At 58.8% G+C, this 55,433-nt stretch carries 55 protein-coding genes, 1 tRNA gene, 3 pseudogenes and 1 riboswitch (1 of these 60 running past the window's edge); of the genes and pseudogenes, 30 read left to right on the top strand and 29 right to left on the bottom strand.

Annotated features, from left to right (window positions below; genetic code table 11):
* On the bottom strand, positions 1 to 533 hold the 5' portion of the coding sequence (locus KGB03_RS06035) for a response regulator (protein WP_218536394.1). 139 nt of this gene lie to the left of the window's left edge; only the first 533 of its 672 coding nucleotides appear in the window; its start codon is at positions 531 to 533; its stop codon lies off the left edge, out of view.
* A 233-nt stretch (positions 534 to 766) separates the two neighbouring features.
* On the opposite strand from KGB03_RS06035, the gene KGB03_RS06030 reads away from it, so the two are divergent.
* From KGB03_RS06030 to KGB03_RS06010, 5 genes are read left to right on the top strand one after another with little or no spacing between them, the layout of a single operon-like run.
* Positions 767 to 2,059 carry an OprD family porin gene (locus KGB03_RS06030; protein ID WP_223526568.1) on the top strand — a complete coding sequence of 431 codons (1,293 nt, stop codon included), beginning with the start codon at positions 767 to 769 and terminating at the stop codon, positions 2,057 to 2,059.
* Positions 2,060 to 2,098: 39 nt separating this feature from the next.
* The gene (locus KGB03_RS06025) at positions 2,099 to 3,076 is read left to right on the top strand and encodes a Bug family tripartite tricarboxylate transporter substrate binding protein (protein WP_192406618.1); all 978 of its coding nucleotides are present in this window, start codon (positions 2,099 to 2,101) and stop codon (positions 3,074 to 3,076) included.
* 59 nt (positions 3,077 to 3,135) lie between these two features.
* A complete protein-coding gene (locus KGB03_RS06020) occupies positions 3,136 to 3,594 on the top strand; it encodes a tripartite tricarboxylate transporter TctB family protein (RefSeq protein WP_218536392.1) in 459 nt (152 codons plus the stop codon).
* Between the two features lies 1 nt (position 3,595).
* Positions 3,596 to 5,110: a tripartite tricarboxylate transporter permease gene (locus KGB03_RS06015; RefSeq protein ID WP_192406616.1), complete on the top strand. Its 1,515-nt coding sequence runs from the start codon at positions 3,596 to 3,598 to the stop codon at positions 5,108 to 5,110.
* Positions 5,103 to 6,143 carry an AbrB family transcriptional regulator gene (locus KGB03_RS06010; RefSeq protein WP_111450844.1) on the top strand — a complete coding sequence of 347 codons (1,041 nt, stop codon included), beginning with the start codon at positions 5,103 to 5,105 and terminating at the stop codon, positions 6,141 to 6,143. Before KGB03_RS06015 ends, KGB03_RS06010 begins: the two co-directional genes overlap by 8 nt.
* Before the next feature lie 124 nt (positions 6,144 to 6,267).
* Here KGB03_RS06010 and ung read toward each other — a convergent pair whose 3' ends face one another.
* On the bottom strand, positions 6,268 to 6,960 hold the full coding sequence (gene ung / locus KGB03_RS06005) for a uracil-DNA glycosylase (RefSeq protein ID WP_111450846.1): 693 nt from the start codon (positions 6,958 to 6,960) through the stop codon (positions 6,268 to 6,270).
* Between the two features lie 132 nt (positions 6,961 to 7,092).
* Between ung and KGB03_RS06000 the strand changes: the two genes are divergently transcribed.
* A complete protein-coding gene (locus tag KGB03_RS06000; RefSeq protein WP_218536390.1) occupies positions 7,093 to 8,196 on the top strand; it encodes an enoyl-CoA hydratase/isomerase family protein in 1,104 nt (367 codons plus the stop codon).
* Between the two features lie 59 nt (positions 8,197 to 8,255).
* On the opposite strand, the gene KGB03_RS05995 is transcribed toward KGB03_RS06000, so the two are convergent.
* A complete protein-coding gene (locus tag KGB03_RS05995) occupies positions 8,256 to 8,735 on the bottom strand; it encodes a hypothetical protein (RefSeq protein WP_192406609.1) in 480 nt (159 codons plus the stop codon).
* Between the two features lie 167 nt (positions 8,736 to 8,902).
* Positions 8,903 to 9,145 (bottom strand): hypothetical protein, encoded by a 243-nt coding sequence (locus KGB03_RS05990; protein ID WP_223526588.1) that lies wholly within the window; start codon positions 9,143 to 9,145, stop codon positions 8,903 to 8,905.
* Positions 9,146 to 9,422: 277 nt separating this feature from the next.
* Positions 9,423 to 9,523, top strand: a riboswitch (guanidine-I (ykkC/yxkD leader).
* A 62-nt stretch (positions 9,524 to 9,585) separates the two neighbouring features.
* On the opposite strand from KGB03_RS05990, the gene KGB03_RS05985 reads away from it, so the two are divergent.
* The 13 genes and pseudogenes from KGB03_RS05985 (at position 9,586) to KGB03_RS05925 (ending at position 22,872) form a co-directional block, all read left to right on the top strand.
* Positions 9,586 to 10,653, top strand: a complete 1,068-nt coding sequence (locus tag KGB03_RS05985; protein ID WP_111450850.1) for a putative urea ABC transporter substrate-binding protein — start codon at positions 9,586 to 9,588, stop codon at positions 10,651 to 10,653.
* Between the two features lie 16 nt (positions 10,654 to 10,669).
* Entirely contained in the window at positions 10,670 to 11,485 is an 816-nt protein-coding gene (locus KGB03_RS05980; protein ID WP_223526567.1) for an ABC transporter permease, read from the top strand.
* The gene (locus KGB03_RS05975) at positions 11,482 to 12,270 is read left to right on the top strand and encodes an ABC transporter ATP-binding protein (RefSeq protein WP_223526566.1); all 789 of its coding nucleotides are present in this window, start codon (positions 11,482 to 11,484) and stop codon (positions 12,268 to 12,270) included. The genes KGB03_RS05980 and KGB03_RS05975 overlap by 4 nt, the downstream gene beginning before the upstream one ends.
* A gap of 12 nt (positions 12,271 to 12,282) precedes the next feature.
* A complete protein-coding gene (locus KGB03_RS05970; protein ID WP_192406603.1) occupies positions 12,283 to 13,008 on the top strand; it encodes an urea amidolyase associated protein UAAP1 in 726 nt (241 codons plus the stop codon).
* Between the two features lie 11 nt (positions 13,009 to 13,019).
* A complete protein-coding gene (locus KGB03_RS05965; protein ID WP_076030050.1) occupies positions 13,020 to 13,661 on the top strand; it encodes an urea amidolyase associated protein UAAP2 in 642 nt (213 codons plus the stop codon).
* Positions 13,662 to 13,968: 307 nt separating this feature from the next.
* On the top strand, positions 13,969 to 17,616 hold the full coding sequence (uca, locus tag KGB03_RS05960; RefSeq protein WP_223526565.1) for an urea carboxylase: 3,648 nt from the start codon (positions 13,969 to 13,971) through the stop codon (positions 17,614 to 17,616).
* 25 nt (positions 17,617 to 17,641) lie between these two features.
* Positions 17,642 to 19,414: an allophanate hydrolase gene (gene atzF / locus KGB03_RS05955; RefSeq protein WP_223526564.1), complete on the top strand. Its 1,773-nt coding sequence runs from the start codon at positions 17,642 to 17,644 to the stop codon at positions 19,412 to 19,414.
* Positions 19,415 to 19,473: 59 nt separating this feature from the next.
* A pseudogene (locus KGB03_RS05950) lies at positions 19,474 to 19,618 on the top strand (diguanylate cyclase domain-containing protein); the annotation flags it as partial.
* A 6-nt stretch (positions 19,619 to 19,624) separates the two neighbouring features.
* Positions 19,625 to 19,819 (top strand): cysteine-rich CWC family protein, encoded by a 195-nt coding sequence (locus tag KGB03_RS05945; RefSeq protein ID WP_218536385.1) that lies wholly within the window; start codon positions 19,625 to 19,627, stop codon positions 19,817 to 19,819.
* A gap of 56 nt (positions 19,820 to 19,875) precedes the next feature.
* Positions 19,876 to 20,568, top strand: coding sequence for a pseudouridine synthase (locus tag KGB03_RS05940; RefSeq protein ID WP_223526563.1), 693 nt, complete (start codon positions 19,876 to 19,878; stop codon positions 20,566 to 20,568).
* Between the two features lie 312 nt (positions 20,569 to 20,880).
* Positions 20,881 to 21,765: an alpha/beta fold hydrolase gene (locus KGB03_RS05935; RefSeq protein ID WP_111450861.1), complete on the top strand. Its 885-nt coding sequence runs from the start codon at positions 20,881 to 20,883 to the stop codon at positions 21,763 to 21,765.
* A gap of 179 nt (positions 21,766 to 21,944) precedes the next feature.
* Positions 21,945 to 22,018 (top strand) — tRNA-Gly (locus KGB03_RS05930).
* 293 nt (positions 22,019 to 22,311) lie between these two features.
* A complete protein-coding gene (locus KGB03_RS05925) occupies positions 22,312 to 22,872 on the top strand; it encodes a magnesium transporter (RefSeq protein ID WP_111450863.1) in 561 nt (186 codons plus the stop codon).
* A 32-nt stretch (positions 22,873 to 22,904) separates the two neighbouring features.
* On the opposite strand, the gene KGB03_RS05920 is transcribed toward KGB03_RS05925, so the two are convergent.
* The 5 genes from KGB03_RS05920 to KGB03_RS05900 are packed head-to-tail and all read right to left on the bottom strand — an operon-like array spanning position 22,905 to position 27,936.
* A complete protein-coding gene (locus tag KGB03_RS05920) occupies positions 22,905 to 23,222 on the bottom strand; it encodes a cytochrome C oxidase subunit IV family protein (protein WP_192406592.1) in 318 nt (105 codons plus the stop codon).
* A 13-nt stretch (positions 23,223 to 23,235) separates the two neighbouring features.
* Entirely contained in the window at positions 23,236 to 23,949 is a 714-nt protein-coding gene (locus KGB03_RS05915) for a heme-copper oxidase subunit III family protein (RefSeq protein WP_111450864.1), read from the bottom strand.
* A 6-nt stretch (positions 23,950 to 23,955) separates the two neighbouring features.
* Entirely contained in the window at positions 23,956 to 24,648 is a 693-nt protein-coding gene (locus KGB03_RS05910) for a cytochrome c oxidase subunit 3 (RefSeq protein WP_223526562.1), read from the bottom strand.
* A complete protein-coding gene (gene ctaD / locus KGB03_RS05905) occupies positions 24,645 to 26,420 on the bottom strand; it encodes a cytochrome c oxidase subunit I (protein ID WP_223526587.1) in 1,776 nt (591 codons plus the stop codon). The genes KGB03_RS05910 and ctaD overlap by 4 nt, the downstream gene beginning before the upstream one ends.
* Positions 26,421 to 26,469: 49 nt before the next feature.
* Positions 26,470 to 27,936 carry a cytochrome c oxidase subunit II gene (locus KGB03_RS05900; RefSeq protein WP_192406586.1) on the bottom strand — a complete coding sequence of 489 codons (1,467 nt, stop codon included), beginning with the start codon at positions 27,934 to 27,936 and terminating at the stop codon, positions 26,470 to 26,472.
* A gap of 436 nt (positions 27,937 to 28,372) precedes the next feature.
* Here KGB03_RS05900 and KGB03_RS05895 point away from each other — a divergent pair, with 436 nt between their 5' ends.
* The gene (locus KGB03_RS05895) at positions 28,373 to 28,714 is read left to right on the top strand and encodes a hypothetical protein (RefSeq protein WP_223526561.1); all 342 of its coding nucleotides are present in this window, start codon (positions 28,373 to 28,375) and stop codon (positions 28,712 to 28,714) included.
* Positions 28,715 to 28,793: 79 nt separating this feature from the next.
* On the opposite strand, the gene tam is transcribed toward KGB03_RS05895, so the two are convergent.
* Together tam and KGB03_RS05885 are read right to left on the bottom strand one after the other, a co-directional pair.
* Positions 28,794 to 29,564, bottom strand: a complete 771-nt coding sequence (gene tam / locus KGB03_RS05890) for a trans-aconitate 2-methyltransferase (RefSeq protein ID WP_223526560.1) — start codon at positions 29,562 to 29,564, stop codon at positions 28,794 to 28,796.
* A gap of 104 nt (positions 29,565 to 29,668) precedes the next feature.
* Positions 29,669 to 29,998, bottom strand: coding sequence for a YXWGXW repeat-containing protein (locus tag KGB03_RS05885; protein WP_111450872.1), 330 nt, complete (start codon positions 29,996 to 29,998; stop codon positions 29,669 to 29,671).
* 441 nt (positions 29,999 to 30,439) lie between these two features.
* Between KGB03_RS05885 and KGB03_RS05880 the strand changes: the two genes are divergently transcribed.
* From KGB03_RS05880 to KGB03_RS05870, 3 genes are all read left to right on the top strand, one after another.
* Complete coding sequence (locus KGB03_RS05880) at positions 30,440 to 30,943, top strand: inclusion body family protein (RefSeq protein WP_218536380.1); 504 nt, start codon at positions 30,440 to 30,442, stop codon at positions 30,941 to 30,943.
* A 124-nt stretch (positions 30,944 to 31,067) separates the two neighbouring features.
* Positions 31,068 to 31,607, top strand: coding sequence for an AidA/PixA family protein (locus tag KGB03_RS05875; protein ID WP_223526586.1), 540 nt, complete (start codon positions 31,068 to 31,070; stop codon positions 31,605 to 31,607).
* A 122-nt stretch (positions 31,608 to 31,729) separates the two neighbouring features.
* A complete protein-coding gene (locus KGB03_RS05870; RefSeq protein WP_218536379.1) occupies positions 31,730 to 32,140 on the top strand; it encodes a low affinity iron permease family protein in 411 nt (136 codons plus the stop codon).
* A 46-nt stretch (positions 32,141 to 32,186) separates the two neighbouring features.
* On the opposite strand, the gene KGB03_RS05865 is transcribed toward KGB03_RS05870, so the two are convergent.
* From KGB03_RS05865 to KGB03_RS05835, 7 genes and pseudogenes are all read right to left on the bottom strand, one after another.
* Positions 32,187 to 32,690: a DUF4142 domain-containing protein gene (locus tag KGB03_RS05865; RefSeq protein ID WP_008152987.1), complete on the bottom strand. Its 504-nt coding sequence runs from the start codon at positions 32,688 to 32,690 to the stop codon at positions 32,187 to 32,189.
* 73 nt (positions 32,691 to 32,763) lie between these two features.
* On the bottom strand, positions 32,764 to 32,922 hold the full coding sequence (locus KGB03_RS05860) for a KGG domain-containing protein (protein ID WP_008152986.1): 159 nt from the start codon (positions 32,920 to 32,922) through the stop codon (positions 32,764 to 32,766).
* A 117-nt stretch (positions 32,923 to 33,039) separates the two neighbouring features.
* Positions 33,040 to 34,389, bottom strand: a complete 1,350-nt coding sequence (locus KGB03_RS05855; protein WP_192406580.1) for a sensor domain-containing diguanylate cyclase — start codon at positions 34,387 to 34,389, stop codon at positions 33,040 to 33,042.
* 85 nt (positions 34,390 to 34,474) lie between these two features.
* Entirely contained in the window at positions 34,475 to 35,113 is a 639-nt protein-coding gene (locus KGB03_RS05850; protein WP_111450884.1) for a LysE family translocator, read from the bottom strand.
* A gap of 112 nt (positions 35,114 to 35,225) precedes the next feature.
* Positions 35,226 to 35,957, bottom strand: coding sequence for a hypothetical protein (locus KGB03_RS05845; RefSeq protein WP_223526559.1), 732 nt, complete (start codon positions 35,955 to 35,957; stop codon positions 35,226 to 35,228).
* Positions 35,958 to 35,992: 35 nt separating this feature from the next.
* Positions 35,993 to 36,727, bottom strand: coding sequence for a hypothetical protein (locus KGB03_RS05840; protein WP_218536375.1), 735 nt, complete (start codon positions 36,725 to 36,727; stop codon positions 35,993 to 35,995).
* 179 nt (positions 36,728 to 36,906) lie between these two features.
* Positions 36,907 to 37,248: pseudogene (locus tag KGB03_RS05835) on the bottom strand (LysR family transcriptional regulator); the annotation flags it as partial.
* Between KGB03_RS05835 and KGB03_RS05830 the strand changes: the two are divergent.
* Positions 37,248 to 37,652 (top strand): annotated as a pseudogene (locus tag KGB03_RS05830) (DMT family transporter); the annotation flags it as partial. The pseudogenes KGB03_RS05835 and KGB03_RS05830 overlap by 1 nt on opposite strands.
* A gap of 130 nt (positions 37,653 to 37,782) precedes the next feature.
* A protein-coding gene (locus KGB03_RS05825; RefSeq protein WP_223526558.1) for an IS3 family transposase occupies positions 37,783 to 39,149 on the top strand; the annotation gives its coding sequence in 2 pieces (ribosomal slippage) (positions 37,783 to 38,251 and positions 38,251 to 39,149; 1,368 coding nt in all).
* A 130-nt stretch (positions 39,150 to 39,279) separates the two neighbouring features.
* On the opposite strand, the gene KGB03_RS05820 is transcribed toward KGB03_RS05825, so the two are convergent.
* From KGB03_RS05820 to KGB03_RS05805, 4 genes are all read right to left on the bottom strand, one after another.
* Positions 39,280 to 40,611, bottom strand: coding sequence for an MFS transporter (locus KGB03_RS05820; RefSeq protein ID WP_218536374.1), 1,332 nt, complete (start codon positions 40,609 to 40,611; stop codon positions 39,280 to 39,282).
* Positions 40,612 to 40,793: 182 nt separating this feature from the next.
* The gene (locus tag KGB03_RS05815; RefSeq protein WP_056739399.1) at positions 40,794 to 41,720 is read right to left on the bottom strand and encodes a hydroxymethylglutaryl-CoA lyase; all 927 of its coding nucleotides are present in this window, start codon (positions 41,718 to 41,720) and stop codon (positions 40,794 to 40,796) included.
* Complete coding sequence (locus KGB03_RS05810) at positions 41,717 to 42,910, bottom strand: CaiB/BaiF CoA transferase family protein (protein ID WP_223526557.1); 1,194 nt, start codon at positions 42,908 to 42,910, stop codon at positions 41,717 to 41,719. Before KGB03_RS05810 ends, KGB03_RS05815 begins: the two co-directional genes overlap by 4 nt.
* 238 nt (positions 42,911 to 43,148) lie before the next feature.
* Positions 43,149 to 44,057 carry a LysR family transcriptional regulator gene (locus KGB03_RS05805; RefSeq protein ID WP_223526556.1) on the bottom strand — a complete coding sequence of 303 codons (909 nt, stop codon included), beginning with the start codon at positions 44,055 to 44,057 and terminating at the stop codon, positions 43,149 to 43,151.
* Between the two features lie 239 nt (positions 44,058 to 44,296).
* Between KGB03_RS05805 and KGB03_RS05800 the strand changes: the two genes are divergently transcribed.
* The gene (locus KGB03_RS05800; protein ID WP_218536371.1) at positions 44,297 to 45,532 is read left to right on the top strand and encodes an aminotransferase class I/II-fold pyridoxal phosphate-dependent enzyme; all 1,236 of its coding nucleotides are present in this window, start codon (positions 44,297 to 44,299) and stop codon (positions 45,530 to 45,532) included.
* Positions 45,533 to 45,581: 49 nt separating this feature from the next.
* Here the strand turns inward: KGB03_RS05800 and yiaY are convergent, their stop codons facing one another.
* A complete protein-coding gene (gene yiaY / locus KGB03_RS05795; RefSeq protein WP_192406565.1) occupies positions 45,582 to 46,730 on the bottom strand; it encodes an L-threonine dehydrogenase in 1,149 nt (382 codons plus the stop codon).
* 156 nt (positions 46,731 to 46,886) lie between these two features.
* Between yiaY and KGB03_RS05790 the strand changes: the two genes are divergently transcribed.
* Positions 46,887 to 47,906: a DUF4917 family protein gene (locus tag KGB03_RS05790; RefSeq protein ID WP_074874229.1), complete on the top strand. Its 1,020-nt coding sequence runs from the start codon at positions 46,887 to 46,889 to the stop codon at positions 47,904 to 47,906.
* Positions 47,907 to 48,024: 118 nt separating this feature from the next.
* Here KGB03_RS05790 and KGB03_RS05785 read toward each other — a convergent pair whose 3' ends face one another.
* Entirely contained in the window at positions 48,025 to 48,567 is a 543-nt protein-coding gene (locus KGB03_RS05785; RefSeq protein WP_218536370.1) for a helix-turn-helix domain-containing protein, read from the bottom strand.
* A gap of 159 nt (positions 48,568 to 48,726) precedes the next feature.
* Between KGB03_RS05785 and KGB03_RS05780 the strand changes: the two genes are divergently transcribed.
* Both KGB03_RS05780 and KGB03_RS05775 read left to right on the top strand, forming a co-directional pair.
* Positions 48,727 to 49,509 (top strand): aldolase, encoded by a 783-nt coding sequence (locus KGB03_RS05780; RefSeq protein ID WP_223526555.1) that lies wholly within the window; start codon positions 48,727 to 48,729, stop codon positions 49,507 to 49,509.
* A 29-nt stretch (positions 49,510 to 49,538) separates the two neighbouring features.
* On the top strand, positions 49,539 to 50,426 hold the full coding sequence (locus KGB03_RS05775; protein WP_223526554.1) for a dihydrodipicolinate synthase family protein: 888 nt from the start codon (positions 49,539 to 49,541) through the stop codon (positions 50,424 to 50,426).
* A 130-nt stretch (positions 50,427 to 50,556) separates the two neighbouring features.
* Here KGB03_RS05775 and KGB03_RS05770 read toward each other — a convergent pair whose 3' ends face one another.
* From KGB03_RS05770 to KGB03_RS05760, 3 genes are all read right to left on the bottom strand, one after another.
* Entirely contained in the window at positions 50,557 to 50,901 is a 345-nt protein-coding gene (locus KGB03_RS05770; RefSeq protein ID WP_218536367.1) for a YegP family protein, read from the bottom strand.
* A 181-nt stretch (positions 50,902 to 51,082) separates the two neighbouring features.
* The gene (locus tag KGB03_RS05765) at positions 51,083 to 51,388 is read right to left on the bottom strand and encodes a ribbon-helix-helix domain-containing protein (RefSeq protein ID WP_008025707.1); all 306 of its coding nucleotides are present in this window, start codon (positions 51,386 to 51,388) and stop codon (positions 51,083 to 51,085) included.
* A 14-nt stretch (positions 51,389 to 51,402) separates the two neighbouring features.
* The gene (locus tag KGB03_RS05760; RefSeq protein ID WP_008152949.1) at positions 51,403 to 51,984 is read right to left on the bottom strand and encodes a DJ-1/PfpI family protein; all 582 of its coding nucleotides are present in this window, start codon (positions 51,982 to 51,984) and stop codon (positions 51,403 to 51,405) included.
* 281 nt (positions 51,985 to 52,265) lie between these two features.
* Here KGB03_RS05760 and KGB03_RS05755 point away from each other — a divergent pair, with 281 nt between their 5' ends.
* Positions 52,266 to 53,171 carry a DMT family transporter gene (locus KGB03_RS05755; protein WP_111451038.1) on the top strand — a complete coding sequence of 302 codons (906 nt, stop codon included), beginning with the start codon at positions 52,266 to 52,268 and terminating at the stop codon, positions 53,169 to 53,171.
* A 75-nt stretch (positions 53,172 to 53,246) separates the two neighbouring features.
* On the opposite strand, the gene KGB03_RS05750 is transcribed toward KGB03_RS05755, so the two are convergent.
* Positions 53,247 to 54,461 (bottom strand): class I SAM-dependent methyltransferase, encoded by a 1,215-nt coding sequence (locus KGB03_RS05750; RefSeq protein WP_223526553.1) that lies wholly within the window; start codon positions 54,459 to 54,461, stop codon positions 53,247 to 53,249.
* 286 nt (positions 54,462 to 54,747) lie between these two features.
* A complete protein-coding gene (locus tag KGB03_RS05745; RefSeq protein WP_223526552.1) occupies positions 54,748 to 55,365 on the bottom strand; it encodes a TPM domain-containing protein in 618 nt (205 codons plus the stop codon).
* Between the last annotated feature and the right edge of the window lie 68 nt (positions 55,366 to 55,433).

Genomic DNA, 55,433 nt, shown 5'->3' with positions numbered 1-55,433 from the left:
ACTTGCGAGGCCAGTTGCTCTTTGCTCATCACCCGACCGGGACGGGCAATCAGGGCTTCGAGCACCGCCTGCTCGCGGGAGGTCAGGGTCAGCAACTCTTCGCCAAGGGTGAAGCGCCGGGTGTCCAGGTCATAGGCCAGCACACCGCAGCGCTGCAGGCGTTCACCGCCGAGCACACTGCGGCGCAGCAAGGCTTTGACCCGGGCTTCGAGTTCGGTCAGTTCGAAAGGTTTGGCCAGGTAATCGTCAGCGCCAAGGTTCAGACCGTGGACCCGATCCTTGACGTCGCTGCGGGCGGTCAGCATCAACACTGGCAGGTTCTTGCCCCGCGCCCGCAGGCGCGCCAGCACTTCGAAGCCATCCATGCGTGGCAGGCCGACGTCGAGAATCGCCATGGCGTATTCCTCGCTGCTCAACGCCAGGTCGGCCGCCACGCCGTCGTACAGCACATCCACGGTCAGCCCGGTGCTCTTGAGCGCCTGGGCGACACTTTCGGCGAGCTGCAGATGGTCTTCGACGAGCAGAACACGCATGGATCCTTACCTCATTCAGGGATGGCCGACGCCATTCTTTGGCGCGGAGTTTACAGCCGCAACCGCCGCTGTGAAGCCCGAAAACCGTGAAAGTCTTCTGAAAGGTTAGCGAAAGGTTGGCCGGTTAGAGTCCAGCCACGGACAGTTTCGACTGCCGTCGCTACCGCACATAGCGTACGAAAAACGCCTCGAAGCGTTTTCGCCAATAAGAACAATAAACGGAGTACTTCAAGATGCAGTCCATGCAGCTCCAGGCTTGCCCGCCTGCTCGCTTTTCCCGCCTCAGCTACACCGCCCTTGCCAGTGCTGCCGCCCTCGCCGGCTTTTCGCCGTTGAGCCAGGCTGCCTTCTTCGAAGACAGTACGGCAACCCTCGAAACCCGCAACATGTATTTCAACCGCGACTTTCGCGACGGTACCAGCGCCCAGCAATCCAAGCGGGACGAATGGGCCCAGGGGTTCATGCTCAATCTGCAATCGGGTTACACCGACGGCACCGTGGGGTTCGGTGTCGATGCGCTGGGCATGCTGGGGGTCAAACTCGATTCGAGTCCCGACCGCACCGGCACCGGCCTGCTGCCAACCCATGACGACGGCCGCGCGGCCGATGAGTACTCCAAGCTTGGCCTGACCGGCAAAGTGAAAATCTCCGCCACGGAACTTAAAATCGGCAGCCTGATTCCGGAACTGCCGATCCTCAAGCCCAACGACGGGCGCATCCTGCCGCAGACTTTTGAAGGTGGAATGCTGACCTCCAAAGAGATCAAGAACCTGACCTTCACCGGCGGGCGTCTGGAGAAAGCCAAGGACCGCGACAGCACCGACTTCGAGGACATCGCCCTCAACAACAAGAACAGCCGCTTCGCCGGTACCGTGGCCGGCAAGCACTTTGACTTTGGCGGCGTGGACTACAAGTTCACCGACAAGATCACCGGCAGCTACCACTTCGCGCAACTCGATGAAGTCTACAACCAGCACTTCCTCGGTATTGTCGCTTCGCAACCGTTCGGCCCCGGTACTTTCGGCACCGATCTGCGCCTGGCCATCAGTGATGACCAGGGTGCGGCCCGTGGCGGCAAGATCGACAACAAATCCCTCAACGGCCTGGTGAGCTACGCCTTGAGCGGGCATAAATTCAGCGCCGGCTATCAGCACATGTCCGGCGACAGCGCGTTCCCTTATGTCGATGGCAGTGACCCGTACCTGGTCAACTTCGTTCAGATCAATGACTTTGCCGGCGCCGAAGAACATTCCTGGCAGGCGCGCTACGACTATGACTTCGCCAAACTCGGCATCCCCGGCCTGAGTTTCATGAGCCGTTACCTGAGCGGTGACAACATCAAGCTCAAGAACGGTGACGAAGGCAAAGAGTGGGAACGCAACACCGAAATCAAATACGTCGTACAAAGCGGCGCGCTCAAGGATGTCGCCGTGCGCCTGCGTAATGCCACTTACCGCTCCAACTACTCCGCTCGCGATGCCGATGAAGTGCGTCTGCTGGTGAGCTATAGCGTTGCCCTTTGGTAATTCAGTAAACCTATAACAACAACTCCCCAGGAGACTTGAATGAACTTATCACTGCGTAAAGTTGCTCTCACCGCCAGCGCCCTGCTGTTCGCCGGCCAATTGCTCGCCGAACCCAAACGCCCGGAATGTATCGCCCCGGCCTCGCCAGGCGGCGGTTTCGACCTGACCTGCAAGCTGGCGCAAAGCGCGCTGGTGAATCAGAAACTGCTGACCAAACCGATGCGCGTGACCTACATGCCCGGCGGTGTCGGCGCGGTGGCGTACAACGCGGTGGTCGCCCAGCGTCCGGCCGATGCTGGCACGCTGGTGGCGTGGTCCAGCGGTTCGCTGTTGAACCTGGCCCAAGGCAAGTTCGGCCGTTTTGATGAAAGCGCCGTGCGCTGGTTGGCCGCCGTTGGAACAAGCTATGGCGCCATCGCGGTGAAAAGCGATTCGCCTTACAAGACCCTGGACGATCTGGTTCAGGCGTTGAAGAAAGATCCGAGCAAAGTGGTGATCGGCTCCGGCGGCACCGTCGGCAGCCAGGACTGGATGCAGACCGCCCTGATCGCCAAGGCCGCCGGGATCAACCCGCGTGACCTGCGTTACGTCGCCCTCGAAGGCGGCGGTGAAATCGCCACCGCCCTGCTCGGCGGCCACATTCAGGTTGGCAGCACCGACATCTCCGACTCCATGCCACACATCCTGAGCGGTGACATGCGCTTGCTGGCCGTGTTCGCCGAGAAGCGTCTGGACGAGCCGGAAATGAAAGACATTCCGACCGCCAAAGAGCAAGGCTACGACATCGTCTGGCCAGTGGTTCGCGGCTTCTACCTCGGGCCAAAAGTCAGCGATGAAGACTACGCCTGGTGGAAAGACGCTTTCGACAAACTGCTGGCTTCTGAAGAGTTCGCCAAGTTGCGTGATCAGCGTGAACTGTTCCCGTTCGCCATGACCGGCCCGGAGCTGGACACCTACGTGAAGAAGCAGGTGGCGGACTACAAAGTGCTGGCCAAAGAGTTCGGCCTGATTCAGTGATCGCCTCTGTCTAGCGGCTGCGGCCCCCGTTCTGCGGGGCCGCGGCACAGGAGTTTCTCATGCTCTTACAACGCATTTTCGCTTCGGTGCTGTTGCTGGCCTGTGTTGGCCTGGCGCTGATGGCGTGGCCGTATCAAGCGGCCTTTTCCTACGAACCGGTGGGGCCCCGAGCCTTCCCGCTATTGATGCTCGGCCTGATGGGCCTTGGTCTGTTGTACATGGTGTTTCGTCCGACACCGATCGTGCACAGTGACGACGACCCGAAACTCGACCGTGAAACCCTGATCAAGATCGGCATCTGCGTACTGCTGTTGCTGGTGTTCGCCGGGGCCTTCGAACCCCTTGGTTTCATCGTCGCCAGCATTCTGATTGGCATCCCTATGGCACGCCTGTATGGCGGCCGCTGGCTACCCAGTACGGTGATCATCAGCCTGATGGCTATCGGTCTTTATCTGCTGTTCGACAAGGTGATGGACGTGCCACTGCCGCTGGGCGTGCTCGACGTTCTGGAGAACTGATATGGATACTCTTGGCTATTTGGGTCAGGGCTTCGGCGTCGCGCTGAGCCCGTACAACCTGGTGACCGCGCTGTGCGGCACCCTGATCGGCACCGTCGTCGGGCTATTGCCAGGCCTGGGCCCGATCAACGGCGTGGCGTTGCTGATTCCGATTGCATTCGCCCTCGGTCTGCCGCCGGAGTCGGCGCTGATCCTCCTGGCGGCGGTGTACCTGGGTTGTGAATACGGCGGCCGGATCAGCTCGATCCTGCTGAACATTCCGGGCGAAGCCTCCACCGTCATGACCACCCTCGACGGTTACCCAATGGCTCGCAAGGGTCTGGCGGGTGTAGCGTTGTCGCTGTCGGCGTGGAGTTCGTTCATCGGTGCGTTCATCGCCACTTGTGGCATGGTGCTGTTCGCCCCGCTGCTGGCGAAATGGGCGATTGCCTTTGGACCGGCAGAGTATTTCGTGCTGATGGTGTTCGCGATTGTCTGCCTCGGCGGCATGGCCGGTGATCGACCACTGAAGACTTTTATCGCCGCGCTGATCGGTTTGTTTTTGTCGACCGTCGGGATCGATGCCAACAGCGGCGTGTACCGTTTCACCGGGGACAACATCCATTTGACCGACGGCATTCAGTTCGTTGTGCTGGTACTGGGCTTGTTCTCCATCAGTGAAATCCTTCTGCTGCTGGAAAAAACCCATCGCGGCCAGGAAGCGGTGAAAGCGACCGGCCGGATGATGTTCAACTTCAAGGAAGCGTCGTCGGTGTTCGTGGTGAACATCCGTTGCGGTCTGCTCGGTTTCATCATGGGCGTTCTGCCGGGTGCCGGCGCAACACTGGCCAGTGCCGTGGCCTACATGACCGAAAAACGTATCGCCGGCGCCAATGGCACGTTCGGACAAGGCGACATGCGTGGCCTCGCGGCGCCGGAAACCGCCATCGGCGGCGCAGCCTGCGGTGCCCTGGTGCCGATGCTGACGCTCGGCGTTCCGGGTTCCGGTACCACGGCGGTCATGATCGGCGCACTGTCGCTGTACAACATCACCCCGGGTCCGCTGTTGTTTCAACAGCAACCGGACATTGTCTGGGGCCTGATCGCTTCGTTGTTCGTCGCCAATATCATGCTGGTGATCCTCAACATCCCGATGATCCGCATCTTCACGCGCATCCTGGCCGTGCCGAACTGGGCGCTGGTGCCAGTGATTGCGATCATCACCGGGATCGGCGTCTACGCGGTGCACGCCACCACCTTCGACTTGTTCCTGATGATCGGCATCGGCATCTTCGGTTACATCCTGCGCAAGCTGGATTTCCCGTTGTCACCGGTTCTGTTGGGCTTCATCCTTGGTGGCCTGATGGAGCAGAACCTGCGTCGCGCCCTGTCGATTTCCAACGGCGCGCTGGAAATCCTCTGGTCCAGCCCGATCACCTTCGGTGTCTGGGTACTGACCGCAATCATGCTGCTGATGCCGATCCTGCGAATCTGGCGCAAACGTTCGGTCGCCCGGCGCGTTATCGCCGATGTCTGATCGAACACCCTTCAAAGCCTGGTGGGGAACTCCGCTGGTCGGTCTGCTGGGCGGTTACCTGGCCAGCCAGATTGGCTGGCCACTGCCATGGATGGTCGGCTCGTTGCTGGCGATCATCCTGGTGCGTTGCCTGACACCCTGGCAATTGGCGGAAATCCCTGGCGGCCGCAAGTGCGGCCAGTGGATTGTCGGCATCGGCATCGGCCTGCACTTCACCCCGGTGGTGATGGAGCAGGTCCTGAGCCACTTCGGTCTGATCTTCTTCGGTGCATTGGTCACCAGTCTCTCGGCCGTGGTGGGTGTCTGGTTGATGCGGCGTACCGGTGAAGATCGCGCCACCGCGTTCTTTTCCAGCATGCCCGGCGGCTCCGGGGAGATGGTCAACCTCGGCGCGCGTAACGGCGCGGTGCTCAGTCGCGTTGCGGCGGGGCAAAGTCTGCGGGTGTTGGTGGTGGTGCTGTGTGTTCCGGCGGCGTTCAAGTATTGGCTGGGTGACGGTGCACCACTGTCCCATGCCACTTCCGTTGACTGGCGCTGGCTGGCACTTCTATTCCCGGCGGGTGCCCTCGCCGCCTGGCTCTGGGAGCGTCTGCGTCAACCCAATCCGTGGCTGTTCGGTCCGTTGCTGGTGAGTGCGGCGGTGAGCATTGGCTGGGACCTGCACATCAGTTTGCCTAACGGCGGCAGCCAGATCGGCCAATGGCTGATTGGCAGCGGGTTGGGGTGTCACTTCAATCGGCAGTTTTTCCGGCGTGCGCCGTCGTTTATGGGGCGGACCTTGATCGGCACGGTGCTGACCATGTTGATCGCCACGCTGGCAGCATTGGGGTTGAGTGCGCTGACGCATCTGGATTTGCGTTCGCTGACGTTAGGCATGATGCCCGGCGGGATTGCGGAGATGAGCCTGACGGCAGAGACATTGCAGTTGTCGGTGCCGTTGGTGACGGCGATGCAGGTGATGCGCTTGTTGTTTGTGTTGTTTCTGGCGGAACCGTTGTTCAAGTATTGGAATCGGCAGCCCGACGCCCCCTAACCTGATCGTTCCCATGCTCCGCGTGGGAATGCCTCAACGGACGCTCCGCGTTCGGCTTTGGATGGGACGCAGAGCGTCCCGGGCTGCATTCCCACGCAGAGTGGTGGGAACGATCATTAACCCCTCAAACCGGCGGCAACCGCCACTCAATCGGCGTCTCGCCATTCTGCTCCAGAAACTTATTGGTTCGACTGAAGTGCCCGCACCCGAGGAAGCCGCGATAGGCGGACAGCGGTGATGGATGCACCGACGTCAGCACCAGGTGCTTGGTGGCATCGATCAGTTTCTGCTTGCTCTGGGCATGCGCGCCCCACAGCAGGAACACCAGATGTGGCTGGTGTTCGCTGACCACTTCGATAATCCGATCGGTAAAGTGTTGCCAGCCTTTGCCCGCATGGGCGTTGGCGTTGGCGCGTTCCACGGTCATGGTGGTGTTGATCATCAGCACGCCCTGGTCAGCCCAGCTTTGCAGGCAACCGTGGGTCGGGATGTCGATGTTCAGATCGCGTTTCAACTCCTTATAGATATTCACCAGCGACGGCGGCGCCGGTACGCCCGGTTGCACTGAAAAGCACAAGCCGTGGGCCTGTCCCGGACCGTGGTACGGGTCCTGGCCGAGGATGACGACTTTGACTTTATCCAGCGGCGTCGAATTGAGCGCGTTGAAAATCATCGGTCCCGGAGGGTAGATTTCCTTGCCTGCCGCACGCTCCTCTTGCAGGAAGTTGCGCAACTCTGCCATGTAGGGCTGGTCGAATTCGGCACGCAGTGCCTCCTTCCAGCTCGGTTCGAGTTTGATACGGTCGTCAGCAGTCATGGTTACATCCGGCAAAAACAATGGGGCGAACCCTAGGAAAGCCCATCACGCTTGTCAATTGATCTGACGCAGATCCAGCACTTTCCTACATAGCGATCATACTGAACGCTCAAATTCCCGATCGAGGTCACGATGAATCTGCACTTCGAAGAACTCACTGGCACCGACGGCGCACGCATCGGAGTCGCCAGCCTGGATGCCGAAAAGTCCCTCAATGCCCTGTCCTTGCCGATGATCAACGCCTTGCGCGATCAACTGGACGTCTGGGCCAAAGAGCCACAAATCGTCTGCGTCGTGCTGCGCGGCAACGGTGCCAAAGCCTTTTGCGCCGGTGGCGAAGTCCGCAGCCTGGTGGAAGCCTGTCGCGCCCATCCCGGCGAAGTGCCGCCGTTGGCCGCGCATTTCTTTGCGGCGGAATATCGCCTGGACTTCAATCTGCACACTTATCCTAAACCGCTGATCTGCTGGGGGCATGGCTATGTGCTCGGCGGCGGCATGGGGCTGCTGCAAGGGGCGGGCATTAGAATTGTTACGCCGAGCAGCCGCCTGGCGATGCCGGAGATCAGTATCGGTTTGTACCCGGATGTCGGGGCCAGTTGGTTTCTGTCGCGCCTGCCCGGCAAGCTCGGATTGTTTCTCGGTCTGACCGGCGCCCATATAAACGGTCGCGATGCGATCGATCTCGACCTGGCCGACCGTTTCCTGCTCGATGAACAGCAGGAAGAACTGATGGAAGGCCTACTGCAGTTGAACTGGCAGGAACAGACACCGATGCAGCTGAACAGCCTGCTCAAGGCCTTGCAGCAGGAAGCCATCGCGCAAATGCCTGAAGCCCAGTGGCTACCACGACGCCAGCAGATCGATGAGCTGCTGGATGTCAGTGACGTGCGCTGCGCCTGGAAGGCCATCAGCCAGCTGCGCGACAACACGGATCTGCTGCTCAGCCGTGCCGCGAAAACCATGAGCGAAGGCTCGCCCCTGACCGCTCATCTGGTGTGGGAGCAGATCGCCCGCGCCCGGCACATGTCGCTGGCTCAAGTCTTTCAGATGGAATACACCATGAGCCTCAACTGCTGCCGTCATCCCGAGTTCAGCGAAGGCGTGCGCGCACGGTTGATCGACAAGGATCAAAAACCGCATTGGCACTGGCCAGACATCAATAACCTGCCGGATGCGGTGGTAGAAGCGCATTTCCACAAGGCCTGGGAAGGCCGGCATCCTCTGGCCGATCTGTAGGAATAATGAAATCTGGGCATAAAAAAGCGGCGCTTCATGCGCCGCTTTTTTATGAGTGTTTAACGGTGGCCGCCTCGGCCATCGTTATCACCGCGACCGCTGTGGTCGCCCCTTCCGCCACGGTTGTCGCGTCCGCCATGACCGCCGCGATAGTCGTTGTTTCCACCGCGGCTACGACCGTCCCAACCGCCACGGTTATGGTTATCCCAGCCGCCGCGGTTATGGTCATCCCAGCCGCGATTCTGATGAGCCCGGTAATCGGCTCGTGGCGACGACTGGTAATAACGCGGTGCCGGTTGATAAACCCGCGGCTGGTAGTAATACCGCGGTGTTGGCTGGTAATACCGCGCTGGCGGTGCGTAGTACCGACGTGGTTGCGTGTAGTAACCGCCGCCGCCTGAATAGTAAGGTCCGCCGTCATAATAGGATGGCGAGGTATAGACCTCGGAACTGTAGTAGCTGGCTCCTCCATCGGAATAGGGCACGCATGCACCAAGAGACAATCCCAATACAGCAATCAGAAGAATTCGCAGATACATGGCGGCCTCCTGGACCGCGAGTGAGCCACACCAGCGACGCTGGCAGGCGACAGTCAATTATTCGCTGACTGTCGAAAGATCAGACATCGTTTTCCAAAGCTGGTGCGTTCCTGAAACACATTGAAACAAGTCGCCGATGAAAGGTTTTTCATCCATTCACCCGCTGATTAGTGGTGGCCACCACGATATCCACCTCCGTAATAACGAGGTGAATGCCCGCCCCAATAGTAGTAACGATAGCCACCATAAAAGCGCGGACCATAGTAATAGCGCGGTCCGTAATAGTAGGAATAGGGTGAATAGTCGGGGTAGTAATAAGGCGCGGAATACACATCGTAGCCACCGGCGTAGTAGTAGCAGCCGGACAACCCCAGACCGAGAACAACACCAAACAACAGTCGACGAAACATGGCGGCCTCCTGAAAGACCCACAGCCGGAACACGCCGGCTGACACCTGTTTTGACTGGAAATATTCCATCGAGTGCCGAGCCGCCAGGACCTTCAGATCAGCGGCCGGCCCGATCCATTGCGGTGCACCCATGCACCATCACAAGGCGACGTCGCCACCTCTCCCCAACGCGCTAATTGCGTAAATGCCCACGCTAGAGCGCTCAAGCCAACTTGGCACGGCTCTCGCTTTAGCAAAGACGTGCAGGAGTCATCACAGGTTCGCGGCACCACAATTTGCAATGGCTGACTAGGGTTCCGGCTCGTTAAGGCGAGTGGCTGGTCCGAGAGTTGGCGACCTCCAGTTGAGGTTACACGGCGGGATAAAAGCCCGGGAGACAAGCCACCGTTCACGGTGCCGCGTTGACTCCTGCCCGCCCTTGATCAACTGGAGAACCACCCATGCTCAAGCTTCGTTTACCCGCCCTGCTCGCCGCTGCTTTCGCAGCCCTCGTGAGCGTCTCGTCCCAGGCCGCACAGAAAGACCACTTCAGCGTCTGCTGGACCATCTACGCCGGTTGGATGCCGTGGGAATACGCCGGCAGCCAAGGCATCGTCGACAAATGGGCGAAGAAGTACGGCATCAAGATCGATGTGGTGCAGCTCAACGACTATGTCGAATCAATCAATCAATACACCGCCGGCCAGTTCGATGGCTGCACCATGACCAACATGGACGCGCTGACCATTCCGGCGGCCGGTGGCGTCGACAGCACCGCGCTGATCGTCAGCGACTTCTCCAACGGCAACGACGGCATTGTGCTGAAGGGCGACGGCAAGAAAGTCACCGACCTCAAAGGCATGGACGTCAATCTGGTGGAGCTCTCTGTCTCCCACTATTTGCTGGCCCGGGCGCTGGATTCGGTCGATCTCACCGAGAAAGACCTGAAAGTGGTCAACACCTCCGACGCCGACATCTCGGCGGCCTTCAACACCGATCAGGTCAACGCCGTCACCACCTGGAACCCGATGCTTTCGGACATCAAGGCCAAGCCTGCGGTGACCGAAGTGTTCAACTCCAGCCAGATCCCCGGCGAAATCATGGACATGATGGTGGTCAACAGCGCCACCCTCAAAGACAACCCGGCTCTGGGCAAAGCGCTGACCGGCGCCTGGTTCGAAGTGGTGGAATTGATGAACGCCAAAAACGCCGCCAGCAAAGCCGCTCTCGAACACATGGCCAAAGCCTCGGGCACCGATCTGGCCGGTTTCCAGTCGCAACTGGACACCACCAAATTGTTCGCCACCCCCAAAGAAGCCCTGGCGTTCTCCACCAGCAAGCAACTGCCGGAAACCATGCGCAAGGTGGCCGAGTTTTCGTTCCAGCATGGCTTGCTGGGTGAAGGCGCCAAGGACACCAGCGCGGTCGGCATGGCGTTCGCCAACGGCGTGACCAGCGGCGACAAGAACAACCTCAAGCTGCGCTTCGACCCGACCTACGTGCAGTTGGCCGCCGACGCCAAGCTGTAATCAGGAGGACCTGGCCATGCGCCTGATCAATCGCCACCCGGATCGCCCCAGTCGCCTGCTGTTGGTGATCCTGCCGTTCGCCCTGGTGCTGTTCGCCTACTTCATGGGCTCGGCCGAGCGGCTGACGGACAACCCCAACGACAAGTTGCTGCCGAGCGCCGTGCAGATGACCGACGCGGTGAAGCGCCTGGCCTTCACCGCCGACACCCGCACCGGTGAATACGTGTGGTGGCAAGACACCGCGTCCAGCCTGCGCCGCCTGGCCATCGGCCTTGGCATCAGCGCACTGGCCGGGCTGTGCCTGGGCATCGCCGCCGGTACGCTGCCGCTGTTTGGCGCGCCGTTGTCGCCGTTGCTGACGGTGCTGTCGATGGTGCCGCCGTTGGCGATCCTGCCGATTCTGTTCATCGTGTTCGGCTTGGGGGAATTGTCGAAAGTCATGCTGATCGTGATCGGCATCACCCCGTGCCTGGCCCGTGATCTGGAGCAACGCGCCCGAGAGATTCCGGTCGAGTTGCTGATCAAGGCCCAGACCCTCGGCGCTTCGACCTGGACGCTGATGCTGCGCGTGGTGCTGCCGCAATTGCTGCCGCGCCTGCTGATCTCGCTGCGGCTGATGCTTGGCTCGGCGTGGTTGTTCCTGATCGCCGCCGAAGCCATCGCCTCCACCGACGGCCTCGGCTACCGGATTTTCCTGGTACGCCGCTACCTGGCGATGGACGTGATTTTGCCCTACGTGGTGTGGATCACCCTGCTCGCCTGGCTGATGGATTGGGGCATCAAGCGCCTGACCCAACGGGCGTTCCCTTGGTATGAGGGGGCCCGCGCATGAGCTTCATCACGGTGAAAAATGTCTGGCAGCAATACGCCGATCAGGTGGTGCTCGAAGGGCTGAACCTGAACGTCAACGAGGGTGAGTTCTGCACCTTGGTCGGTGCGTCGGGTTGTGGCAAGTCGACCTTCCTGCGGCTCTTGCTGGGCCAGGAACGCGCCAGTCGCGGCGAGATTCTGTTGGATGGCCAGGCCCTGGCCAGCGAGCCAGATGCCAGCCGTGGCGTGGTGTTCCAGCGCTACTCGGTGTTCCCGCATTTAACGGTGCTGGACAACGTCGCCCTGGGCCTCGAACTGCCGCGCTCGCCGCTGCTCGGGCGGTTGTTCGGCAGCGCTAAAAAAGACGCACGCGAACAAGCCTCAGTGCTGCTGCACAAAGTCGGCCTCGGCCACTCGCGGGACAAGTACCCGGCGCAGCTCTCCGGCGGCATGCAACAACGACTGGCCATCGCCCAGGCGCTGATCATGAAGCCGCGCGTGTTGCTGCTCGACGAACCGTTCGGCGCCCTCGATCCAGGCATTCGCAAAGACATGCACGGCCTGCTGCTGGAGCTGTGGCGCGAGACGCAATTGACGGTGTTCATGGTCACCCACGACCTGTCCGAAGGCTTCAGCCTCGGCACTCGCCTGCTGGTGTTCGACAAGGTCCGCCTCGACCCGCACGCCCCCGGCGCCTATGGCGCCCGCATAACCTACGACATCCCTTTGAACAGCGACCGCCGCGTCAACCGCGCCGCCGTCGATGCCTTGCCGGCTGCGCTGGCGGGCACGCTTCGTATCGCTTAGAGGAATCTTGAAATGACTGATTCGACTCAACTGTTCCCGCCCTTCGCCGAAGAAATGCTCCCCGGCGGTGGCCATCGTTCCTTCGTCCTGAAACGCGGCCAACTGCTGCGCCTGACCGACCTGCGCGGAGGTGCCAACGTCAGCCTGACGCTGCTCAACGCCAATGAAAAAACCGAACGCCTGAACCTGCCCGACAGCCTCAAATGCCAACACACCGCCAAGCTCACCACCGGCCATTGCCTGTATTCGGACATGGGCCGCGTGCTCGCCGCCATTACCGCCGACACCTGCGGTTGGAGTGACAGCCTCGGCGGCGTGCTCTGCGCTGAAGAGGTCGCAGAAAAATACGGCGCGGGGCGCTATCAGGAACTGCGCAACGGCTTCTTCCGCAACGGCGCCGACAACCTGTTGGTGGAATTGGGCAAGTGGGGTTTGGGCCTGTCCGATTTGCTGATGACGCTCAACCTGTTCAGTCGCGTGAACGTCGATGAGGCCGGGCGTTTTCATTTCGTCGAAGGCCATTCCAGGGCCGGCGACTACATCGAGTTGTATGCGCCGATGGACACGCTGGTGGTGCTCACCGCGCTGCAACATCCGATGGATCCTTCACCTGAGTACGCGCCGAAGCCATTGAAGTTGAGCTGGATGAACGCCGATGCCAGCGTCGCCGAACACTGCCGCACCTCGCGCCCGGAAAACGAGCGCGGCTTCATCAACACCGACCGTCTGTTCGCCTGAGGATCGCTGCCATGTCACTCGCAATCGCTACCGCTCAACAGCTGCCCGAAACCGCGATCTACCGCGCCACCATCCCGGCCGGGGAACCGTGGCTGATGGAGGTCAAGGCTGGCCAGACCTTGCGCATCCTCGACCTGGAAGGCAATCAGGCCGTCGATACGTTGTTCTACAGCGTCGCCAACCCTAAGGAACGCTACGACGTACAACGCACGTTGCGCCGACAGAACAGCGTCTACCTGAGCACCGGCAGCGTGCTCTATTCCAACCTCGGCAAGCCGATGTTGACCATCGTTGCCGACACCTGCGGTCGGCACGACACCCTCGGCGGTGCGTGTGCGCAAGAGAGCAACACCGTGCGTTACGCCTTGGAGAAACGCTACATGCACAGCTGCCGCGACAACTACCTGCGGGCCTGCGTCCACGATGGGCGATTGGGCAAGGGCGACATCGGGCCGAACATCAACTTTTTCATGAACGTACCGGTCACGGCGGATGGCGGGCTGACGTTTGAGGACGGGATATCGGCGCCGGGCAAGTACGTCGACCTGCGGGCCGAGATGGACGTGATCGTGCTGATCTCCAACTGCCCGCAACTGAACAACCCATGCAACGCCTACAACCCGACCCCTGCGGAGCTGCTGGTATGGAACTGAAATTCGCGCGGTTGCGTCGATGGTTGTTTGCCCTGTGCCAGGCCCGTTCAGGCCAGTGCCTCAAACAGCCCAAACACCATTAATCAACTGTGGGAGCGGGCTTGCTCGCGAAGGCGGAGTGTCAGTCGACATCAATGTTGAATGTGCTGGCCCCTTCGCGAGCAAGCCCGCTCCCACAGGGGGACGGTGGTGTTTTTGAGTGAACTGATTCTGCCGTCGGGGACGACCTCGGCGCCTATCGAAAAACTGCGGGACGGCCCGCATCCCAAGTCGAGGCTGATGCGTTATCGCCTCCAGGGGTTATGCCATGTTCGAAAAAGTCCTGATTGCCAACCGTGGCGCCATTGCCTGTCGCATCCTGCGCACCCTGCGTGAGTTGCAGGTCCAGGGCGTTGCCGTTTACTCCGAAGCTGATGCCGCCAGTTTGCACATTCTGCAAGCCGATGAAGCCCACAGCCTCGGTGAAGGCGCAGCCGCCGGCACCTATCTGGCCGTCGAAAAAATCCTCGCCATCGCCAAATCCACCGGCGCCATGGCGATCCATCCCGGCTACGGTTTTCTCTCGGAAAACGCTGCGTTCGCCGAAGCGTGCGAAGCCGCCAACATCGCCTTCATTGGCCCGACACCAGAGCAGCTGCGCGTGTTCGGCCTCAAGCACACCGCGCGCGCCTTGGCCAAGCGACACGGCGTACCGATGCTCGAAGGTACCGAGTTGCTCGACAGCCTCGACGCGGCGCTGATGGCTGGCGAACAGGTCGGCTACCCGGTCATGCTCAAAAGCACCGCTGGCGGTGGCGGCATCGGCATGCGCATGTGTCGCAGTGCGGCCGAATTGAGCGAATCCTTTGAAGCGGTCAAACGCCTCGGACAGAACAACTTCAGCGACGCCGGGGTGTTCATCGAAAAGTACATCCAGCGCGCCCGACATCTGGAAGTCCAGGTGTTCGGCGACGGCCAGGGCGAAGTGATTGCCCTCGGCGTGCGCGACTGCTCGGTGCAGCGGCGCAACCAGAAAGTCCTCGAAGAAACCCCCGCACCGAACCTCCCCGAGGGCATGGACGAAGAGCTGTGCGCGGCGGCGATCAAACTGGCGAAAGCGGTGAATTACCGCAGCGCCGGCACCGTCGAATTCGTCTTCGACAGCGAGGCTCAGCGTTTCTATTTTCTCGAAGTGAACACCCGTTTGCAGGTGGAGCACGGCGTCACCGAGCAAGTCTGGGGCGTGGATCTGGTGCGCTGGATGGTCGAATTGGCGGCAGGTGACTTGCCGCCGCTGAGCACATTGAGCCAAGGTTTGAAAGCCGACGGTCATGCGATTCAGGCGCGACTTTACGCGGAAGATCCGGGGCGCGATTTTCAGCCGAGCCCAGGCTTGCTGACCGCCGTGATCTTCCCTGCCGCCGATGGCAAACACCTGCGCATCGACACTTGGGTCGAGGCAGGTTGCGAGATTCCGCCGTACTTCGATCCGATGATCGCCAAAGTCATCAGTTGGGCGCCGAGCCGCGAAGAAGCCGCTGCCGATCTGCATCAAGCGCTGGGCGACAGCCTGCTCTACGGGGTGGAAACCAACCGCGATTATTTGCGGCAGATTCTGCTCGATGTGCCCTTCACCAGCGGCCAGCCCTGGACCCGTTGCCTGGAAGTTTTGGCCTATCAGGCCAACACCTTTGAAGTGCTCAGCGCCGGCACTCAGACCAGCGTTCAGGATTATCCCGGCCGTCTCGGTTACTGGGCCGTGGGCGTGCCGCCGTCAGGGCCGATGGACAGTCGTGCGTTGCGTCTTGGCAACCTTTTGCTGGGTAACGACGAAGGCGCCGCTGCGCTGGAAATCACCATGAGCGGGCCGCTGCTGCGCTTCAATTGCGACGCGGTGGTGGCGGTGACCGGGGCCGTGATTCCACTGACCCTTAATGGTGAAGTGGTGCCGATGAACACGGCTTTGCTGGTACCGGCGGGCGCTACTTTGAGCCTTGGTACGATTGCCGGTGCGGGCGCCCGCAGTTATTTGTGCCTGCGCGGTGGCCTGCAAGTACCGGATTACCTGGGCAGCAAAAGCACCTTCACCCTCGGCCAGTTTGGTGGGCATGGCGGTCGTGCGTTGCGAGCCGGGGACGTGTTGCATGTCCTTGCTTTGAGCGATCACAGCAGCGGTCTACAACTGCCTGAAGAACAGGCCACCGAGTTGCCCACCGTGCGGCAAATTCGGGTGATTTACGGCCCTCACGGTGCGCCGGAATACTTCACCGAAAACTACATCGGCACCTTCTTCACCACCCAGTGGGAAGTGCATTTCAACTCCAGCCGAACCGGCGTGCGGTTGATCGGGCCGAAGCCTGAATGGGTGCGTGCCGATGGTGGCGAGGCGGGTCTGCATCCATCGAATATCCATGACAATCCGTACGCCATTGGCGCGGTGGATTTCACCGGTGACATGCCGGTCATCCTCGGTCCCGACGGCCCTAGCCTCGGCGGTTTTGTCTGCCCGGTGACGGTGATCGAGGCGGATCTTTGGCAGCTGGGCCAATTGAAGGCCGGGGACAAAGTGCAATTTATCCCCGTCGATCTCCAGACCGCCCGTACCCTCGCCTTGAAATGGAATTCCCCCTGTAGGAGTGAGCCTGCTCGCGATGGCGGCAGTACAGCCAACATTGATGTGACTGACACACCGCTATCGCGAGCAGGCTCACTCCTACAGGGAGTTGTGTCGCCTGTGGTGTTGGATTTGGGTCAGGGTGATACGCGGCTTGTGGCGAGACTGTCGGGGGACACTCATCTGCTGCTGGAAATCGGTGCACCCGAGCTTGACCTCGTCCTGCGCTTCCGCGCCCACGCACTGATGCAAGCCCTGGAAAGCCAAAACCTGCACGGCGTCATCGACCTCACCCCAGGCATCCGCTCGCTGCAAGTGCACTACCAACCCGAACAACTGCCGCTGGCCGATCTGCTCGGCATCGTCGCCGGCGAATGGGACGCCGTGTGCGCCGCCAAGGACCTGCAAGTGCCCTCGCGCATCGTCCATCTGCCACTGTCCTGGGACGACCCGGCCTGTCAGTTGGCGATCGAAAAATACATGACCACCGTGCGCAAGGACGCCCCGTGGTGCCCGAGCAATCTGGAGTTCATCCGCCGCATCAACGACCTGCCAAACCTCGACGAAGTGCAGCGCACGGTGTTCGACGCCAGCTACCTGGTGATGGGCCTGGGCGACGTCTACCTCGGTGCGCCGGTCGCGACGCCGCTCGATCCACGTCATCGTTTGGTGACCACCAAATACAACCCGGCCCGCACCTGGACCGCGGAAAACTCGGTGGGCATCGGTGGCGCCTACCTGTGCGTGTACGGCATGGAAGGCCCTGGCGGATATCAGTTCGTGGGCCGCACGTTGCAGATGTGGAATCGCTATCGCGAGGTCGCCGCATTCGATGGCAAACCGTGGCTGCTGCGCTTCTTCGATCAGATCCGTTTCTACCCGGTCAGTGCCGATGAACTGCTGCGCATTCGACGGGATTTCCCCCTCGGGCGCTTCGATCTGAACATCGAGCACAGCCAGCTGAATCTGGCGGATTACCAAGCCTTCCTGACGAAGGAAGCCGAAAGCATCGCCGCGTTTCGCGATCAGCAAAAAGGCGCGTTCAACGCCGAACGCGAGCGCTGGATCGCCAGTGGCCAGGCGCATTTCGACAGTGAAGAACGGGGCCCGGAAGTCACCGACGACGCACCACTGGCCAGCGGTCAACAGAGCGTCGACAGCCACATCGCCGGCAACCTTTGGCAGGTTCAGGTTGAAACCGGTAGCCGGGTTGCCGCGGGTGATGTGCTGGTGATTCTGGAGTCGATGAAGATGGAAATCCCATTGCTCGCGCCCGTGGCCGGAGTGGTACGCGAGATTCGTGTGCAACCGGGTTCGGCGGTGCGTGCCGGACAGCGTGTCGTGGTGCTGGAACTCGACTGAACCCATTATGAAAAGGACTAACGCGATGAACATCAATCTGCAACTCGACGCCCTGCGCAGCGCTTATCGCATCGGCAACATCACGCCCCGTGAACTGCTACTGAGCCTGCGCGATAAGGCCGCGGCGTTGAACCCGGACTATCACCTGTTCATCCACTTGCTCAGTGTTGAAGAACTGGAACCGTACCTCGCCGCACTCGACGTTCGCGACCTCGACAGCTTGCCGCTGTTTGGCGTGCCGTTCGCGATCAAGGACAACATTGATCTGGCGGGCATTCCGACGACCGCGGCGTGCCCTGCATTTGCTTATGTGCCGCAGCGTTCGGCGACCATCGTCGAGCAGTTGCTGGCACTGGGGGCGATTCCGTTGGGCAAGACCAATCTTGATCAATTCGCCACCGGGCTTAACGGCAGTCGCTCGCCGTATGGCGCGTGCCCGAACAGCGTGTTGTCGGAGTATCCGTCGGGCGGTTCCAGCGCCGGCTCTTCACTGGCGGTGGCACTCGGCGTGGCGAGTTTTTCCCTGGGCACGGATACCGCAGGCTCCGGGCGTGTGCCGGCGGCGCTGAACAATCTGGTCGGGTTGAAAGCCACCAAAGGGTTGATCTCCACGGCCGGTGTGGTTCCGGCCTGCCGCACCCTCGATTGTGTGACCACGTTCACCGCGACGGCTCGGGAAGCCAGCCAGTTGCTCGCGCTCACTGCGCACCTTGATCCCCGCGATGAATACAGCCGCAGTAATCCGTTGTGGAATGACGGCTCGGCGTTTGGTGCGCCTCGGCCCTTCCGCTTTGGTGTGCCGCGTGCTCAGGATCTGGAATTCTTCGGCTGCCCTGAAGGCCCGTTGTTATTCGGTGACGCCATCGACCAGCTCAATGCCTTGGGCGGTGAAGCCGTGGAACTGGATTTGTCGCCGTTCCTTGAAGCGGCGCGTTTACTCTATGAAGGCCCGTGGGTGGCTGAGCGCTACAGCGTCGCCGGCGAACTGATGGAGCAAAATCCTGAAGCTGTACTGCCGGTGATTCGCGCGGTGCTGGCCAAGGCGCCAGCGGTGAACGGCGTGCAAACCTTCCGCGCCCAGTACCGGCTGCAAGCGCTGAAAGCCCTGTGCGACCAGGCGCTGGAAGGCCTCGACTGCGTGCTCACCCCCACCATTGGCCGCCCCGTCACACTGGCGGAACTGGACGCCGAGCCAGTGCTGCGCAATTCGGAACTGGGCTACTACACCAACTTCATGAACCTGCTCGATTACGCCGCCGTCGCCGTGCCCAGCGGTTTCATGGGCAATGGTTTGCCGTGGGGCGTGACGTTGTTCGGGCGGGCGTTTACTGATCAGTATTTGTTGGGTGTAGCGGATGCGTTGCAGCGCCAGCTAGGTTTGGCGACACCGGTTCCGTCGTCTGTCGCACGTCACGACCGGGCGCGATTGGTGGTGTGTGGTGCGCATCTGGATGGGCTGGCGCTGAATTGGCAATTGAAGCAGCGCGGAGCTCGACTGGTCGAGACGACGTTCAGCTCGCCGGACTATCAACTGTATGCCCTGGCCGGCGGCCCGCCGTTTCGGCCCGGGATGGTTCGCGTGAAGGACGGGGGGGTGGCGATTGCGGTGGAGGTTTGGGAATTGCCGAGCCGTGAGCTGGGCTCGTTTTTGACCGGGATCCCGGCACCGTTGGGGTTGGGCAAGGTGCAATTGGCCGATGGGCGCTGGGAGAGTGGATTTATTTGTGAGGCGTATGGGTTGGAGGGAGCGGTGGATATCAGTCACTTGGGTGGGTGGCGGCGTTACCTTGCTCAATGATCGTTCGCCCTGCACATCGAGCAGTTATTTCCCGCCAGTGCCTTTAGAATGCCTGCCCGCTGATCGTGAGCATCGGCCTGCTCCCTGCAGACCGATGACACCTTGCACAGGCTGCTCTCGAGGGCTGATCATGCGATGTACCGGGCCAAACAAGCCGGCCGTAACCGCACCTGTGTGGAAATGCCTCACTCCAGTTATGAATAACCCTACATGAATAAGCCAGATTTCTGCCCGGCCTGCGGCGCCTCCAACGACTGCGCCCTGGCCGACCCGCGAACCGCCGATCGGGCCTGCTGGTGCTATGGCGTCAGCATCGATCCGGCGGTGCTCGAAGCACTGCCGCCCGAACTGCGCGACAAATCCTGTTTGTGCCCACGCTGTGCGCAAGTCGAGGCGCAGCTGTAAGCAACCGCACAATCGATCACGTAAGATACGCGCCCCTTTCCTACCGATCCCTCGTCATGCGCATTGACCGTTTCCTCAGCAACCTGCCGCGCTTCAACCGTAAGCAGGTGCGTCTGTTGCTGGTGGAAAAGCGCGTCAGCATCGACGGAAAAATCGTCAGCGACCCGCACACCGAGGTACTCGAGTTCAGCCGCGTCGAGGTCAACGACGAGGTCCTGCAAGTCGGCAAGCCTGCACGCTATTTCATGCTGCACAAACCGCCTGGTTGCGTCAGTGCCACCCGCGATCCGCAACACCCGACCGTGCTCGACCTGATCCATGAGCCGGACAAGGAGGACCTGCATATCGCCGGCCGCCTGGATTTCAACACCACCGGCCTGATGCTGATCACCAACGACGGCAGCTGGTCGCGACGCCTGACCCAACCGCAGACCAAACTGCCCAAGGTCTACTACGTCGAGACCGAGCAAGAGATTGGCCCGCAATACGCATTGAAATTCACCGAAGGCCTGTACTTCGCCTTCGAAGACCTTACAACCCAGCCTGCCGAACTGGTCTTGCTCGGGCCAAAATCGGCGCGCCTGAGCATCATCGAAGGCCGTTATCATCAGGTGAAGCGGATGTTCGGCCATTTCGACAACAAGGTGCTGCGCCTGCACCGCGAAAGAATGGGCCCGCTGGTGCTCGACAGTGCCCTGAAACCGGGCGAGTACCGCGCATTACGCACCGAAGAGATTCAATTGATCTAAGCAGACGACCGCTCAGCAGAAGTTGTCGAACAATTTTCCAAAGATACTTGCGCGATGACGTGACCCCTGCTTGAATCAGGACGTCGGCCGAAATGTGACCGACGAGTCACAACATACTTCTAAGAAACTTTTTGCCGGTAGAGAACCCTCAGGTTCCGCTTTCCCCCGGCAGACTGCCCGCCAATAACAATACCCGTCGACCGGACTGCACTGGATCGACATGGGCTCAAAAATTCCAGGCGTATGCCTACCTGTCACAAAGCTCGTGCAATCTCATTTGCGCGCATACCCGCTTGCTTGGAGTCTTATGACATGAGGCCAGAAATCGCTGTGCTGGATATACAGGGTCAGTATCGGGTTTACACGGAGTTCTATCGCGCAGACGCCGCAGAGAAGACCATTATTTTGGTCAACGGCTCGATGGCCACGACTGCGTCGTTTGCACAGACCGTGAAAAACCTTCATCCGCAGTTCAATGTGGTTTGCTACGACCAGCCCTACGCGGGCAAGTCGAAAGCCCACAACCTGCACGAGAAATTGCTGACCAAGGAAATCGAAGGGCAGATCCTCCTGGAGCTGATCGACCACTTCGCCGCCGAACACGTGCTGTCGTTTTCCTGGGGTGGCGCCGCGACCCTGGTCGCCCTGGCCCACCAGCCACGACGCATCGAAAAAGCCGTGATCAGCTCGTTCTCTCCGGAGATCAACGCGCACATGCTCGACTACCTCGAGCGCGGCATCGATTACCTCGGTAGCCGGGACGGTGACCGGGTCGGCAACCTGGTGAACAGCACCATCGGCAAACACCTGCCGACCCTGTTCAAGCGCTTCAATTATCGGCACGTCAGTTCCCTGGCCGAGCATGAATACGGGCAGATGCACTTCCACATCAGCGATCTGCTGCACAGTGATCGCCAGTGCTTCTTCAAAGCCGCAGAGAAAGTTAACGTACCGGTGCTGTTCATGAACGGCGAATGGGACGAGTACACCGCTGCCGACGGCGCTCAACTGTTCGCCAACCATGTGCAACACGCTACGTTCACCACCCTGCAGGCCACCGGCCACTTTCTCGACATGGAACACAAAGCTGCTTGCCGAGATAGCCGCAACGCATTGCTGAGCTTCCTGAAACCTTCGCAACACGAAAGTCGACCGCGTTATCACTACGTCCAGGACCAACATGCATTGGCCATCTGAAACAGCGTCATCGCGAGCAAGCTTAGCCCTACGGTGTTGAATGCATTCCTGTAGGAGCAAGGCTTGCCCGCGATAGACCGTCATACGGTCTCCGCTTTGTTTCAATTGTGCTAAAGCCGTCCCCCACAAAGAAAAACTTCATTTCCACGCCCACATCTGGTACAAAGTCACCGCTCTGAGCGGGTGTCGTATAATGGCATTACTCCAGCTTCCCAAGCTGATAACGAGGGTTCGATTCCCTTCACCCGCTCCAATCGAATTTTGGTCTCACGTCAGGATGATTTTGACGGGAGATGCAGGAACACAAAAACCGGTCCGTTGTGACCGGTTTTTTTATGCCCAGGATTGAGGTGTCGGAGAACCTGCCGGGGGCATCAGACCGCATGCTTCCCGCCCCCATGCCTGAATGATATGCAGTGCTATACTTTTTTATGCTTTGAATGAAGCGTAAAGCGTTGCCCACGGGTACTGATACCGACTGCAAATCTCGACTGGCAGCTACAAGACAAAGGAGGTCTACAGCAAGCACGAGATGGGAGGTGTGGCATGAATCGACACTATTACATCAGCAACAATCTCGATGATCTTGAAGCCGTTGAAAATGAGCTGGAAGCCAGCGGCATCAATTCCGAACAAATTCATGTGCTCAGTCAACACGTTGCCGATGTTGAACAACATCACCTTCACGAAATCAACTCGTTAATGGAACAGGATGTTGTCCACTCTGGCGAAATTGGTGCAGTGATCGGTGTGCCACTCGCGGCGCTGGTTCTTGGCGGCGCCTATTGGCTGGGCTGGACCGAATCCGCCGCAGGCTGGATGCCGTTTATCTTTCTTGCCATTGTTGTATGTGGCTTCTGCATCTGGGAAGGCGGTTTTTTTGGTATTCAGGTGCCAAACGCTCACTTCCGCAGTTTTAAACAGGTGGTAGAAGAGGGAAAACATATTTTCTTCGTAGATGTCGAGCCGGCTCAGGAATCGGTGTTGGACGGGGTTATCGAACATCACCCAGCGCTGGAGATTGCCGGCACGGGAACGGCCGCCCCCCATTGGACTGTAGCCTGGCAGCACAAATGGCATCAGTTCAAGCGAGTGATATCGGGTTAGCCCCTGGAGACTGATGGCCATCCGGAAGCTGCTTATTGGCCGAAGGAAATAACCCGGCTGAGGAATACATAGTCCGCCTCGGTGGCCATCAGTCCGACGAGCACCAGCAAACACAACGGTGGCACCAGTATGGCGTAGACCATGGCCAACCGTTCCCAGGCCATATGCATGAAGATGGAGACAATTAAACCTGCCTTCAACAACATGAAAGTGATAATCAGGGACCACCGAAGGTAACCATGAAAGTGGAAATAGTCGACAAGGTACGACATCGTGCTGAGGACGAATAACAGCCCCCAGATTTTAAGGTACAAGCTGATTGGATGTTGCTGACCCTGAGCATGTGCCATCACCCGTGCTCCTCTACCATAAATAGAAGAAAGCAAAAATAAACACCCACACCAAATCCACGAAGTGCCAGTAAAGCCCGGCTATCTCGACGTTCTGATAGTTTCCGGAGCGCTCATAATCTCCCCGCAGTACTTTCAACGCCACAATGCTGAGATAGATGGCGCCGATTGACACATGCAGTCCGTGAAAACCGGTAATCATGAAAAAACTGGCGCCAAACTGCGCCGCCCCCATAGGGTTCCCCCAGGGACGCACGCCTTCCGCGATGAGCTTGCTCCATTCGAATGCCTGCATGCCGACGAAGGTCACACCCAAGGCAGCGGTCGCCAGCATCAGGGCCGTGGTTTTCGCCCGATCACGGCGATAGGCGAAATTGACTGCCATGGCCATGGTGCCGCTGCTGCTGATCAGCACAAAGGTCATGATGGCGATCAGAATTAGCGGGATTTCTCTGCCGCCGATCGTCAATGCGAACACTTCACTGGGGTTCGGCCAGGCGCTGGTGATGGTCATGCGTACCGACATGTAGCCGGTTAAAAAACAGGTGAATATGAACGTATCGCTGAGCAGGAATATCCACATCATCGCCTTGCCCCAAGGCACCTGCCTGAAGGCCTCCTTATCCGAGGACCAGTCGCTGGCGATGCCCTGCCATCCTGCAGCAGGCGGCAAGCTAGGTGGATTGGATGAACTGGACTCGCCTGGGGCAAGTGGGTGCAATGCCATGGCTTTTCACCTCAGGCCGCAGAATCTGGCGATCGCTTCATAGGTTTGCGGCGTGCTGGCCAGCAAAGCGAATAGCACGAACCAAAGACCCAGTAAGTAATGCCAATAGATGGCACACAGCTCTACGCTGGCGCTGAGTTGCGGCAACGGCACGCGCTGCAGGTATTTAGCAACGATGATGCCCCAGGCTATCAACCCGCCCAGCAGGTGGAGCGCATGCAGGCCAGTCAACAGGTAGAAGAAGCTGTTGGCCGGATTGCTGGCGAGAAAGTAACCCCAGGCGACAAACTGCTGCCAGACCAAGAGCTGCCCCGCCAGAAAAGCAATGGCGAATACGCCCGCCAATGCAAAACCAATCACAGCGGCACCCAGTCGCGCCCGTCGGGCGGCAATACGCGACCACTGCAGTGCGACGCAACTGACTACCAGAAAAGCCGAATTCAGCCATAACTGCCTTAGATTGGCTAACGGCGCCATGGGCTCTGTCAGGGGGAGCCAGTCGGTCATTTGTGAACGGGCGATAAAGGCGAGCAAGAAGAGAAAGAATAACGAACTCACCACGGCCAGAAATAAGCGCAGGCCTGTTCTTGCGATTTGGTTTCGATCGGCACCTTCGCCGGCCTGAATACCCTGCGGATCACGATTCCAGCTGCCGCCGGGGTCTGCGCCGTCGGCGTTTCTCAATAGCAACCTGCTCATGTTCTAACGTCCGCTATCTTGGTTCCGGCACTCAGTTGCCGCATCTGCTCCAACTCCTCGGCAGAGACTGTCTGCGGAACGAAATCCTGTTCTATCCCCGGCACACTGTAGTCATAGGCCCAGCGATGAACGACCGGCAGCTTCTCTCCCCAGTTACCGTGTATCGGCGGGGTGTTCGGCGTTTGCCATTCCAGACTGGCCGCGCCCCAGGGATTACTGCCTGCGGGCCTGCCCTTGAATGCACTCCAGGCCAGGTTGAACAGGAACAACAACTGGGAAACGCCAACGGCCAATGCGATCACCGTAATGAAGGCATTCAACTCATGCGCCGACTGCGGGATGAACGCGTAGTTGTCATAGGCGTAGTAGCGGCGTGGCATCCCCTGAAAACCCAGGTAGTGCATGGGGAAGAAAATGGCGTAGGTGCCCAGAAAGGTAATCCAGAAATGCAACTTGCCCAGGGTGTCGTTCCACATGCGCCCGGTGACTTTCGGGAACCAGTGATAAATACCGCCGAACACCACCAGTACCGGTGCGACCCCCATGACCATATGAAAATGGGCGACGACGAAATAGGTGTCCGAGAGCGGTATATCCACGATCACATTGCCGAGAAACAACCCGGTCAGACCGCCGACCAGAAAGGTGACGATAAAGGCCAGGGCAAACAGCATCGGCACGGTCAGATGGATGTCGCCGCGCCACAGGGTCAGCACCCAGTTGTAGACTTTCAGTGCGGTCGGCACCGCGATGATCAGGGTGGTGGTCGCGAAGAAAAAGCCAAAGTACGGGTTCATTCCGCTGACATACATATGGTGTGCCCAGACCACAAAGCTGAGTACGCCAATCGCAATAATGGCCCACACCATCATTCGGTAGCCGAAGATATTTTTACGCGCATGGGTGCTGATCAAGTCGGAGACCAGACCAAACGCAGGGAGCGCAACGATGTAGACCTCCGGGTGGCCGAAGAACCAGAACAGGTGCTGGAATAATATGGGGCTGCCACCCTGGTGATCGAGCTGCTGCCCCAGCGAGATCATTGCCGGCATAAAGAAGCTGGTGCCCAACAGCTTGTCAAACAGCATCATGACCGCACTGACGAACAACGCCGGGAAGGCCAGCAAAGCCATGATCGAGGCCATGAAGATGCCCCATACGGAGAGCGGCATGCGAAACAAAGTCATGCCGTGCGTGCGCGCCTGCAACACCGTGGTGACGTAGTTCAACCCGCCCATGGTGGCTGCGACAATAAAAATCGCCAGTGAGACGAGCATCAGGACAATGCCCCACTCGACGCCCGGTGTTCCCTGAGCGATGGACTGTGGCGGATAGAGCGTCCAGCCGGCACCCGTGGGGCCGCCGGGGACGAAAAAACTGCTGAGCAACACCACTACCGCCAGCAGGTAGAACCAGTAACTCAGCATGTTGACATAGGGGAAGACCATGTCGCGGGCGCCCACCATCAGCGGGATCAGATAGTTACCGAAGCCACCCAGAAACAAGGCCGTCAGCAAGTAAATGACCATGATCATGCCGTGCATGGTCATCGCCTGATAGTAAGCACTGGCGTCCATGAACGCCAAAGTGCCGGGGAAGCCAATCTGTATGCGCATCAAGTCGGACAACACCACGGCGATAACGCCCACGAATATAGCCGTCAAGGAATATTGAATGGCGATGACCTTGTGATCCTGACTCCAGATATATTTGGTCAGGAAGCTTTTGGGCTCGTGTAGTGCTTCTGTTTCGGCTTGCTCCGCATAGGCCATCACGTCATCCTCCTGTCGAAGTTTCGGTGCATTCCTGGCTGCTTTACGGTTACTTCCCTGGCTCCGCCTTGCTCGTATCAGCGTCGGCTTTCGCTTTGGATTTGATAAAAGCGATCAGTGCGTTCAACTCCTGATCACTCGGGGTAAAGGCCGGCATGATGGCTGCGTAGCCCTTGACGATTTTGGCACCGGGATTAAGCACCGAATCTTTTATATAGCCCTCATCGGCCTTTATCGTCGAACCGTCGGCAAGGGTTACGGGCTCGTTATACAGGCCCTGCCAGCTGGGGCCGACGCCCTTGCTGCCATCGACACTGTGGCAGGCCAGACAGCCGAGCGACTGGGCCAGCCGCTGGCCCTGCGTCGCCAAGTCGTCACCTCCGTCCAGTTTTTCGCCGGTAGAAGGTTCTTGCTGCGCGACACCCAGTGATTTGATCAGGGCGACGACAGCACCCAGTTCATCTTCAGTGAGAGTATAGGCCACCATGACCGGCGGATAACCCTGTACCAATCGAGCCTTCGGATCGAGGATCGACTCTTTCACATAGGCCTCATCGACGAGCACGCTGGTGCCATCGGCAAGCTGTTCAGTGCGGCCGTACAGCCCCTTCCATCCCGGGCCGAGACTGGCAGTTCCATCCTGGCTATGGCAGGCAACGCAGCCGTATTTTTCGACCAACTGGCGACCTTTTTCCAGCACGCTGTCCCGACTGGGTTTGGCAGCTGTCGTTAATGTCTGCGCAAAAGTCGGTTGACTGTTAAGCCATTGTTCGAAGGCGGTCCGGTCTTCTACGATCATATAGCCGCGCATGTTGTAATGACCGACACCACAATACTCGGCACACAGTATTTCATACTTCCCGATTACCGTCGGTGTAAACCAAAAGTACGACACCATCCCAGGCACCATGTCCATCTTGCTGCGAATCTGCGGTATATAGAAATCATGCAGTACATCTTTGGAACGCAATAAGACTTTCACCGGCTGATCGAGCGGAAGGTGAACTTCATTGCTTCTTATTAGTACATCGTCCTGCCCGGCAGAATCCTTGGGATCAAGGCCGAGAGGATTGACCGAGTCAACAAACTTGATGTCTGACTTTCCCAGCTTCCCATCCTGACCCGGAAAACGAAAAGCCCATTGCCACTGCTGGGCGACCACTTCGAGCTCATAAGCATTTTTTGGCACCCGGATGAAATCATCATAAACAACCAGGCCTGGCGCCAACATCGCGGCAATACCTATCGAGGTCACGATAATCAACCATGTTTCCAACTTTTTATTTTCTGGCTGGTAGGCAGCCCTGCCGCCTTTCTTGTGACGGAAACGTATCAAGGCCACCGCCATGAAAAGAGTGACGGCGATGAAAAATATTCCGCTGATGATCAGGGTGATGAACAGGGTGGTGTCTATTGACCCCCAGTTGGAGGCTGGCGGTGCCGCATGCCAAGGCGCTAATAAATGGAACAGCACGGACGCAATAACGATTAGTACAAGAATAATTGCCATTGCCATTTTGCCTTCATCCTATTCCTGTTACTCATCGGTATGCCTAAACATCGCCACAGAACAACACCGTCAAATCAATACTAATCTGACGCCAAAACAGGCTAGACAAATACCACTATCTTTGTGGCAAAGTCCGCAGGAAGTATAGTTCATGGCCAGAACCAGCGCTTATCGTGAAAACCATTGGCGCTCTGGATATTCCAACTTCTGCGTCAACTTGATCACTTGAAACCGATTCGCTATATATAACTGTAACTATTAAGTAACACCTCTCGCCTGGTCGCCACGTCGAGTAAGCGAAGCCCGGTTGCCAGCTATAATTAGGTCTGATTACGGAAGGCAAAGATCGGCTAAAAGCGCCCGCAAAAGTCCTTGCCTATAGCGGTCAGACAAGTGACGGCCAGAGCTATAGAGTCCAGCCGTCCACAACGGAGATTTCGCCATGAGTGCCTTGACGATCGAAGGCTGGTGCAAAGTCAACGGACAACAAAAGTCGACCCCGATGGGTGAAATCCATTTTTACGTCGATGGCTCCCTCCATAAGGGTCTGGAGGACGCTGAAGAACGCCTGCAGAAGACCCATGAGCGTGAAGCCATGGTCGATGTCGACATGGACACGCTGGAGTTGAAATTGCCAGAGGGATACGGCCCTTTGTCCGACTGCCAAATGCGCGTCTATATACACAACGAGCGCGGTCAGTTCCATTTGGTCGGGCATCGAGCGAGTGATGGAAGCTTGATCTATAGCAACGCGGTTTTGATTGATCAGCTGATTGACGCCTAGCTACGACGGGATGCTCGGCCATTGGTACGCAAAAGGGACAGACGAAAAGAGCAGAATCTGTCCCTTTTTCATTAATGCATCAGCGCGTCGCAACGATAAACAACCGTGGGAACGGCAGCAGCACTGAACCATCGGCCAACGGCGGATAGGCCAGCTCGATTGCCGCCTGATACTGCTTGAGATACTGCGCCCGCTCCGCCTCATCCAGCGGATCAAGAAATGGCCGCAATCCGCTGCCCTTGAACCACTCGACCACACCAGACGCGCCGCCAGCAAGTGGATGATGGTACGTCGTGCGCCACACATCGACACGGGAACAGTGGGCTCGCAGCATCGAGTAATAACCACTGGCATCTGCCATTTCCGTCCGCTGCCCGGCGGCGTCCGCCAGTTTGCCAACCCATGGACCATCGGCTGCAACTTCGCGCATCAAGCGATGCGAAGGCTCATTGAGATTGTCCGGCATCTGGATCGCCAGGCTGCCACCGGGGGTCAGCTTGCTCGCCAGTGCCGGCAGCAACTTCGCGTGATCCGGTAGCCACTGCAACACCGCGTTGGCGAAAATCACATCGAACGGGCCGTTTTCGTTCCAGGTATCAATATCAGCCGTATCGAATTGCACCTGCGGCAAGCGCTTGCGGGCGGCGTCGATCATATCGGTCGAACTGTCCAGGCCACGCACCGTGGCATTGGCGAAGCGCTCAACCAGCAACTCGGTCGAATTACCGGGGCCGCAACCGATGTCAATTGCCGAGCGCGCGTCCACAGCAGGGATTGCGGCCAGCAAGTCACGGGCGGGACGTGTGCGTTCATCTTCAAAAGCGACGTATTGTTTGGCGGACCAACTCATTGCGTTCTCCTGTCGGTGCGTTGTTGTAGCAAGAGGCGGAAAACCGGTTCGCTACGATACCTCGACCGATGCGCTCTGCCCAATCCGACCTATGGCGAAAGCGGTCAGTTAACCCAACCTCCTCGTTGCCAATACCAGCCATTATTACGCTGCTCCCAGTGGGGATGCACATAACGATAACCCGGTCGTTCCGGCACCCAGTGGCCATGAACAGCGACATAACGCCCACCTTCCCAACGCCAGTATCCTCGGGACCAGACGTACCCCGGACGTGCCATAGGCTCTACTTCGATTACCCGTTCCGGTGGCGGCTGCGGTGCAATGACTTCAACGTACTCATGCTGAACCGGACGCCGCTCATGAACGACCCGCTCCTGCACACAGCCGGACGCTGCGAACATCACCGCCAATAACGCCATATAACGTAACCACATGCTGCCTCCTCAGGCTTGACCGCCGCATTGAGTGCATCAGCAAAAATCCCCCCCTTCCCCAGCCACGCTCCTGCCTGGCTAATTGATCTTGTAGCAGGTCGTATCTGTCTATTACCTGAACCTGGATGACTTGGCACCGACATAACAACGAGAATTTAAATGAGCGTTCTTTATCGCCAAATCTTCTGAAATCATAACTAAATCGACCGTTCGTCGAACTGACAGGCAAGCAATTTTGACAGTCTGAAAACGGCACCTATAGTCCTATCGCGGCCCGTCGGAAGGAACCCGAACCCGTTAGTTTGCACGCAAGGAGCAAGGCCAGCTCATGCCCGTGACAGGTGGGTTCCGCCCGTAGTGTATTCGCAACGGCCGTAAGGCAAGCAAGCGTTGTTGTGCCTGGAAGATGCCAGGCATTCACTATGAACAAGGAGCTTTACTATGTCTCGAGTCACGGATGTACTTGTTTCAATCGACACTGAAACCATTCTGAAAAACTACCCGAACATCAGCAAAAACCCTGCGTCGCCGACGTTGATCGACGTCAATCATGTGTACATGGTGACCAACCAGAACAATGTCGTCAGCGGCCAGGCCGGTGGCGAACTCAACCTGAAAGCCCAGGTAGGCGACTTGATTCGCTGGCGTGAAACCAGCCTGTCGCAGAACTTCGAGAATGCAGTAATTTTCTACAAGTTCATTGGCAATGTCGGCAACGAGTTGATCTCAACACCCACGCCCCGCAAGGCTACAGCGTGCGTTGCCGTTCCCAACACCAGCAACCCGTCGGTGCCGAGCTGCCAGAAAGTCGACAACCATTACTGGTCTTCGGAAACACTTTCGTGCGGTAGCGTGACCTACCACTTCCATTTCCTGATCGTTGATCGCGACTGCAAGATCGTAGGCTGCTGCTCGTGGGATCCGTTCATTACCATCCGAAACTGACGATGATCAGGCCCCTTGGCGACGAGGGGCCTGCCGAGTTCGTTGCCGCCTGGGCCGGGACGGGATGTCCTGCTTGAGCCGATGCGGCTGCCGTCTTGCATCAACATCATGAAAGGAATCCATGATGACTTCCGAACCGATTGCCTCCCCCTCGACGAGTATCGCGCCAGCCAATAATGTGCTGCTGATCGTCGATGCCGAATCACTGCTTTCACGCTATCCGCAACCCAGTCTTGATCCGCAAAACGCGACCAGAATTGAAGAAGGTTTCATCTTCGTCATCAGCGGAACCCAAACACCACAAAGTACAACAAATGACAGCCTTGCGACCTTTCTCGCCAGCAACGGAAAGGACTTCCATATCCGTGGCAGGACCGTCAGCTTGCTCGCCGAACACAGCGTGGTGTTCTACGAGATGTCAGTAGGTAATGCCGGGGTACTTTCACCGCCTGAATTGGTCGTTCACACCAACCTGACAGTCCCCGCCCCCAACCCCGAAAGCCCGACCCAACCGGGCAGCCACACGGCCGATGATCATTACTGGCATTGCACGCAATTGGCGGCTGGGGTGGCGGCGTGTGAACTGAAATTCATGCTGATCAATAAAAGTTGCGAGGCATTGGGATACTTCAGCTGGTCGGTGAGCGTTAAGTTGGTGGAGTGAATGGACTCCTGAAAAACCGGCCTCAAGGGCCGGTTTTTTTATTGAACACACAAATGTAATTAGAATTTCCAACTCGCCGTCGCTGTCTGAAAATCAGGCGCATCCCTATAAGGAACACGGCTATGAAATTCGCAAAAGTCGCTCAGAAACTTGCCCTGTGGGCGGGTAGCCCCAAGACGTTCATGGGGGCGATCATTCTGATTTTTCTGTGGGGTCTGAGTGGGCCGATTTTTCACTTCAACGACACCTGGCAGCTGATCATCAATACGTCGACCACGATCATCACCTTCCTGATGGTGTTCCTGATCCAGAACACCCAGAACCGCGACACGGACATTTTGCACTTGAAGGTCGATGAGTTGCTGCGGGTGACGAAGGAGGCGCAGAACGCGATGCTGGGGCTTGAGGCGCTGGACCTCAAGCAGTTGGAAGCGCTACGAAAGAAGTATCGGCAACTTGGCGAGGGCGAAACGATTCCCCTGGACGGTACCGTCGTCCAGGAAAAAGGCAAGCAGGATTTGGATGAATGCTGATCGGGCTCATCGCGGGTGGCTCTAGGTCACCCGCGTACTTCGTGGGTTAGCGACTGGCTTGCAGCGCCTTGGCCATTTGCAGGTGGTTCTGCAATTTGGGCAGCGTTTCTTCGGCGAAGGCTTTGATTTCAGGCACGTCGGTGGTCTGCGCTGCCTGTTGAAGCTGTTCGATGGCTTCCTGGGTGGTTTTCACCTGACTGGCCGCGTAGGCCTGGTCGAAGCTCGCGCCGTCCTGCACTTGCGGCATCAAGGCTTTGGCTTTATCGACGACCTCTTCACGCGGAGCCACCGGCAAATCCAGTTGTTTGGCGATTTTCGCCAGGTGCTGGTTGGCGGTGGTGCGGTCGTTGATGACAACGATGGTGTAATCCTTGACCTCTTTGGATTCGGTTTTCTGGTGCGCCAGGCGGCTGGCTTCGATATCGGCCATGCCTTTGGCCGACGCATCGTTGATGAATTCGGCGGGGGACTGGGCAAAGGCACTGCTGGCGCACAGGCCCAGCAACGTGGCAAAACTGGCATTGCGTAATCGGGTGGCCATCCGGCTCATGGTCGCGCCCTCCTCGTAAAAAATTCAAACGGGAGCTTACGCTCCCGCCTCTCAATCAAAACTACCTTCACCGCTACTTCGATTTCTGACCACCTTTGCGGCCCATATCGGGTTTCGAAGGGTCTTTATCGACAGTCGTGGTGGTAGTTTTCCCACCTTTGCGACCGGCTTCAGACGCCTTCGTTCGATCGTTGGCGAAGTTTCCCGAGTTCGAGTTTCTTGAATTAGGCATGATTCTCTACCTCTTGGTGATGATCGCGGCGAGCAGGAGCCCGCATAGAATCAGAATTTCGATCACCGCAAAGGTTTAGAAAAGTTGAAAACGCCACGACGAACGGTGGCAGATTTTTCAGGCCCCGAGGCGTTGGTGATGTTGGCGCTTGGCGGCGTACATGGCCTCATCGGCATGCCGGAACAATTGCTTTTCTTCAGTGCCGTCGTCGGGGTATCGCGCAACACCGATGCTCGTCTGGATGATCAGGCTGTGGCCGTCCAGACGCAGGGGGTGAGCCAAAACCTGTCGGATTTTTCCCGCCACGCTGTCGGCGTCTTCCGAGGCGTGGATACTGTGCAACAACACTACAAACTCATCACCGCCGATACGCGCCACCGTGTCGGTTTCTCGCACGCAGCCTTTGAGCCGGTTGGCGACCGCTTGCAACAGCATGTCGCCGACCGCATGACCGTGGGTGTCGTTGACTTGCTTGAAGCGGTCGAGGTCGACGTACAGCAGTGCCATTCGGCCGGAGTCCGCCCGCGCCAGCGCCAGTGAATCTTTAAGCCGGTCACGGAGTAACTCTCGGTTGGGCAGCTGAGTCAGTTGGTCGTACTGGGCCATGCGCTGCAGTCGGGCAAGCAATTGCTTGCGCTCAATCGCGGTGGCGACCTGTGCGCAAACGTATTGCAGCAGCTCCTTGTCCTGTTCGGTGTAACGCTCACCACCGGGCACGCTTTTAACGATCAGCGCACCGATGGTGCCGTTTTGTGAACTCAACGGCACACCCAGCCAGCAAGGTGAATGCTGGCCCGCGACCAGCGCCTCAAACCCCGCCAGTGGATTGTCTTGATCCGGGGTCAGCAGAATCGGCTGGCCACTGCGAATCACCTCGGCACAGAGGCGTCCGGTGATCGTTCCGGGCTGCTCGGGTTGCAGCTCCAGGTCGTCCACGTGATAAGGGAAATTCAGCTGTGCACAGTGTTCGTCATACAGCGCCACGGAGAAATTCAGCGCCGGCAGCCATTCACCGATGATCAAATGGATGCGTTTGAACAGTGCGAGCAAGTCTTCCGCCGCGTGGGCCGCTTCGGAGATCGCATACAACGCCGCTTGCCGGGATTCGGCCTGTTTGCGCTCAGTGATGTCGCGCGCCACGGCGATGCGCAGTTGGTCGACCTCCGACCAGCGTGCCGACCAGAGGATGTGCGCCACTCGGCCATCTTTGCGCAGGTAGCGGTTTTCGAAATTGAGCTTGGGGTCGCCACCCATGATCTCCCGCGCGGCATCGAGGGTGCGCTGACGATCGGCGGGATGCACCAGATCGATCATCGGCTGGCCGATCAGCTCGTCGGGGGTATAACCGAAAATACGCTCGCAAGCCGCGCTGACAAAAACGAAGCGACCTTGTTTGTCGACCGCACAGACGGCGTCCAGCAAGAGATCAATATAACTCGCCAACGGCGCGGAATTTCTGGTTGCCATAGTGCGGTGAGCGTGTCCGGCCAATGCAGCAATAAAGAACCTTCCCTGCCCCATCAGTACAGCTGACGCCTCCTTGCAATCAGCCTCACGCCTTGTTCGTCACCAGCCCCGGCAATGCATGCGCCAGGGCATTGATGGCGAATCCGATAAACATCACCCCACACAACCGGGTGATCAGCAGCTCATGGCGCTGGTACAACATGCGCACCTGCCGCGCACCGACAATGCCAATGAGGATAGCGTAGGCCATGAGGCCACCGACGAAACTCAGGACAATCAGCCACGGCAGCATCGACCAGTGCAGCAATTCGGCACGGCTGGACAGCAGCGCCGTAAAAGTCGCTACCGCCACCGGGTAAGCCTTCGGATTGGTCAGGCCAAACAGAATGCCGTGCCAGAACGGCTGCCGCGCCGGGCCTTGAGGTGCTTCGTCACTGCTGCGACGAGCGCGAACCGCGCGCAGACCGAGCCAAAACAGGTACAGCCCACTGAGTACTCCCAGCACATCGAATGCGGTACTGCCGATTTCCCGCGCACCGACAATCGCGATCAGCGCAGTGCTGCACCAGACCACATCCCCCAGCAAATGCCCGCAGAGAAACCCCGCCCCGGCCCTCCGACCACGCGCCGCACCGATGCCGAACACCGCCAACACACCCGGCCCCGGCGTGATGCCGTAGATAAAGCCAGAGGCGAGAACAGCCATTAGCAGCGATGGGGTCATTGGATGTCCTGTTGAGCCGGAGCGAATGCACGCAAGTCTATCTCAGGTTCCCGGAACCCGACTTACTGATCGTCGAAGACTTTCATTCCCGCATCGGGCTGCTACCGATGGATTAACCTCTAAGTGCTTCTGGTACGACGTATTGCTTGCCGTCATAACGGAGAGTGACTTGGGTCGTCTTCAATTTCTGGGATTCGCCATCGCACAGTTCGCCCACCTTGAAGCTTTTCGTCAGCGTCACAGTGGAGCTGACAATGAGGTCTGCGAACCCGTTTTGCATCGACTGAGCGATACCGACCGTTCGCTGCGTCCGCGTCCCCTCTCCTGCGCAATTGCCGTCCCACTCGCCATTGCTGCTGTCGACCACCAGCCCTTCCAGCACGGGACGTAGAACACTGCCATCCTTGAGATACAGTGCCAATTCTGTTTTCGTATAGGGACTGACGCTGGACTCATGGGCAAATTTCGAACGAATGCCAAACGCACGCTCGTCAGTGTTCAGCTTGTACCTTGCTGTATCAATGGCCAGCCCTTCATACGCCACAGCGTCCGAATAATAGGCGTCTTTTTTTCGGTAGTTGGCCAGGCGCTTCGAATTGGATGATTGGATCAGCGACAACTCCAGATCGACATTCCCGCCATCATTGCCTGCATCTACGAAGTCCGGGGTAAACGTAGACGTGGCAACAATAGTCAGGTCGTCATAAGCCGGCCAAACCTTGCATAGCGTGAATGAACCCTGGCCGAATGGCGCCTCATCTTCGCAACCCGCTTTGGCCTGGCCGGCAGCAATGATGAGGCCGAGTACGGCGATTGAACTCAGCAGTTTCTTGGTAGTAGTCATTGTCTTCCCTGATCGTCTCGAATCGCTCGCAGTACTTAAACGCCCTTGAAACCTTGTGGAAGGACATAGGCTTTTCCGTTGTATCGGAGTGTCGTCAGCGCGGGTTTGGCGGTGATTGATGTTGACTCACAAGCCTCCCCCTCGCCTTTGCCGATGATACTGGTGGCCACCGATTTGATGATCAGATCCGCAAATCCATGTGAACTGGTTTTGCCGATCTCAACGGTTCGAACGGTGTTATAGCGCTCACCGGCACAGTTGGTATCCCATTCGCCGCTTTCCGCCTCCGTGATGAGCCTGTCCAGGACTGGACGCAACTGATTGCCTTCTTTTACATAGAGCGACAGCCAGGTTTCAGCCATGGGATTGGCGCGAGAAGAACCGCCGAATCTGATTCGTACGCCAAAGGCTCGCAGTTCTGGAGTGAGTGTGTAGCGGGCGGTATCCAGTTGCAGGTCTTCAATGCCAAACGCGTCAGACACGAAGGCAGACGCTTGATGGAAGGATGCCTGGGGTCTCGATTCACTACCCGACACCACCGCAAGACTGAGGTCGTAGATCCCGTCACGACCCGAACTGTCGAAAGACGGGTTTGTTTCGTGCTGCGAAGTGGCAGTCAGAGTAAGGCCAGGGTAAGCGGGCCAGTCCTTGCAAACGGAAAAACCGAAATCGTCACTCAACGACGGTGACGCACATTCAGCGAACACCCGGGCCGTCATTATCAGGCTGCACGCAGCCAGACTTCCCATCAACCCAGACTTCAATGTCATGCCCTGCTCCTTGTCTACTTCAAAAAACCAGACGATTTCAGCCGCGCACTATCCCCGGCTCGGTAGGTCTGTTCAATCATTTGTTACGGTAGACGAACGGGGGGTGGCCTAACCCCCGGCCGCAGCGGATTTCGTCCAAGCCATCCTTGCCGGCGTCGATCACCTTGCTGGATAGAACGTCATCCGTGCTTGATCCCCTCCCCAATCCGCCCATTCAACCAGTTCAACGCCTGATCCCCGCCCCGCCGTTTGTGCCAAACCAACACAAACGTAAACGACGGAATGTGAAACGGCGGCGGGACCACGATCAACGACTGCTCATCGATATTGAGCAACCCTCGGAAAGCGACGGTGAGGATCAGGTCAGTACCGCTGATGAATTCCGGGGCGACGCTCCAGTGCGACAGGCTGATCGCCACGCGACGGCGTTCACGCAGGGCTGTCAGGGCTCGTTCGATTTCCGGGGTGCCGCTGCCGCGCATTTCCAGCAGGACGTGGGGTCGGGCGAGGTAGGTCGGCAGCCAACCTCGGACGCGGTTTGGGCCACCCGTTGTGGGCAACCCTCGCGTCGTTGCTGGTCGGTATTGTGGTGTTGTTGCCGGTTATGTTGGCGCTGCGTTTGCCGTTGCCGTCGCTGGCGTTCATCAGCAAGGCGCCGCTGTGGATGTGGGCTGGTGGCGCGTTTGGGGTGTGCTTTATTTCGTTGGCGTTGATGCTGTTGCCCAAACTCGGGGCCTCGGGGTTTATTGCTTTGGCGCTGGCGGGACAGGTGATTGCCTCGCTGCTGGATCACTTCGGGTGGTTTGGGTTGGTGGAGCGGGAGATGACAGTGCCTCGGGTGTCTGGGGCGGTGTTGTTAATGGCTGGAGTGGTGTTGATTCAGTTCGGAGGCACATTGGAAAAAGCGATAACAGCAACGTCTTGATCGTTCCCACGCTCTGCGTGGGAATGTAGCCCGTGACGCTCCGCGTCACTGGACGCAGAGCGTCCCTTGAAGCATTCCCACGCAGAGTGGTGTGCACCCCAAAAGTTGGACACGACCGATGGGGTGTTTCATGGGAAAGTACACGGTTAAAGCGAAGCTATCAGCGGTACAGGATTATTGCGCCGGCAAGGCGGGGCTTAGAGATGTAGCACACCGTCACGAGGTGGATTTTTCGTCGTTACGCCAGTGGGTTGCAGCGTACCAAGTGCACGGCACAGCCGCTCTGGAAGTAAAAAAAGTGCGCCACTACAGCGCTGAATTCAGGATGTCCGTCTTGAAGCGTATGCGCGAAGAGCAGCTTTCTTACCGCCAAGTAGCCGCATTATTTGATATCCGGAAATTCAACATCGTCGGCGATTGGCAGCGCCGCTATGATGAGGGCGGTGAAAACTCCCTGCTCAGCCAACCCAGACGAACTGGATCTACAAAGAAAATGCCCAAACCGCCCGAACCTGCTCAGCCTCTGTTACCTGACGAGTCTCGTTCCCGGGATGAGTTGATCGCAGAACTTAATCAACTTCGGCTGGAAAATGATTATCTAAAAAAGCTCGATGCCTTGGTTCAGAAGAAACGAGCAGCGCAACAGAAAAAGCGCAACTCGTAATTGAATTGAGGCAGCGGCATTCTCTCGACGGCTTGTTGAAGGTCGCTGGATTGGCGCGCAGCACGTTCTACTATCAGCAGAAAGTGCTCCAGGCGGCTGATAAGTATGCGGATCTGAAAGCCAAGATATGCGAGGTCTTCAACGAAGAAGAAGGCAAGTTTGGCTATCGCCGCATGACGCTGGCAGTGCGCAAGGCCGGTTTCTTGATCAACTACAAGACAGTGCAACGCCTTATGGCTGAGCTTGGCCTCAGATGCCGTGTACGTGTGAAGAAGTATCGTGCCTACAAAGGTGAAGTGGGTCGAGCCGCCCCCAACCTTCTGAACCGCGATTTCCACGCATCACAACCCAATCAGAAGTGGGTAACCGACGTCACGGAATTTAAGGTGGGAGGCCAGAAGCTGTATTTATCGCCAATACTGGACCTCTATAACGCCGAGATCATTTCCTACGATATCGCCAGATGGCCGCTGTTCAGCATGGTCGGGACAATGCTTAGCAAAGCTTTTGCGCGACTAAAAACAGGCGAAAAACCCATCCTGCATTCAGACCAAGGTTGGCAGTACAGGATGCCTATTTATGACCAACGCCTTAAAGAGCACTCGGTCACCGCGAGCATGTCGCGCAAAGGAAACTGTTACGACAATGCGGCCATGGAAAGCTTCTTTGGCACGCTTAAATCCGAATTTTTTTACCTGAAGAAATTCAGTAATCTGGACGAGCTTCAGGCCGGTCTAGTGGACTACATCCACTATTACAATCACCGGCGCATCAAGCTGAGGCTGAACGGAATGAGCCCTGTGGAATACAGGACTCAATCCGTTCAGGCCTAGAACCACAATCGTCCAACTTTTGGGGTGCAGACCAGAGCGTGGGAACGATCATCTTCTTGCGATCGCAGCCTTCGCCAGCTCCTGCAGTGATGCGTGGTCGATGCAGGAACCGGCGTAGCCTGCGAAACTTTTAAAACTTGTCGAGCGTACGCAGCTTCTGCGGCAACCCCCACAGCAGCAGCGCCACGGCGATCAGCGCACAGACGCCGATGACATACAGTGCCGGCGTGGTGCTGCCGGTCAGGTCTTTGATCCGCCCCACCATCACCGGGCTGACGATGCCGCCGAACTGGCCGAGGGTGTTGATGACTGCAATCCCGCCAGCAGCCCCTGCGCCCGCACCGGCCAGCAGTTTGGGCGGCAGGGTCCAGAAACTCGGGATAGACGCGATGATTCCGGCACCGAGCAAGCCCAGCGCGACAATCAGGAAGGTCGTGTGGTTAGCGAAGATTCCCGCACAGAAGAACCCCACCGCGCCCACCGCAACCAGACCTGCGACAAACTTGCGTCGCTCGCCGGTCGAGTCAGACAACCGCCCGATCACCACCATGCTGATGGCGCCGCAGATGTAAGGGATGGCGGTCAGCAAACCGATCATCACCGGGCTCTCGGTGCCGGCACTGCGAATCAGTTGCGGGGCCCAGAAGTTCAAGCCGTAGGACGCCACCTGAATCAGGAAGTAGATCAGCCCGAGTGTCAGGAAACCCGGAATCCGCAGTGCGGCGAGCAACGAGCCGCCGCTCTTGTGCGGTTCATGGTGCGCAATACGGCTGGCCAGCAGCGTTTTCTCTGAGGGCGTCAGCCAATGGGCGTCTTCGATGCGGTCCTTGAGCAATGTCAGCACCAGCAAGCCGAGGCCGATGCAAGGCACGCCGCCCAGCAGAAACAGCCAGTGCCAGCCGCGCATATCGAGGAAGCCGTCGAGGTGTTGAAGCACCAGCCCGGAGAACGGTGCACCCACCAGACCGGCAAACGCCGACGCCAGAAACAACATCGACGTGATGCGCCCACGATAATGCTGCGGGAACCACAGCGTCAGGTAATACAGGACTCCCGGCGCAAAACCGGCTTCCATCGCACCAATCACAAAGCGCAGCACGTAGAACTGCCATTCGCTATTGACGAAGACCATGGCCGCAGTAGCGAGCCCCCAGGACATCATGATCCGGGCGATCCAGCGCCGGGCGCCGACCTTGTACAGCATCATGTTGCTCGGCACTTCGAAGATCACGTAACCGACCACGAACAACCCCGCGCCGAGGCCGTAAGCGGTGTCGCTCAGGCTCAGGTCGGTCTGCAGCTGGAACTTGGCGAAGCTGATGTTGATGCGATCGAAAAACGCGAACAGGTAGCAGACCATGATCAACGGCATCAGGCGCCAGGCGACTTTGCTGACCAGGGCTTTTTCTTCGTCGTGGCTAACGGACGGGCTCGCGCCCGCCTCCAGTACATTAAGGCTCATGTTGGTTCTCCAGGTGGACTGCCCGTGGGTGTCCGATTGTTTTTGTTGTCTGGTTGAAAGGTCTGTAGGGAGCTTTATTGTGGGAGCGGGCTTGCTCGCGAAGGCGGATTGTCAGTCGACATCTTTGTTAAATGTCAGACCGCATTCGCGAGCAAGCCCGCTCCCACACGGATTAGGGGTTGTCAGGACGGGGACGGATGCAGATCGCAATTGCGTCCGGCCTTGGCCAGTTGACCGGGGACTTCATGGCCCAGCAGCGCGGGCAGTCCTCGTGACAATTGCAGCAACAGCGGCAGATCGATGCCGGTGTGAATGCCGATCTCATCGCACAGGTTGACCAAATCCTCGGTGCAAATATTGCCCGAGGCACCCGGAGCGAACGGGCAACCGCCGAGCCCGCCCAGTGCCGCGTCAAAACGTCGGGCACCGGCCTCATAGGCAGCCAGTACGTTGCACAAACCGAGCCCGCGAGTGTTGTGGAAATGCAGGGTCAGATCAGCCGGCGAAACCCGCTGCAAGACCCGCCGCACCAGACGATCGACCTGCCGCGGATTGGCCATGCCGGTGGTGTCGGCCAGGGTAATGCCCTGAATCCCGAGCTCCTGATACGCCTCGACGATTTGCAGCACGCGATCCTCATCGATCTTGCCTTCAAACGGGCAGCCGAAGGTGGTGGCGATGCTGGCGTTGAGTCGCACCGTCGTCCCGCGAACGTATTGCACGATCTCGCCGAACGCGGCCAATGAGGCTTCGCAACGCATGCGCATGTTCGCCAGGTTGTGGGTCTGGCTGGCGGACATCACCAGATTCAACTCGTCGGCCCTGGTCGCCAGCGCCCGTTGCGCGCCTTTGAGGTTGGGGATCAACGCGACGTAAATCACCCCCGGTTGCCGGGTGATGCCCTTAAACACCAGCTCACCATCGCGCAGCGCCGGAATCGCCTTGGGCGAAACGAACGAACCTGCTTCGATGCGGCTGAAACCAGCCAGCGACAGCTGATCGATCAAGGCAATCTTGTCGACGGTTTCGACCCAGGTCGGCTCGATCTGCAAGCCGTCGCGGGGGGAGACTTCCTGAACAATCAGGGTCTCGGAAAAATCAGTGATCATTGCACCACCCCTTCCGCTTTCAGCCGTTCGATGTCCGAATCCGTAAGGCCCAGCCCCGCGAGGATGCCGTCGGTGTGCTGGCCTAACGCAGGTCCGGACCAGTTCACGCCACCGGGCGTCTCGGACATTTTCGGCACGATGCCGGGCATCTTCACCGTGGCACCGCCGGGCAAGTCGGCGTTGAGCAGCATGTCCCGTGCCTGATAGTGCGGATCGGCGACGATGTCGGCGACTGAATAGATGCGCCCGGCCGGGACTTCGGCCGCTTCCAGTGCCGACAACACTTCGTCGATCGGCAGGCTGCTGGTCCAGTGAGTGATCGCCGCGTCGAGTACGTTGCTCTTGGCGGCACGCCCGTCGTTATGGGCGAACTCCGGCGCGTCGGCCAGATCTCGGCGACCGACGACGTCCATCAAGCGCTTGTAGATCGGGTCGCTGTTGCCGGCGATCACCACGTAGGCGCCATCGGCCGTCAGATAGGTGTTGGAGGGCGCGATGCCCGGCAAGGCTCCGCCGCTGCGCTCCCGAACATGGCCGAGCATGTCGTATTCCGGCACCAGGCTTTCCATGACGTTGAACACACTTTCAGCCAGCGACACATCGACGACTTGCCCACCGCCCTGCCCGGTCTTGACCCGCAGCAGCGACATCAAGGCACCGATCACCGCGTGCAACGAAGCCAGGGAATCGCCGAGGCTTACGCCCACCCGCGCCGGCGGTGAACCGGGGGTGCCGGTGGTGTAGCGAATCCCGCCCATGGCCTCGCCGATGGCGCCGAACCCTGGACGATCACGGTAAGGGCCGGTCTGGCCATAACCGGATATACGCACCAGCGTCAGGTCAGGGTTGAGGGCGTGCAACACGTCCCAGCCCAGACCGAGTTTCTCCAGGGCGCCGGGACGCAGGTTTTCGATCAGCACGTCGGCGCTGGTCGCCAGTTGCTTGACCAGTTCGATGCCTTCGGGGGATTTCAGATTCAGCGCCAGGGACTTCTTGTTGCGCGATTGCAGGTACCACCACAGCGACGTGCCTTCGTGCAGCTTGCGCCATTTGCGCAGCGGGTCGCCCTGACCCATGGCTTCGATCTTGATCACGTCGGCGCCGAACTCGGCGAGCATGCGAGCGGCAAACGGCGCGGCGATCAGCGTGCCGATCTCGATCACTTTGATTGCACTCAAGGGGGCAGTCATCGCGGGGTACCTCATGTTGTTCTTGGAATATGAGCCAAGGCTAGAGGACCCCGGGGGCTGGAATCCAACCTTCAGTTGGCAACGAGCGTTCGCGAAACGCGAACGCCCGGAAGATTACCGCGACCTTGAGGCCGCCATCGCGAGCAGGCTCGCTCCCACAGTTGATCTGCGGCGCACATAAATCCCCTGTGGGAGCGAGCCTGCTCGCGATGGGGCCAGTCCATCCAATCGAGAATGATCAGACATGCCCACGCAAATGCTCGAACAACATCCGGCTCACCGGCGACAGCGCCGCTTCATCACGCACCACCAGAACCAACGCGCGATCCGACCAGTCATCCGTCAACGGCACCGCGTGCAAGCCCAACGCCCGGCCAAACAGCTCATAGGCTTTTTGCGGCAGGATGCCGATGCCCATGTTGGCCTGGACCATCCGGCACATGGCGTCGAAACCCGGTACATGAATCCGCAACCGCAGCACTTTGCCCGCCTCGCGCGCGGCTGCGTGGGTACGCATATTGATTGAACTGGCGGAATGCAAACCGACGTAATCGCTGCCCAGCGTATCGGCGAAGGCCAGGCTGGAACGCCTCGCCAACGGATGATCGGGCAGCATCAACACCATCAGTTTGTCCTGTCGATAAAGCACGCTGTGCAGACCTTTGACGTCGCTGTCACTGGAGCAGATCCCAAGGTCCGCCACGCCATCCAGCACCCCCTGAATCACCCCGCTGCTGGGGCGTTCTTCGAGGTCGGTCTTGACTTGAGGATGACGCGCGGAGAAGTCCCGCAGGTCTTCGGGCAGGAACTGAATGATCGCCGACAGGTTGGCGAGCATCCGCACATAGCCGCGAATACCGTGGCTGTGTTCGCCCAGTTCGAGCCCCATTTTCTCCACGTTGAACAGCATCTGCCGAGCATGGTGCAACAAGGTTTCACCGGCCGGCGTCAGGGTCATGCCCTTGGCCTGACGCACGAACAGGCTGATGCCCAGCGCTTCTTCCAACTCCATCAGCCGCTTGCTGGCCGCCGACACCGCGATGGCTTCACGCGCGGCGGCACGGGTCAGCGTGCCCTCCTCATGAACGGCGACAAACAGCTGGAGAGTGATCAGGTCGAGGCGGCGGATCAGGCTTTTTTGCAGCATGGAGGGCTCGATGACTTCTGTTCGACAGAGTCGGCAGGATAGCCCGGTTTCTACGCGACTCGGCAAAGCAAATTGCCCACAACATCACGAGGCATCGTCCTACACATAAATGTCTTGTAACACTCAGCCCTACCGGAAACAGCCGATTCAAAGCCTTCGCCGCGCTCTGTAAAGTCTGGAAACACACACGAACTGCAACAAACTCATGGATCGTTTCACTCAAGGAAAGTCGTTTTCACATGGACCAGACAGCACACGCAGCAAACCGCTACACCAACTACCGCAAAGTCATCGCGTTGGCCGATCACGATTGGGAGAGCGCTGAAGCCGGGAAAATTTCGGGGCTTAACGTCGAAATCAAAAGTGCCAACCGGATGCTCGATCAGCACGGGCGCGCGTTTCATCATTTCTGCACGACGTCGTACCTGGGCCTGGATCACCATCCCGACATTCTCGACGGCGCCATGAATACCCTGTGGGAAACCGGCACCCTGCGCGTCGCCAACTCAAAGAACCGCTGCAAGCTGGCGATTCTGGAACAGTACGAAACCGAACTGTCCGAGTTGTTCGGCGCCAGTTGCCTGAGCACCTTGTCGTGCAGTGCGGCGAGTGCCGGAATCCTGCCTTTGCTGGCCAGCGGCGTGTTCACGGAAAACCGCCCTCCCGTGATGGTCTTTGACCGGTTGGCGCACTACTCGATGAATCACCTCAAAGCCGCCTGCGCGGATGAAACCACGGTCGTGACCAGTCCTCATAACGACATGGATTTTCTCGAGAAGCAGTGTCAGCAACACCGCACCGTCGCGTATATCGCAGACAGCGCCTACAGCATGGGCGGGGTCGCGGACATGGACAGTCTTTTGTATCTCAAGGACCGCTATGGGTTGTTTCTCTACCTGGACGATTCCCACGCACTGTCCGCCGTCGGAACATCGGGCGCAGGCCTCGTACGCCCCAGGTTTCACGCCCTGGAGAATGACTGCCTGATTGTCGCCTCGCTGGCCAACTCGTTTGGCGCCGGCGGTGGTCTGGTCATGTTGGGCAATGAACGGCAGAAGAGGCTCATTGCCCGTTACGGCGGTCCCAGCAATTGGTCGCAAAGCCTGGACAGTGCAGCCATTGGCGCGGGCAGAGCGTCCATCCTGCTACATCGCACGCTGGAATTTGCCGCGTTGCAGGAAAAACTTCAGGTTAATATCCGGCTGTTCGACAGCCTCATACGCACCGATCAACACAACAGCAACATGGCGATTCGACTGGTCAACTGCGGCGAAGCAACGCTCGCCAACAGCATCGCCATGGAACTGGCCAATCACGGCTTCTTCACCTCGGCGGTTTTTTTCCCAGTGGTCGCACAAGGCAAGGCAGCCATCAGAATCACCCTGCGCGCCGACATGGAGCCGATGCTGATCCGCCACTTTTGTGAACTCATCACCGAACTTTTACGCACTCGAGGCCGGGAAATCGGCTGTTGAACTGAAACCCTGGAAGCCTCGCAGGCTTCCAGGGGGGCCGCAAGACTTCCTAAAACGCGCTGCGGAAAATTTCCTCGATCTGACGCTGATCCGCCACGCGAGGATTGGTCAGGCCACACGCATCTTTCAAGGCATTGCTGGCGAGCATCGGGATGTCGTTGAGCTTGGCGCCGAGCTCACGCAAACCGGCGGGGATTTCCACGTCTTTGGACAGGCTGCAGATCGCCACGATGGCCGCTTGGGCGCCCGCTTCCGGGGTGAAACCGCGAACATCGACGCCCATCGCAAGGGCGACATCGGTAAGGCGATCGGCGCAAACCAGCGCGTTAAAGCTTTGTACGTGGGGCAGCAAGACCGCGTTGCACACACCATGAGGCAAGTCGTAGAACCCGCCCAACTGGTGGGCCATGGCGTGGACAAAACCCAGGGATGCGTTATTGAACGCCATGCCAGCGAGGAACTGCGCGTAGGCCATGTTTTCCCGCGCGGCCATGTCACTGCCGTCGCGGACGGCCAGGCGCAGGTTGTTGCTGATCAACGTGATCGCCTTCAGTGCGCAGGCATCGGTGATCGGATTGGCCGCCGTGGAAACGTAGGCTTCGATGGCGTGGGTCAGTGCGTCCATGCCAGTGGCAGCCGTCAGGCCCTTGGGCATGGCGACCATCAGCGCCGGGTCGTTGACCGACAGCAGCGGCGTGACGTTGCGATCGACAATGGCCATTTTCACGTGACGGGACTCGTCGGTGATGATGCAGAAACGGGTCATCTCGCTGGCGGTGCCGGCGGTGGTATTGATGGCGATCAGCGGCAGTTGCGGCTGGGTGGATTGATCGACGCCTTCGTAATCGCCAATCTGCCCGCCGTTGGTTGCGCACAACGCGATGCCTTTGGCGCAGTCATGGGGCGAACCGCCGCCCAGGGACACCACGAAATCACAGCGGGTTTCCTTCAGCAGACCCAGACCGATCTCGACGTTGGCGATGCTCGGGTTAGGCTTGGCACCGTCGAAAATCACCGAATCGATGTCCTGCATCGCCAACTTCTCGGCAATCATCTTCGCTACGCCCGCCTTGGCCAGCCCGACGTCGGTGACGATCAGCGCCTTGCGAAAACCGTACTTGCGAATGGCGTCCATGGCTTCGTCGAGGCAACCGATGCCCATGATGTTCACGGCGGGGATGAAAAACGTGCTGCTCATGAGCGAGTCTCCTGGCTGAGGCCGAATCGGTAGCGCCGATCCAGCGGGGACCCACAGGATCGACCTATCGGTCATTAAGTAACTTGATCTGGCTCAAGTCTTGGTCGTGATAAAGTCGCCGCCCACCAGACCTTCTGCTTTGAGACTTTGAACGCAATGACCGATTTCCAGGATGTTGATGCCCAACTTGAAGACTGGAACGCCTTGCGCGCCACCGCCTCGTTCAGCGGCCTGCTGGTGGGCAACGGCGCCAGTCGCGCCGTGTGGGACGATTTCGGCTACGACTCGCTGTTCGAAAATGCCCGTACCGTCGAAGAAAAACCCCTGAGCCAGTCCGAGCTGAGCGTGTTCGACGCCATGCAGACGCGCAGCTTCGAGCAGGTGCTCAGCGCGCTGAAAACCACCAGCCGGGTCAACAAGGCCCTGGCCGTGAGTTCCGCCGCGCCGCGCAATCGTTACTACGCGATCAAGGAAGCGCTGATCAACACCGTGCACGCGGTGCACATCCCGTGGCGGCTGGTGGTGCCTTCGTCGCTGGCGACGATCAATCAGGAACTGGGCCGCTACCGGACCGTGTTCACCACCAACTACGATCTGCTCAACTACTGGGCGACCCAGCACCAGCCTGATGCGATCAGCGACCTGTTTCAGGGTGCAGAATCAAGCTTCGATCTAAGCGCCACGGCGACCGATAAAACCCGGCTGCTTTACCTGCATGGCGGGTTGCATCTGGTGCGAAATCAGGACGGCACGGCGCGCAAACTGATGTCGACCGAGGGCACGTTACTCGGCAGTTTCGCGATCAACAACACGATCAAGACCCTCGATGACGTGCCGCTGTTCGTCAATGAAGGTCCGGCGCAGGACAAGCTCAAGACTATTCGCAGCTCGGACTATCTATCGTTCTGCTACGACCAGTTACTTGGCCATGGCGACGGGTTGTGCCTGTTTGGCCATGCCCTGGGTGAGCAGGACAGCCACATCATTCACGCCTTGCGTCAGGCGAAACCGCAAAGGGTGGCGATCTCGATTTATCCGCGCAGCAAGGCGTTCATTCAGCACCAGAAGCGGCATTACGCGAAGGTGTTTGAAGGAACCGGGAGTGAGTTGCGGTTTTTTGATTCGAAGACGCATGCGTTGGGCAGCCCGAAGCTCACAGTTCCAGTCGAGGTTTAGCGGCGACGCGGCTGACGCCTTCGCGAGCAAGCCCGCTCCCACATTTGTCCGCGTCTGTCCGGACAACTCGGTCTAATGTGGGAGCGGGCTTGCTCGCGAAGGCCTCAGACCAATCGACTCATTCCTCGGCGCTATGCACCACCACCAGCAACTGCGCCTGAACCTCGCCCACTGACCGTATCCGGTGCGGTTTCTGCGCATTGAAATGCAGCGCGTCCCCACGATTGAGCAGCACCCGCTCGTTCATGAAGTCCACTTCCACCTGCCCCTCATGCACGAACAGAAACTCCTCGCCCAAATGTTCCTTGAAGGTCTTGTCGGCAAACTCGGTCGGCGGGTAAATCATGAACGGCAGCAGACTGCGCTCGCTGACCTGATGGGCCAGCACCGCGTAACCCGGGCTTTCATCGTTGGCTGCCAGGGATTGGCGCTCATCGCTGCGCACCAGGCTGTAACTGTCGAGGCTGACGTTGTCTTCGCAGAACAACTCCTCGACCTTCACGTTCAATGCCTTGGCCAGTTTCAGGGCGGCAGCGATCGACGGAGTGTTCAACCCGCGTTCGACTTTCGACAGATAGCTCTTGGTCATGCCGGATTTTTCGGCCAAGGCCTCCAGCGTCACGCCGAGTTTTTTTCTCAGTAATTTCAAACGGATAGACATGTAGAGCAATTAATCCATCAAGGGAGCAACGATTCTTTCTTGCTAATGACACAAAGTGTCATATAGCATCGCTTGTGTCATTTGCATTCACCCATGACCTTGCGAGCAACGAGTGAACGGCAAACCCGACGTCCATTGAACCACCCAAAGGACACCGATATGGCCAAGACCTTAGCACTACCCAAAGAGCAACTGGTCAAGCAAGCGCTGACCCAGATGCAAAACACCCTGGCGGATAATACGTGGACCGACCGGCAAAAGCTGGCCCTGACTTGCCGGATTCTGTTCGAGAACGGCCACGACTCTGGTCTGGCCGGGCAGATTACCGCCCGCGGCCCGCAACCGGGCACCTACTACACTCAACAACTGGGCATGGGTTTCGACGAAATCACCGCCAGCAATTTGCTGCTGGTCAACGAAGACCTGGACGTGCTTGAAGGCCACGGCATGCCCAACCCGGCCAACCGTTTTCACAGCTGGGTGTACCGCGCGCGGCCAGATGTGAACTGCATCATTCACACTCATCCGACCCACGTTGCCGCGCTGTCGATGCTCGAAGTACCGCTGCAGATTTCCCACATGGACCTCTGCCCGCTCTACGACGATTGCGCGTTTCTCGAAGGCTGGCCAGGCGTGCCGGTGGGCAACGAGGAAGGTGAACTGATTGCCGCCGCCCTGGGCGACAAACGAGCGATTCTGCTTTCGCACCACGGCCAATTGTCCACCGGCGCGACCATCGAAGAAGCCTGTGTCATTGCGCAACTGATTGAACGCGCCGCCAAGCTGCAACTGCTGGCCATGAGCGCCGGGACCATCAAGCCGATCCTGCCAGCGCTGGGCCGCGAAGCCCATGACTGGATCGCCAGGCCGAAACGTCACGCCGCCGCTTTCAACTACTACGCTCGGCAGAACCTGCATCAACACGCTGATTGCCTGAACTGAAACCACTCATTTTCAAGAGGAGAGTCGCCATGTCGACCCCAAACATTCACGGCATCATCGGCTACACCATCACTCCGTTCACCGCCAACGGTGAGGGCGTTGATCTCGAGGCGCTCGGGCGTTCCATCGATCGCCTGATCGACGACGGCGTCCACGCCATCGCACCGCTGGGCAGCACCGGCGAAGGCGCTTACCTGAGCGACGCGGAATGGGATCAGGTCAGCGAATTCAGCATCAAACACGTGGCCAAACGGGTGCCGACCATTGTCAGTGTCTCCGACCTGACCACGGCCAAAGCGGTACGCCGCGCACGTTTCGCCGAAGCCCACGGCGCCGATGTGGTGATGGTGCTGCCGACGTCCTATTGGAAACTCAGCGAAGCGGAAATCCTCGCCCACTACCGCGCCATCGGCGAGAACATCGGCGTACCGATCATGCTCTACAACAACCCGGCCACCAGCGGCACCGACATGTCGGTGGACCTGATCCTGCGGATCTTCAATGCCGTGGACAACGTGACGATGGTCAAGGAAAGCACCGGCGACATCCAGCGCATGCACCAGCTGCAACGGCTCGGCGAAGGTCAGGTGCCGTTCTACAACGGCTGTAATCCATTGGCGCTGGAAGCCTTTGCGGCAGGCGCGAAAGGCTGGTGCACAGCGGCACCGAACCTGATCCCGCAGCTCAATCTTGATTTGTATGAAGCGGTATTGGCCAACGATCTGGGCAAGGCGCGCGAACTGTTTTATCACCAGTTGCCCCTGTTGGATTTCATTCTGAAAGGTGGCTTGCCGGCGACGATCAAGGCCGGTTTGCGCGCCACCGGGCTGGAAGCGGGCGACCCGCGGTTGCCGGTGTTTCCACTCGGCGAGGCGGGTTGCAGTCAACTACAGGAACTGTTGAAAGCATTGCGCTGATCTCAAAACACACACAAAACCAATGTGGGAGCGGGCTTGCTCGCGAAGGCGTGGTGTCAGTCACCTTCAATGTTGCCTGACACACCGCCTTCGCGAGCAAGCCCGCTCCCACATTAGATCGTCGGTGGATTCAGAGCACTGGCAGGGTCTTGTCCTTGATCACCGTGGTCGGTCCGTTGGCTTTGACGCTGGCGATGCCTTTCTCCAGCGCGGCAACGGAGGTGTAAGCCTCGCTGCTACCGATGATCTCGTGGTTAGCAGCCTTGAGGTTGAAGTAAGGATGGCCATCCTTGGTGGTTTTCTTCTCGTAGCGTTCATCCTTCGGGCTGTTGCTCTGAACCGACACGATGCCTTTGTCAGCGGCAGCGCGGGTGGTGTACAGCTCGCTGGTCAGAATGGTTTCCGCGTTAGCGGCCTTCAGTACAAATTTGAACTGACCATTGCTGCTTTTGCTCACTTCATACCATCCAGACATGCTCTTTCTCCTTGGCAATTGAGAGGTTTTGCGCTTCAGAGTAAAGACCAGGCGAGGATTTTTGTCGCCTGTACCGGCCCCTTCGCGAGCAAGCCCGCTCCCACAATGGATCGATGTACACAATTCCCCTGTGGGAGCGAGCCTGCTCGCGATGAGGCCGGTAAGGTCAGCACAAAATCACCTACTTCACCACCGCCCGCACCACCGATAACTCCGGCGCCTGCACCCGTCGCTGACTCAGATAACGGGTACAACTGACCCGCAAAAACGAGGCGAAATTCACCACCTCGCCGCGGTAGTCCATCACCTCTTCATACAGCTTGGCGATCAACTGGTTGGTGGTCATGCCGTCGACCTCGGCGATTTCGCTGAGGATGTCCCAGAACTGATTCTCCAGCCGCAGGGTGGTGACCACCCCGCAGATGCGCAGCGAGCGGGAGCGCGACTCGTAGAGAATCGGATCGGCTTTGACGTAGAGCTCGCACATGGAAAGGTCCCTCGTTACAGCGTGATTTTGGTGCCCAGCAACCCGAGGAAACCGGCGAGCCAGCTCGGGTGCGCCGGCCAGGCCGGAGCAGTGGCCAGATTGCCCTGAACATGACCTTCCGTCACCGGGATATCGATGAACGTACCGCCCGCCAGGCGCACTTCCGGAGCACAGGCCGGGTAGGCGCTGCACTCACGACCTTCAAGAATCCCCGCGGCCGCGAGCAATTGAGCACCGTGACACACGGCGGCGATCGGTTTGCCGGCCTTGTCGAACGCGCGCACCAGTTCCAGGACTTTTTCGTTCAGGCGCAGGTACTCCGGCGCACGACCACCCGGCACCAGCAGGGCGTCATAGTCCTCGGACTTGACCTTGGCGAAGTCGAAGTTCAGGGCAAACAGGTGACCGGGTTTTTCGCTGTAGGTCTGGTCGCCTTCGAAGTCATGGATCGCCGTGCGTACGGTCTGACCGGCGGTTTTGTCCGGGCAAACGGCGTGCACCGTGTGGCCGACCATCAGCAGCGCCTGAAACGGCACCATCACTTCGTAGTCTTCGACGTAATCGCCGACCAGCATCAGAATTTTTTTAGCGGCCATGGGGAGGACTCCTCTGGGAAATACGTAGGAGTATTCAAGGTAGTCCTTATCCGCAGGGTCGGGTAATAACCAGCTACTACCTGATGGACCGCGTCATCGTTCATCGCGGGCAAGCCCTGCTCCTACATGTCCAGTGTCGTTCTCACCTGTAGGAGCAAGGCTTGCCCGCGATGGCGTCCGCAAACTGTACGGATAACTCTGCGCCTAGCTGTAACAGCAGCAAACGCCGGGTTTATGGCTAGATAAAGATCTTCCCGCCACCCTCAATTCTGGTTGCCATCATGTCCTCGCGCGAAAACACCGGCATGGCCCTCGGCCTGCTCGGCGTTGTGATCTTCAGCCTCACCCTGCCCTTCACACGGATCGTCGTGCAGGAACTCCATCCGCTGCTCAACGGCCTGGGCCGTGCGCTGTTCGCGGCGGTTCCGGCGGCGTTGCTGTTGCTCTGGCGTCGGGAAAAATGGCCGACCTGGAAACAGGTCAAAGGCCTGACCCTGGTGATTGCCGGGGTGATCCTCGGCTTCCCTGTATTGTCGGCCTGGGCCATGCAAACCTTGCCGGCGTCTCACGGTGCGCTGGTCAACGGCTTACAGCCGTTGTGCGTGGCGCTGTACGCCGCGTGGTTGTCCCACGAACGACCGTCGAAAGCCTTCTGGGCCTGCGCTGCGCTGGGCAGCGCGCTGGTGCTGGGTTATGCGCTGATCAGCGGGGCCGGCAGCATTCAGGCCGGTGATTTGCTGATGCTCGGCGCGATTGCCGTTGGCGGCCTGGGTTATGCAGAGGGCGGCCGATTGGCCAAGGAGATGGGCGGTTGGCAGGTGATCTGCTGGGCACTGGTGCTGTCGACGCCGTTGCTGATCGGGCCGGTGGTGTACCTGGCGCTGCAACATCAGGGCGAGATTTCGGCCAAGACCTGGTGGGCCTTCGGTTACGTCTCGCTGTTCTCGCAGTTCATCGGTTTCTTCGCCTGGTACGCCGGGTTGGCGATGGGGGGGATTGCCCGGGTCAGTCAAATCCAGCTGTTGCAGATCTTCTTCACCATCGCTTTTTCGGCGCTGTTCTTCGGCGAACACATCGAGCCGATCACCTGGCTGTTTGCCGCCGGGGTGATCGTGACGGTGATGTTGGGACGCAAGACCGCGGTCAAGCCCCCTGTGGGAGCGGGCTTGCTCGCGAAGGCGGACTAACAGCCAACGCAGATGTTGAATGTTACGGCCCCTTCGCGAGCAAGTCGGATCGCCGCACCGCCGCTCCCACAGGGATCAGAGGTAGCCATCAGCCCGCAGCAGGGTTTCCAGGCAATGTTCGCTGATGTGGTAGAAATCCTTCAATTCCTGAATCTTCACCAACAGCTGGGCCGGATCAACCGGCTCGGCACGTTTGACCGCCAGGATCATCTTGTTCTTGTTGGTGTGGTCCAGTGAGATGAACTCGAACACCTTGGTCTCGTAACCGCAGGCTTCCAGGAACAACGCGCGCAAACTGTCGGTGACCATTTCCGCTTGCTGGCCCAAATGCAGACCGTATTGCAGCATCGGCTTGAGCAGCGCCGGGCTCTGGATCTGCAGGCGGATCTGCTTGTGGCAGCACGGCGAGCACATGATGATCGAGGCGCCGGAACGGATGCCGGTGTGGATCGCGTAGTCGGTGGCGATGTCGCAGGCATGCAGCGCGATCATCACGTCCAGCTCGCTCGGCGCCACGCTACGCACATCGCCGCATTTGAACACCAGCCCTGGATGCTCGAGCTTTGCGGCCGCGGCGTTGCACAAATCCACCATCTCTTCGCGCAACTCGACGCCGGTCACCACGCCTTCGGCCTTCAAGGTGTTGCGCAGATAGTCATGGATCGCGAACGTCAGGTAACCCTTGCCCGAGCCGAAATCCGCCACCTGAACCGGCTTGTCCAGCGCCAGCGGTGAGGTGGTCAGCGCATGGCTGAAGACTTCGATGAACTTGTTGATCTGCTTCCACTTGCGCGACATCGCCGGGATCAGCTCGTGCTTGCTGTTCGTCACACCAAGGTCGGCGAGGAACGGCCGGCTCAGGTCGAGAAAGCGGTTCTTCTCGCGGTTATGCTCAGCGGACGGCACTTCACGCAATTGCTGAGGTTTGCTCTTGAACAGCGAAGACTTGCCCTTTTTGCTGTATTCCAGCTGAGCTTCATCCGTCAACGACAGCAAATGCGCATTTTTGAACGATGCCGGCAAGAGTGCGGCGATGGTCGCTACGCCCTCCGTAATCGGCAAATTCTTGGTGATGTCGCGGGTTTTGTAGCGGTAGACGAAGGACAGGCAAGGCAGATCCTTGACCGTCAGCTGCTTGATGATCAGCCGCTGCAAGTCCACTTCAGTGCCGACGTACTTGGCCAGCACCAGTTTGATGAAGGCGTTGTCGTCGAGGCTGGATTGCAGCAGGTCGATGAACTGGGCGTGGTGATCCGGCGCGAGGCTGGCGGGAGTGGCGGTGACAGACATGGGAAAAACGGCCTCGGGCGGTGCGGATCGGGGAATGGCGGGTATTTTAGGGGGGATGGGGGTTTGGGACACGCAGTTATTTACCGAACGGTGCGAATCGCGAGGCAAGTCGAGTCCCCTGTGGCGAGGGGACTTGTCCCCGTTCGGCTGCGAAGCAGTCGTAAAACCTGAGAACTCGGTCTAACCGATGAATCGAATGGGGCCGCTTCGCGACCCAACGGGGACAAGTCCCCTCGCCACAAAAGCCCTCTCACCACAGAAGGTGTGTCAGATCCGGAGTGTGAAATCAGCCCAACACCACCAACCGATTCGGCAACTCATTCCTCACATGCGTCACCGGCACATGCACCTTGAGCAACTCGCCACACGCCTCGACGCAGGTGACAAATCCCTGCAACGTCTGCCCCTGCTTCACCTGCTGAGTGAACGCCGCAACAATTCCCTCCCAGTTCTTGTTGTCCAGCCGTTTGGAAATCCCTTCATCCACCAGAATTTCCACATAGCGTTCAGCCTCGCAGACAAAAATCAGCATCCCGGTGCCGCCCACTGTGTGGTGCAGGTTCTGCTCCAGAAACTGCCGGCGCGCCAGGTTCGAGGCGCGCCAGTGACGCACCGAGCGCGGGACCAGGTGAGTGGTGACTTTTGGAATCCTGAACACCAGGCACAGCACGATGAAACTGATCCATTGCACCAGCAGCAAACTGTGCAGGGTCAGCCAGCCCGTGAGGTAATGCACGATACCCGGCACGACCAGCGCCAGCAGGCTGGCCCAGAGCAGCGGGATGTATGCATAGTCGTCGGCGCGGGCCGCGAGCACGGTCACCAGTTCGGCGTCGGTGTCGCGCTCGACCCGGGCAATCGCCTCGGCAACTTTGCGTTGTTCGTGTTCAGTCAGTAATGCCATGTTTAAGAATGCCCACTCGCTATTGTTGTGTGATCACCAGCCGCCCGAGGAACCGCCTCCCCCGAAAC

It is taken from the genome of Pseudomonas sp. BF-B-26 (assembly GCF_019956495.1).
In the GTDB taxonomy this organism is placed as follows: domain Bacteria; phylum Pseudomonadota; class Gammaproteobacteria; order Pseudomonadales; family Pseudomonadaceae; genus Aquipseudomonas.
This window is presented reverse-complemented; position numbering and strand designations above follow the sequence as displayed.

Bases quoted from the DNA above. Each gene is read 5' to 3' on its own strand.
- KGB03_RS06030 (WP_223526568.1), top strand. From the start codon at position 767: ATGCAGTCCATGCAGCTCCAGGCTTGCCCGCCTGCTCGCTTTTCCCGC.
- KGB03_RS06025 (WP_192406618.1), top strand. From the start codon at position 2,099: ATGAACTTATCACTGCGTAAAGTTGCTCTCACCGCCAGCGCCCTGCTG.
- KGB03_RS06020 (WP_218536392.1), top strand. From the start codon at position 3,136: ATGCTCTTACAACGCATTTTCGCTTCGGTGCTGTTGCTGGCCTGTGTT.
- KGB03_RS06015 (WP_192406616.1), top strand. From the start codon at position 3,596: ATGGATACTCTTGGCTATTTGGGTCAGGGCTTCGGCGTCGCGCTGAGC.
- KGB03_RS06010 (WP_111450844.1), top strand. From the start codon at position 5,103: ATGTCTGATCGAACACCCTTCAAAGCCTGGTGGGGAACTCCGCTGGTC.
- ung (WP_111450846.1), bottom strand. From the start codon at position 6,960: ATGACTGCTGACGACCGTATCAAACTCGAACCGAGCTGGAAGGAGGCA.
- KGB03_RS06000 (WP_218536390.1), top strand. From the start codon at position 7,093: ATGAATCTGCACTTCGAAGAACTCACTGGCACCGACGGCGCACGCATC.
- KGB03_RS05995 (WP_192406609.1), bottom strand. From the start codon at position 8,735: ATGTATCTGCGAATTCTTCTGATTGCTGTATTGGGATTGTCTCTTGGT.
- KGB03_RS05990 (WP_223526588.1), bottom strand. From the start codon at position 9,145: ATGTTTCGTCGACTGTTGTTTGGTGTTGTTCTCGGTCTGGGGTTGTCC.
- KGB03_RS05985 (WP_111450850.1), top strand. From the start codon at position 9,586: ATGCTCAAGCTTCGTTTACCCGCCCTGCTCGCCGCTGCTTTCGCAGCC.
- KGB03_RS05980 (WP_223526567.1), top strand. From the start codon at position 10,670: ATGCGCCTGATCAATCGCCACCCGGATCGCCCCAGTCGCCTGCTGTTG.
- KGB03_RS05975 (WP_223526566.1), top strand. From the start codon at position 11,482: ATGAGCTTCATCACGGTGAAAAATGTCTGGCAGCAATACGCCGATCAG.
- KGB03_RS05970 (WP_192406603.1), top strand. From the start codon at position 12,283: ATGACTGATTCGACTCAACTGTTCCCGCCCTTCGCCGAAGAAATGCTC.
- KGB03_RS05965 (WP_076030050.1), top strand. From the start codon at position 13,020: ATGTCACTCGCAATCGCTACCGCTCAACAGCTGCCCGAAACCGCGATC.
- uca (WP_223526565.1), top strand. From the start codon at position 13,969: ATGTTCGAAAAAGTCCTGATTGCCAACCGTGGCGCCATTGCCTGTCGC.
- atzF (WP_223526564.1), top strand. From the start codon at position 17,642: ATGAACATCAATCTGCAACTCGACGCCCTGCGCAGCGCTTATCGCATC.
- KGB03_RS05945 (WP_218536385.1), top strand. From the start codon at position 19,625: ATGAATAAGCCAGATTTCTGCCCGGCCTGCGGCGCCTCCAACGACTGC.
- KGB03_RS05940 (WP_223526563.1), top strand. From the start codon at position 19,876: ATGCGCATTGACCGTTTCCTCAGCAACCTGCCGCGCTTCAACCGTAAG.
- KGB03_RS05935 (WP_111450861.1), top strand. From the start codon at position 20,881: ATGAGGCCAGAAATCGCTGTGCTGGATATACAGGGTCAGTATCGGGTT.
- KGB03_RS05925 (WP_111450863.1), top strand. From the start codon at position 22,312: ATGAATCGACACTATTACATCAGCAACAATCTCGATGATCTTGAAGCC.
- KGB03_RS05920 (WP_192406592.1), bottom strand. From the start codon at position 23,222: ATGGCACATGCTCAGGGTCAGCAACATCCAATCAGCTTGTACCTTAAA.
- KGB03_RS05915 (WP_111450864.1), bottom strand. From the start codon at position 23,949: ATGGCATTGCACCCACTTGCCCCAGGCGAGTCCAGTTCATCCAATCCA.
- KGB03_RS05910 (WP_223526562.1), bottom strand. From the start codon at position 24,648: ATGAGCAGGTTGCTATTGAGAAACGCCGACGGCGCAGACCCCGGCGGC.
- ctaD (WP_223526587.1), bottom strand. From the start codon at position 26,420: ATGGCCTATGCGGAGCAAGCCGAAACAGAAGCACTACACGAGCCCAAA.
- KGB03_RS05900 (WP_192406586.1), bottom strand. From the start codon at position 27,936: ATGGCAATGGCAATTATTCTTGTACTAATCGTTATTGCGTCCGTGCTG.
- KGB03_RS05895 (WP_223526561.1), top strand. From the start codon at position 28,373: ATGAGTGCCTTGACGATCGAAGGCTGGTGCAAAGTCAACGGACAACAA.
- tam (WP_223526560.1), bottom strand. From the start codon at position 29,564: ATGAGTTGGTCCGCCAAACAATACGTCGCTTTTGAAGATGAACGCACA.
- KGB03_RS05885 (WP_111450872.1), bottom strand. From the start codon at position 29,998: ATGTGGTTACGTTATATGGCGTTATTGGCGGTGATGTTCGCAGCGTCC.
- KGB03_RS05880 (WP_218536380.1), top strand. From the start codon at position 30,440: ATGTCTCGAGTCACGGATGTACTTGTTTCAATCGACACTGAAACCATT.
- KGB03_RS05875 (WP_223526586.1), top strand. From the start codon at position 31,068: ATGACTTCCGAACCGATTGCCTCCCCCTCGACGAGTATCGCGCCAGCC.
- KGB03_RS05870 (WP_218536379.1), top strand. From the start codon at position 31,730: ATGAAATTCGCAAAAGTCGCTCAGAAACTTGCCCTGTGGGCGGGTAGC.
- KGB03_RS05865 (WP_008152987.1), bottom strand. From the start codon at position 32,690: ATGAGCCGGATGGCCACCCGATTACGCAATGCCAGTTTTGCCACGTTG.
- KGB03_RS05860 (WP_008152986.1), bottom strand. From the start codon at position 32,922: ATGCCTAATTCAAGAAACTCGAACTCGGGAAACTTCGCCAACGATCGA.
- KGB03_RS05855 (WP_192406580.1), bottom strand. From the start codon at position 34,389: ATGGCAACCAGAAATTCCGCGCCGTTGGCGAGTTATATTGATCTCTTG.
- KGB03_RS05850 (WP_111450884.1), bottom strand. From the start codon at position 35,113: ATGACCCCATCGCTGCTAATGGCTGTTCTCGCCTCTGGCTTTATCTAC.
- KGB03_RS05845 (WP_223526559.1), bottom strand. From the start codon at position 35,957: ATGACTACTACCAAGAAACTGCTGAGTTCAATCGCCGTACTCGGCCTC.
- KGB03_RS05840 (WP_218536375.1), bottom strand. From the start codon at position 36,727: ATGACATTGAAGTCTGGGTTGATGGGAAGTCTGGCTGCGTGCAGCCTG.
- KGB03_RS05820 (WP_218536374.1), bottom strand. From the start codon at position 40,611: ATGAGCCTTAATGTACTGGAGGCGGGCGCGAGCCCGTCCGTTAGCCAC.
- KGB03_RS05815 (WP_056739399.1), bottom strand. From the start codon at position 41,720: ATGATCACTGATTTTTCCGAGACCCTGATTGTTCAGGAAGTCTCCCCC.
- KGB03_RS05810 (WP_223526557.1), bottom strand. From the start codon at position 42,910: ATGACTGCCCCCTTGAGTGCAATCAAAGTGATCGAGATCGGCACGCTG.
- KGB03_RS05805 (WP_223526556.1), bottom strand. From the start codon at position 44,057: ATGCTGCAAAAAAGCCTGATCCGCCGCCTCGACCTGATCACTCTCCAG.
- KGB03_RS05800 (WP_218536371.1), top strand. From the start codon at position 44,297: ATGGACCAGACAGCACACGCAGCAAACCGCTACACCAACTACCGCAAA.
- yiaY (WP_192406565.1), bottom strand. From the start codon at position 46,730: ATGAGCAGCACGTTTTTCATCCCCGCCGTGAACATCATGGGCATCGGT.
- KGB03_RS05790 (WP_074874229.1), top strand. From the start codon at position 46,887: ATGACCGATTTCCAGGATGTTGATGCCCAACTTGAAGACTGGAACGCC.
- KGB03_RS05785 (WP_218536370.1), bottom strand. From the start codon at position 48,567: ATGTCTATCCGTTTGAAATTACTGAGAAAAAAACTCGGCGTGACGCTG.
- KGB03_RS05780 (WP_223526555.1), top strand. From the start codon at position 48,727: ATGGCCAAGACCTTAGCACTACCCAAAGAGCAACTGGTCAAGCAAGCG.
- KGB03_RS05775 (WP_223526554.1), top strand. From the start codon at position 49,539: ATGTCGACCCCAAACATTCACGGCATCATCGGCTACACCATCACTCCG.
- KGB03_RS05770 (WP_218536367.1), bottom strand. From the start codon at position 50,901: ATGTCTGGATGGTATGAAGTGAGCAAAAGCAGCAATGGTCAGTTCAAA.
- KGB03_RS05765 (WP_008025707.1), bottom strand. From the start codon at position 51,388: ATGTGCGAGCTCTACGTCAAAGCCGATCCGATTCTCTACGAGTCGCGC.
- KGB03_RS05760 (WP_008152949.1), bottom strand. From the start codon at position 51,984: ATGGCCGCTAAAAAAATTCTGATGCTGGTCGGCGATTACGTCGAAGAC.
- KGB03_RS05755 (WP_111451038.1), top strand. From the start codon at position 52,266: ATGTCCTCGCGCGAAAACACCGGCATGGCCCTCGGCCTGCTCGGCGTT.
- KGB03_RS05750 (WP_223526553.1), bottom strand. From the start codon at position 54,461: ATGTCTGTCACCGCCACTCCCGCCAGCCTCGCGCCGGATCACCACGCC.
- KGB03_RS05745 (WP_223526552.1), bottom strand. From the start codon at position 55,365: ATGGCATTACTGACTGAACACGAACAACGCAAAGTTGCCGAGGCGATT.